38 protein-coding genes and 3 rRNA genes (2 of these 41 running past the window's edge) are annotated in these 57671 nt (G+C 71.8%); 21 read left to right on the top strand and 20 right to left on the bottom strand.

Annotation, left to right across the window (positions count from 1 at the left end; translation table 11 throughout):
• From R4Z62_RS12600 to R4Z62_RS12590, 3 genes are all read left to right on the top strand, one after another.
• A protein-coding gene (locus R4Z62_RS12600) for a cation diffusion facilitator family transporter (protein WP_355484997.1) crosses the window boundary here: on the top strand, nucleotides 1-86 show its final stretch. Its footprint begins 895 nt before the window's first position; 86 of the gene's 981 nt are visible here — the last part of the coding sequence; the start codon falls outside the window, past its left edge; the stop codon is at nucleotides 84-86.
• A gap of 259 nt (nucleotides 87-345) precedes the next feature.
• Nucleotides 346-1803 carry an adenosylhomocysteinase gene (gene ahcY / locus R4Z62_RS12595; protein ID WP_064533432.1) on the top strand — a complete coding sequence of 486 codons (1458 nt, stop codon included), beginning with the start codon at nucleotides 346-348 and terminating at the stop codon, nucleotides 1801-1803.
• 165 nt (nucleotides 1804-1968) lie between these two features.
• Nucleotides 1969-2586: a hypothetical protein gene (locus R4Z62_RS12590; protein ID WP_491519846.1), complete on the top strand. Its 618-nt coding sequence runs from the start codon at nucleotides 1969-1971 to the stop codon at nucleotides 2584-2586.
• A gap of 16 nt (nucleotides 2587-2602) precedes the next feature.
• Here R4Z62_RS12590 and R4Z62_RS12585 read toward each other — a convergent pair whose 3' ends face one another.
• Nucleotides 2603-3592, bottom strand: coding sequence for an RDD family protein (locus R4Z62_RS12585; RefSeq protein ID WP_491519845.1), 990 nt, complete (start codon nucleotides 3590-3592; stop codon nucleotides 2603-2605).
• Nucleotides 3593-3723: 131 nt separating this feature from the next.
• Between R4Z62_RS12585 and R4Z62_RS12580 the strand changes: the two genes are divergently transcribed.
• The 4 genes from R4Z62_RS12580 to rrf all read left to right on the top strand — a co-directional run bounded on the left by R4Z62_RS12580 (nucleotide 3724) and on the right by rrf (nucleotide 10441).
• Nucleotides 3724-4731 (top strand): stage II sporulation protein M, encoded by a 1008-nt coding sequence (locus tag R4Z62_RS12580; RefSeq protein ID WP_064533430.1) that lies wholly within the window; start codon nucleotides 3724-3726, stop codon nucleotides 4729-4731.
• Between the two features lie 562 nt (nucleotides 4732-5293).
• Nucleotides 5294-6818, top strand: a 16S ribosomal RNA gene (locus R4Z62_RS12575).
• A 303-nt stretch (nucleotides 6819-7121) separates the two neighbouring features.
• Nucleotides 7122-10240, top strand: a 23S ribosomal RNA gene (locus tag R4Z62_RS12570).
• Nucleotides 10241-10324: 84 nt separating this feature from the next.
• Nucleotides 10325-10441: ribosomal RNA gene (rrf, locus tag R4Z62_RS12565) — 5S ribosomal RNA — on the top strand.
• Together the 16S, 23S and 5S rRNA genes form the textbook arrangement of a ribosomal RNA operon.
• 125 nt (nucleotides 10442-10566) lie before the next feature.
• Here the strand turns inward: rrf and R4Z62_RS12560 are convergent.
• Genes R4Z62_RS12560 through R4Z62_RS12540 form a run of 5 tightly spaced genes read right to left on the bottom strand, consistent with a single transcriptional unit; the run spans nucleotide 10567 to nucleotide 16267 of the window.
• Complete coding sequence (locus R4Z62_RS12560; protein ID WP_491519844.1) at nucleotides 10567-11877, bottom strand: DUF58 domain-containing protein; 1311 nt, start codon at nucleotides 11875-11877, stop codon at nucleotides 10567-10569.
• Nucleotides 11877-12866: an AAA family ATPase gene (locus tag R4Z62_RS12555; protein WP_382849811.1), complete on the bottom strand. Its 990-nt coding sequence runs from the start codon at nucleotides 12864-12866 to the stop codon at nucleotides 11877-11879. The genes R4Z62_RS12560 and R4Z62_RS12555 overlap by 1 nt, the downstream gene beginning before the upstream one ends.
• A complete protein-coding gene (locus R4Z62_RS12550; protein ID WP_491519843.1) occupies nucleotides 12866-14068 on the bottom strand; it encodes a DUF4350 domain-containing protein in 1203 nt (400 codons plus the stop codon). Before R4Z62_RS12550 ends, R4Z62_RS12555 begins: the two co-directional genes overlap by 1 nt.
• Entirely contained in the window at nucleotides 14065-14856 is a 792-nt protein-coding gene (locus R4Z62_RS12545; protein ID WP_491519842.1) for a DUF4129 domain-containing protein, read from the bottom strand. Before R4Z62_RS12545 ends, R4Z62_RS12550 begins: the two co-directional genes overlap by 4 nt.
• Before the next feature lie 4 nt (nucleotides 14857-14860).
• Nucleotides 14861-16267, bottom strand: coding sequence for a glycerophosphoryl diester phosphodiesterase membrane domain-containing protein (locus tag R4Z62_RS12540; RefSeq protein WP_491519841.1), 1407 nt, complete (start codon nucleotides 16265-16267; stop codon nucleotides 14861-14863).
• Between the two features lie 140 nt (nucleotides 16268-16407).
• On the opposite strand from R4Z62_RS12540, the gene mtnA reads away from it, so the two are divergent.
• From mtnA to R4Z62_RS12505, 7 genes are all read left to right on the top strand, one after another.
• Nucleotides 16408-17562, top strand: a complete 1155-nt coding sequence (gene mtnA / locus R4Z62_RS12535) for an S-methyl-5-thioribose-1-phosphate isomerase (protein WP_385504505.1) — start codon at nucleotides 16408-16410, stop codon at nucleotides 17560-17562.
• A gap of 143 nt (nucleotides 17563-17705) precedes the next feature.
• Complete coding sequence (gene mtrA / locus R4Z62_RS12530) at nucleotides 17706-18395, top strand: two-component system response regulator MtrA (protein WP_216826769.1); 690 nt, start codon at nucleotides 17706-17708, stop codon at nucleotides 18393-18395.
• Nucleotide 18396: 1 nt separating this feature from the next.
• Nucleotides 18397-20502 carry an MtrAB system histidine kinase MtrB gene (mtrB, locus tag R4Z62_RS12525; protein WP_491519840.1) on the top strand — a complete coding sequence of 702 codons (2106 nt, stop codon included), beginning with the start codon at nucleotides 18397-18399 and terminating at the stop codon, nucleotides 20500-20502.
• Nucleotides 20492-22333 (top strand): LpqB family beta-propeller domain-containing protein, encoded by a 1842-nt coding sequence (locus tag R4Z62_RS12520; RefSeq protein WP_382849799.1) that lies wholly within the window; start codon nucleotides 20492-20494, stop codon nucleotides 22331-22333. Before mtrB ends, R4Z62_RS12520 begins: the two co-directional genes overlap by 11 nt.
• Before the next feature lie 265 nt (nucleotides 22334-22598).
• Complete coding sequence (locus tag R4Z62_RS12515) at nucleotides 22599-23498, top strand: ComF family protein (RefSeq protein WP_355477163.1); 900 nt, start codon at nucleotides 22599-22601, stop codon at nucleotides 23496-23498.
• 256 nt (nucleotides 23499-23754) lie between these two features.
• Nucleotides 23755-24447 (top strand): ribosome hibernation-promoting factor, HPF/YfiA family, encoded by a 693-nt coding sequence (hpf, locus tag R4Z62_RS12510; RefSeq protein WP_064533420.1) that lies wholly within the window; start codon nucleotides 23755-23757, stop codon nucleotides 24445-24447.
• 229 nt (nucleotides 24448-24676) lie between these two features.
• Complete coding sequence (locus tag R4Z62_RS12505) at nucleotides 24677-25423, top strand: response regulator (RefSeq protein ID WP_018565489.1); 747 nt, start codon at nucleotides 24677-24679, stop codon at nucleotides 25421-25423.
• A gap of 132 nt (nucleotides 25424-25555) precedes the next feature.
• Here R4Z62_RS12505 and R4Z62_RS12500 read toward each other — a convergent pair whose 3' ends face one another.
• A complete protein-coding gene (locus R4Z62_RS12500) occupies nucleotides 25556-26743 on the bottom strand; it encodes a winged helix-turn-helix domain-containing protein (RefSeq protein ID WP_064533419.1) in 1188 nt (395 codons plus the stop codon).
• Nucleotides 26744-26791: 48 nt separating this feature from the next.
• On the bottom strand, nucleotides 26792-27382 hold the full coding sequence (locus R4Z62_RS12495) for a GNAT family N-acetyltransferase (protein ID WP_491519839.1): 591 nt from the start codon (nucleotides 27380-27382) through the stop codon (nucleotides 26792-26794).
• Between the two features lie 272 nt (nucleotides 27383-27654).
• Between R4Z62_RS12495 and secA the strand changes: the two genes are divergently transcribed.
• Complete coding sequence (secA, locus tag R4Z62_RS12490; protein WP_064533418.1) at nucleotides 27655-30471, top strand: preprotein translocase subunit SecA; 2817 nt, start codon at nucleotides 27655-27657, stop codon at nucleotides 30469-30471.
• A gap of 956 nt (nucleotides 30472-31427) precedes the next feature.
• Here secA and R4Z62_RS12485 read toward each other — a convergent pair.
• The gene (locus tag R4Z62_RS12485) at nucleotides 31428-32117 is read right to left on the bottom strand and encodes an Rv3235 family protein (RefSeq protein ID WP_355477157.1); all 690 of its coding nucleotides are present in this window, start codon (nucleotides 32115-32117) and stop codon (nucleotides 31428-31430) included.
• A gap of 381 nt (nucleotides 32118-32498) precedes the next feature.
• On the opposite strand from R4Z62_RS12485, the gene R4Z62_RS12480 reads away from it, so the two are divergent.
• The 4 genes from R4Z62_RS12480 (at nucleotide 32499) to R4Z62_RS12465 (ending at nucleotide 40982) form a co-directional block, all read left to right on the top strand.
• Nucleotides 32499-33002 carry a DUF6912 family protein gene (locus R4Z62_RS12480; protein WP_491519838.1) on the top strand — a complete coding sequence of 168 codons (504 nt, stop codon included), beginning with the start codon at nucleotides 32499-32501 and terminating at the stop codon, nucleotides 33000-33002.
• Nucleotides 33003-33125: 123 nt separating this feature from the next.
• Entirely contained in the window at nucleotides 33126-33794 is a 669-nt protein-coding gene (locus R4Z62_RS12475; RefSeq protein ID WP_064537460.1) for an HAD family hydrolase, read from the top strand.
• 506 nt (nucleotides 33795-34300) lie between these two features.
• Nucleotides 34301-39235, top strand: coding sequence for an NAD-glutamate dehydrogenase (locus R4Z62_RS12470; protein ID WP_491519837.1), 4935 nt, complete (start codon nucleotides 34301-34303; stop codon nucleotides 39233-39235).
• Between the two features lie 229 nt (nucleotides 39236-39464).
• Nucleotides 39465-40982, top strand: coding sequence for a hypothetical protein (locus R4Z62_RS12465; RefSeq protein ID WP_491519836.1), 1518 nt, complete (start codon nucleotides 39465-39467; stop codon nucleotides 40980-40982).
• A 29-nt stretch (nucleotides 40983-41011) separates the two neighbouring features.
• On the opposite strand, the gene R4Z62_RS12460 is transcribed toward R4Z62_RS12465, so the two are convergent.
• Together R4Z62_RS12460 and R4Z62_RS12455 are read right to left on the bottom strand one after the other, a co-directional pair.
• On the bottom strand, nucleotides 41012-41809 hold the full coding sequence (locus R4Z62_RS12460; protein ID WP_064533414.1) for an ABC transporter ATP-binding protein: 798 nt from the start codon (nucleotides 41807-41809) through the stop codon (nucleotides 41012-41014).
• Nucleotides 41802-42716 carry an ABC transporter permease gene (locus R4Z62_RS12455; RefSeq protein ID WP_064533413.1) on the bottom strand — a complete coding sequence of 305 codons (915 nt, stop codon included), beginning with the start codon at nucleotides 42714-42716 and terminating at the stop codon, nucleotides 41802-41804. The genes R4Z62_RS12460 and R4Z62_RS12455 overlap by 8 nt, the downstream gene beginning before the upstream one ends.
• A 194-nt stretch (nucleotides 42717-42910) precedes the next feature.
• Here R4Z62_RS12455 and R4Z62_RS12450 point away from each other — a divergent pair, with 194 nt between their 5' ends.
• Nucleotides 42911-43537, top strand: coding sequence for a TetR/AcrR family transcriptional regulator (locus tag R4Z62_RS12450; RefSeq protein WP_385504483.1), 627 nt, complete (start codon nucleotides 42911-42913; stop codon nucleotides 43535-43537).
• A gap of 126 nt (nucleotides 43538-43663) precedes the next feature.
• Here R4Z62_RS12450 and galE read toward each other — a convergent pair whose 3' ends face one another.
• From galE to R4Z62_RS12430, 4 genes are all read right to left on the bottom strand, one after another.
• Nucleotides 43664-44644, bottom strand: a complete 981-nt coding sequence (gene galE / locus R4Z62_RS12445; protein WP_355477148.1) for a UDP-glucose 4-epimerase GalE — start codon at nucleotides 44642-44644, stop codon at nucleotides 43664-43666.
• Nucleotides 44645-44711: 67 nt separating this feature from the next.
• A complete protein-coding gene (locus R4Z62_RS12440; protein ID WP_064537457.1) occupies nucleotides 44712-46334 on the bottom strand; it encodes a glycosyltransferase family 2 protein in 1623 nt (540 codons plus the stop codon).
• A 55-nt stretch (nucleotides 46335-46389) separates the two neighbouring features.
• Entirely contained in the window at nucleotides 46390-47664 is a 1275-nt protein-coding gene (locus R4Z62_RS12435) for a glycosyltransferase 87 family protein (protein WP_491519835.1), read from the bottom strand.
• Between the two features lie 144 nt (nucleotides 47665-47808).
• Nucleotides 47809-48336: a MarR family winged helix-turn-helix transcriptional regulator gene (locus R4Z62_RS12430; RefSeq protein WP_491519834.1), complete on the bottom strand. Its 528-nt coding sequence runs from the start codon at nucleotides 48334-48336 to the stop codon at nucleotides 47809-47811.
• 152 nt (nucleotides 48337-48488) lie between these two features.
• On the opposite strand from R4Z62_RS12430, the gene R4Z62_RS12425 reads away from it, so the two are divergent.
• The gene (locus R4Z62_RS12425) at nucleotides 48489-48902 is read left to right on the top strand and encodes an organic hydroperoxide resistance protein (protein ID WP_064533409.1); all 414 of its coding nucleotides are present in this window, start codon (nucleotides 48489-48491) and stop codon (nucleotides 48900-48902) included.
• A 15-nt stretch (nucleotides 48903-48917) separates the two neighbouring features.
• Here the strand turns inward: R4Z62_RS12425 and R4Z62_RS12420 are convergent, their stop codons facing one another.
• The 5 genes from R4Z62_RS12420 to R4Z62_RS12400 all read right to left on the bottom strand — a co-directional run.
• The gene (locus R4Z62_RS12420; protein WP_491519833.1) at nucleotides 48918-51185 is read right to left on the bottom strand and encodes a bifunctional glycosyltransferase/CDP-glycerol:glycerophosphate glycerophosphotransferase; all 2268 of its coding nucleotides are present in this window, start codon (nucleotides 51183-51185) and stop codon (nucleotides 48918-48920) included.
• An 8-nt stretch (nucleotides 51186-51193) separates the two neighbouring features.
• The gene (locus tag R4Z62_RS12415) at nucleotides 51194-53437 is read right to left on the bottom strand and encodes a bifunctional glycosyltransferase family 2 protein/CDP-glycerol:glycerophosphate glycerophosphotransferase (RefSeq protein ID WP_491519832.1); all 2244 of its coding nucleotides are present in this window, start codon (nucleotides 53435-53437) and stop codon (nucleotides 51194-51196) included.
• A gap of 32 nt (nucleotides 53438-53469) precedes the next feature.
• Complete coding sequence (locus R4Z62_RS12410; RefSeq protein WP_382849943.1) at nucleotides 53470-55779, bottom strand: bifunctional glycosyltransferase/CDP-glycerol:glycerophosphate glycerophosphotransferase; 2310 nt, start codon at nucleotides 55777-55779, stop codon at nucleotides 53470-53472.
• A 166-nt stretch (nucleotides 55780-55945) separates the two neighbouring features.
• On the bottom strand, nucleotides 55946-56857 hold the full coding sequence (locus R4Z62_RS12405) for a carbohydrate ABC transporter permease (RefSeq protein WP_385504472.1): 912 nt from the start codon (nucleotides 56855-56857) through the stop codon (nucleotides 55946-55948).
• 180 nt (nucleotides 56858-57037) lie between these two features.
• Nucleotides 57038-57671 carry the end of a carbohydrate ABC transporter permease gene (locus R4Z62_RS12400; RefSeq protein WP_064537456.1) on the bottom strand. Its footprint extends 647 nt past the window's final position, so 634 of the gene's 1281 nt are visible here — the last part of the coding sequence; its start codon lies off the right edge, out of view; it ends in the stop codon at nucleotides 57038-57040.

Here is a 57671-nt window from a genome sequence, read left to right as displayed (position 1 = left end):
ACGTCTACAGCGAGGCCGAGGCCGCCAGGGGCGCGGACCCGGAGGCCACCCCGGGCGGACCGAACCCGCACGCCACCGGTCACTGACGCCCCGGACGGCCGGATCCGGCCGGAGGCGGACTGGGGGCCGCCGGGTACCGCGGTGTAGCTTGGGTCAGAGCCAGACGTCGCTGCTGATGGCGGTCGGGCGGCCCCGGAGCGGGCCGACCGAGGGAGAGAGGGCCTCCGACGGACTGCGCTGCGCGCACGCGGGCAGGCATGCCTGTGTCCTGAGGGGCGCCGTCGTGCCCGCCGCCGCGCAGGTCAGCCGTACCCACCTCGACCCGATCCCGAGGAGCAGCCCGTAATGACGACTGTCGACAACCGGCAGGACTTCAAGGTCGCCGACCTGTCCCTGGCCGAGTTCGGCCGCAAGGAGATCACCCTCGCCGAGCACGAGATGCCGGGCCTGATGGCGATCCGCAAGGAGTACGCGGAGCAGCAGCCGCTCGCGGGCGCCCGCGTCACCGGCTCCCTGCACATGACCGTCCAGACCGCCGTCCTCATCGAGACCCTGGTCGCCCTCGGCGCCCGCGTCCGCTGGGCGTCCTGCAACATCTTCTCCACCCAGGACCACGCCGCCGCCGCCATCGCGGTCGGCCCGAACGGCACCCCCGAGAACCCCCAGGGCATCCCGGTCTTCGCCTGGAAGGGCGAGAGCCTCGAAGAGTACTGGTGGTGCACCGAGCAGGCGCTGACCTGGCCGGACACCCCCACCGGCGGCCCGAACATGATCCTGGACGACGGCGGCGACGCCACCCTCCTCGTCCACCAGGGCGTCGAGTACGAGAAGGACGGCAAGGTCCCCTCGGTCGACACCGCCGAGTCCGACGAGCACCGCGTCATCCTCCAGCTGCTGACCCGCACCCTGGGCGAGAACCCCCAGAAGTGGACCCAGCTGGCCTCCGAGATCCGCGGTGTCACGGAGGAGACCACCACCGGCGTGCACCGGCTGTACGAGATGCAGCGCGACGGCACCCTCCTCTTCCCCGCGATCAACGTCAACGACGCGGTGACGAAGTCGAAGTTCGACAACAAGTACGGCTGCCGGCACTCCCTGGTCGACGGCATCAACCGCGCCACCGACGTCCTGATCGGCGGCAAGACCGCCGTCGTCTGCGGCTACGGCGACGTGGGCAAGGGCTGCGCGGAGTCCCTGCGCGGCCAGGGCGCCCGGGTGATCGTCACCGAGGTCGACCCGATCTGCGCGCTCCAGGCCGCGATGGACGGCTACCAGGTCACCACCCTGGACGACGTCGTCGAGACCGCCGACATCTTCGTCACCACCACCGGCAACAAGGACATCATCCTCGCCTCGGACATGGCGAGGATGAAGCACCAGGCCATCGTCGGCAACATCGGTCACTTCGACAACGAGATCGACATGGCCGGCCTCGCCAAGATCCCCGGCATCGTCAAGGACGAGGTCAAGCCGCAGGTCCACACGTGGACCTTCCCGGACGGCAAGGTCATCATCGTGCTGTCCGAGGGCCGCCTGCTGAACCTGGGCAACGCCACCGGCCACCCGTCGTTCGTGATGTCCAACTCCTTCGCGGACCAGACCCTGGCCCAGATCGAGCTGTTCACCAAGCCCGACGAGTACCCGACCGGCGTCTACGTGCTGCCCAAGCACCTCGACGAGAAGGTCGCCCGCCTCCACCTGGACGCGCTCGGCGTGAAGCTGACCCGGCTCCGTCCCGAGCAGGCCGCGTACATCGGCGTGGACGTGGACGGCCCGTACAAGGCGGACCACTACCGCTACTGACCGACCGCAGGCACCACTGACCGATCCCGGGCACCGGGCGAGCGAGCCGCACCCGCGGCCCCGCCCGGTGCTCCGGTTCCCCGGTCCTCCGGGACAGGCCCCCGCACCCCCGTGCCGGGGGCCTGCCCCGTTGACCGGACCGGCCCGTCAAGCCCCAGGAACCCCATGCCCCGCGGCACCTATTCGCTCCACGATCCGCACGATCACACCCCCTTCGCCGAAGAACACTTCCAGTGCGCCCCCGGCCCCTCGGGCTGGCGCTACGTCTCCCAGGTCACCGCCCCCTCGGGCGATCACCGCGGCTCCGTCGACCTCTCCCTCGACGAACTCGGCCGCCCCATCCGCCTCGAACTCCACGCGGGCGGCTGGCAGGTGCGCGGTGCCGCCCTCGACGGCGTCACCTGGGTCCGCACCGACCCCACCGGGACCCACGCCACCGAAGGCAATGTGCGCGCCCACGCCTTCACCGGCACGTCCCCCGCGTTCCTCGTCGCCACCGCTCGTCTCCTGCGCCTCACCCCCTCGGCCTCCGCCACCCGCGTACGCCTCGTCACCTTCACGGATCCGGTCCTCGCCCCCCGCACTGTGGACCAGTCCTGGGCCCTGGTGAAGAGAGAAGCACACCCCACTGACAACGGCCCCCTGACCGTGGACGAGTACCAGGTCACAGCCCTGGACACCGGTGAACGGCACACCGTTCACCTCTCCGGCGACGTCGTCCTGGCGGCCCCCGGCATCGAGCTCGAGGACCTCAGCTCACCGCCGTCCGCCTTCGAGACCTGAGCGGCACGGACCGGCCCTAGGCAGGCGGCACGAACCCGGTCGCCGGCCGCCGCGTCTCCACGTCCGCCGCGTCGGAAGGCGCCGGAGACGGAGACGACGGGGCCGGAGACGGCGAGAAGGCAGGAGAAGCAGGAGAAGCGGGAGAAGCGGGCGGGGAAGGCGGGGAGAACGGAGAAGGAGACGGGACCGGGGACGACGCGGGCAGCGTCTCCGGCGCGGCGAAGGCACGAGCCGCCTCCGGTCCACCCCCGACGGGAGAGTGCCGGAACGCCCGTCGCGCCTCCCGCACCTGCCGCTCCTGCAACACCGCGGCCAGGTACATCGCCGGAGGCACCCCGGGCGGTACGGGAACACCGGTGAACGCGGAGAGATCGGCGGCGAGCCGCTGCGCGAGGTCCCGGCCGGCCTGCGGGTCAAGCTGCTGCATCCGCGTCAGGTACTGCCGCACGGCCAGCCACAGCCCGTCGGGCACCGCCGACAGATCGAGGGCCGAGAACCGCCCGGCCAGCCAGGGCGGCGGTGGTGGCACGGCGGACATCCGGCCGGCAGCCGTCCGCTCCCGCACCACCAGGGTCCCCGCGAACACATCGCCCAGCCGCCGACCCCGCGCCGACACCAGCGAGGCGATGCAGGCGACGATCCCGAAGGTCATCAGGATCTCCACCACACCGATCGCGCCGCGCACCAGCGCGTGCCGGAACCTGATCGGCCCGCCGTCGTCCCGGACGACACGCAGCCCGCACGCCAGCTTCCCGAGGGACCGCCCGTGGCTGAGCGTCTCCACCGCGATCGGACCGCCCACCAGCACCAGCAGGAAGGCCGCGATCGACAGCGCGACCTGCGCCGCCTCGTCCAGCGAGGCCGTGGCGACCAGCAGCCCCACGCTCACCAGGAGGTAGGCGGCCACGGTCACGGCGAGGTCGAGCAGCACGGCCAGCGCCCTGCTGGGCAGCCTCGCGGGGCGCAGCTCCAGCGCCACCGCCTCACCCGTCACCAGCTCACTCACGCTCTGCCGCCCTTCCCTGGCCTGCCCCGAGAACCGCCAGTCTGCCAAGCTGAGGGCCGTCGCGTCGCAGTAGGACAAGCAGACACATCCGACGGACCGCCGACCAACCAGCCGAGGAGCAGGCAGACACGATGGACCTGGACGTCTTCGTCTCCGCCCACCGACCCGAGTGGGACCGTCTCGAAGCGCTGCTCGCCCGCCGACGCCGCCTCACCGGCGCGGAGGCCGACGAGCTGATCGTCCTCTACCAGCGTGCCGCCACCCACCTGTCGCTCATCCGCTCCAGCGCCCCCGACCCGCTGCTGACCGCCCGGCTCAGCCAGCTCGTCGCCCGCGCGCGCGGGGCGGTGACCGGGACCCGGCGGGCCTCGTGGCGCGACGTCACCCGGTTCCTGCTGGAGGGCTTCCCGGCGGCGGTCTACCGGGCACGCCACTGGTGGGTGCCCACGGCACTCCTGTCCACGGTCGTCGCCGCACTCCTGGGCTGGTGGATCGGCACCCACCCGGCGGTGCAGGCCACCATCGCGGCCCCCAGCGAGCTACGGCAGCTCACCCGCCCCGGCGGTGAGTACGAGACCTACTACTCGGACCATCCCGCGACCGCCTTCGCCGCGCAGGTGTGGACGAACAACGCCCAGGCCGCCGCGATGTGCCTGGTCCTCGGTGTCTTCCTGGGACTGCCGGTCCTGTGGGTCCTCTTCGAGAACATGCTCAACCTGGGCGTCGGTATCGGCCTGATGTCCTCGGCCGGACGCCTGGACACCTTCCTCGGCCTGGTCCTCCCGCACGGCCTGCTGGAACTGACCGCGGTCTTCGTGGCCGCCGGTACGGGACTGCGCCTCGGCTGGACGCTCATCGACCCGGGCCCGCGCACGCGTCGCGCCGCGCTCGCCGAAGAGGGGCGGGCCGCCGTGGGCATGGCCATCGGCCTCGCCCTGGTCCTGTTCGTCTCCGGCGCCATCGAAGGCTTCGTCACCCCGTCCGGCCTGCCCACCTGGGCCCGCATCGGCATCGGCGTCGTCGCCGAGGCGGCTTTCCTGACCTACGTGTACGTCCTCGGCGGCCGGGCCGTACGCGCCGGCGATACGGGGGACCTGGAGGCCGCCGAGCGAAGCGCCACCGTGCCGACGGCCGCCTGATGTGCGTTTCCGCCCGCTGAACTGCTAGTGTCCTCTTCGCCCCACCGGAGCCGTTGACACGGAGCGGGTGGGGAGGTAGATTCGAACAGTTGCCTGGAGCTGACCTACTGGTCCGGCAGGCGGGCAACGGTGAACATCTATCCGCTTCCGGAGTCATTCAGATTCCCGAGAAGCCCCGATGAATCGGAAAACGAAGCCCGGTCAGACCGGCTCCAAACTTCTGATAAAGTCGGATCCGCCGGAAAGGGAAACGCGGAAGCGGGAACCTGGAAAGCACCGAGGAAATCGGATCGGAAAAGGATCTGATAGAGTCGGAAACGCAAGACCGAAGGGAAGCGCCCGGAGGAAAGCCCGAGAGGGTGAGTACAAAGGAAGCGTCCGTTCCTTGAGAACTCAACAGCGTGCCAAAAGTCAACGCCAGATATGTTGATGCCCCGTCTCCGGCCGTCATGGTCGGGACGAGGTTCCTTTGAAGAAAACACAGCGAGGACGCTGTGAACCGGGGGAACATTCCTTCCTCTTGGTTCCGCTCTCGTGGTGTCGCCCCGATTACGGGGAAGCATTCACGGAGAGTTTGATCCTGGCTCAGGACGAACGCTGGCGGCGTGCTTAACACATGCAAGTCGAACGATGAACCACTTCGGTGGGGATTAGTGGCGAACGGGTGAGTAACACGTGGGCAATCTGCCCTGCACTCTGGGACAAGCCCTGGAAACGGGGTCTAATACCGGATACGAGTCTCCAAGGCATCTTGGGGACTGTAAAGCTCCGGCGGTGCAGGATGAGCCCGCGGCCTATCAGCTTGTTGGTGAGGTAGTGGCTCACCAAGGCGACGACGGGTAGCCGGCCTGAGAGGGCGACCGGCCACACTGGGACTGAGACACGGCCCAGACTCCTACGGGAGGCAGCAGTGGGGAATATTGCACAATGGGCGAAAGCCTGATGCAGCGACGCCGCGTGAGGGATGACGGCCTTCGGGTTGTAAACCTCTTTCAGCAGGGAAGAAGCGAGAGTGACGGTACCTGCAGAAGAAGCGCCGGCTAACTACGTGCCAGCAGCCGCGGTAATACGTAGGGCGCAAGCGTTGTCCGGAATTATTGGGCGTAAAGAGCTCGTAGGCGGCTTGTCACGTCGGTTGTGAAAGCCCGGGGCTTAACCCCGGGTCTGCAGTCGATACGGGCAGGCTAGAGTTCGGTAGGGGAGATCGGAATTCCTGGTGTAGCGGTGAAATGCGCAGATATCAGGAGGAACACCGGTGGCGAAGGCGGATCTCTGGGCCGATACTGACGCTGAGGAGCGAAAGCGTGGGGAGCGAACAGGATTAGATACCCTGGTAGTCCACGCCGTAAACGGTGGGCACTAGGTGTGGGCGACATTCCACGTCGTCCGTGCCGCAGCTAACGCATTAAGTGCCCCGCCTGGGGAGTACGGCCGCAAGGCTAAAACTCAAAGGAATTGACGGGGGCCCGCACAAGCGGCGGAGCATGTGGCTTAATTCGACGCAACGCGAAGAACCTTACCAAGGCTTGACATACACCGGAAAACTCTGGAGACAGGGTCCCCCTTGTGGTCGGTGTACAGGTGGTGCATGGCTGTCGTCAGCTCGTGTCGTGAGATGTTGGGTTAAGTCCCGCAACGAGCGCAACCCTTGTCCCGTGTTGCCAGCAGGCCCTTGTGGTGCTGGGGACTCACGGGAGACCGCCGGGGTCAACTCGGAGGAAGGTGGGGACGACGTCAAGTCATCATGCCCCTTATGTCTTGGGCTGCACACGTGCTACAATGGCCGGTACAATGAGCTGCGATACCGTGAGGTGGAGCGAATCTCAAAAAGCCGGTCTCAGTTCGGATTGGGGTCTGCAACTCGACCCCATGAAGTCGGAGTCGCTAGTAATCGCAGATCAGCATTGCTGCGGTGAATACGTTCCCGGGCCTTGTACACACCGCCCGTCACGTCACGAAAGTCGGTAACACCCGAAGCCGGTGGCCCAACCCCTTGTGGGAGGGAGCTGTCGAAGGTGGGACTGGCGATTGGGACGAAGTCGTAACAAGGTAGCCGTACCGGAAGGTGCGGCTGGATCACCTCCTTTCTAAGGAGCATCTAACTGCCGTAAGGCAGTCAGAGCCACTACGTCGGCGAATGATCGACGGTGGTCAGCTCATGGGTGGAACGTTGACTACTCGGCACGGATGGTTCTGAGGATCACTAGTACTGCTTCGGCGTGGAACGTGGGTTCGAGGGTGAGTCTGTGTCGGGCACGCTGTTGGGTGTCTGAGGGTGCGAGCGTTGCTCGTCCTTCGGGTTGCCGGCCCCAGTGCACTCGGGATGTTGTCCCGGGGTGATGGGTGGTTGGTCGTTGTTTGAGAACTGCACAGTGGACGCGAGCATCTGTGGCCAAGTTTTTAAGGGCGCACGGTGGATGCCTTGGCACCAGGAACCGATGAAGGACGTGGGAGGCCACGATAGTCCCCGGGGAGTCGTCAACCAGGCTTTGATCCGGGGGTTTCCGAATGGGGAAACCCGGCAGTCGTCATGGGCTGTCACCCGCTGCTGAACACATAGGCAGTGTGGAGGGAACGCGGGGAAGTGAAACATCTCAGTACCCGCAGGAAGAGAAAACAACCGTGATTCCGGGAGTAGTGGCGAGCGAAACCGGATGAGGCCAAACCGTATGCGTGTGAGACCCGGCAGGGGTTGCGTATGCGGGGTTGTGGGATCTCTCTTCTACGGTCTGCCGGCCGTGGGACGAGTGAGAAACCGTTGATGTAGGCGAAGGACATGCGAAAGGTCCGGCGTAGAGGGTAAGACCCCCGTAGTCGAAACATTAGCGGCTCGTTTGAGAGACACCCAAGTAGCACGGGGCCCGAGAAATCCCGTGTGAATCTGGCGGGACCACCCGCTAAGCCTAAATATTCCCTGGTGACCGATAGCGGATAGTACCGTGAGGGAATGGTGAAAAGTACCCCGGGAGGGGAGTGAAATAGTACCTGAAACCGTGTGCCTACAAGCCGTGGAGCGTCGGATGCAGCTTGCTGTATCTCGTGACTGCGTGCCTTTTGAAGAATGAGCCTGCGAGTTTGCGGTGTGTTGCGAGGTTAACCCGTTGTGGGGTAGCCGTAGCGAAAGCGAGTCCTAACAGGGCGGTGGAGTAGCACGCTCAAGACCCGAAGCGGAGTGATCTAGCCATGGGCAGGTTGAAGCGGAGGTAAGACTTCGTGGAGGACCGAACCCACCAGGGTTGAAAACCTGGGGGATGACCTGTGGTTAGGGGTGAAAGGCCAATCAAACTCCGTGATAGCTGGTTCTCCCCGAAATGCATTTAGGTGCAGCGTCGTGTGTTTCTTGCCGGAGGTAGAGCACTGGATAGGCGATGGGCCCTACCGGGTTACTGACCTTAGCCAAACTCCGAATGCCGGTAAGTGAGAGCGCGGCAGTGAGACTGTGGGGGATAAGCTCCATGGTCGAGAGGGAAACAGCCCAGAGCATCGACTAAGGCCCCTAAGCGTACGCTAAGTGGGAAAGGATGTGGAGTCGCAGAGACAACCAGGAGGTTGGCTTAGAAGCAGCCACCCTTGAAAGAGTGCGTAATAGCTCACTGGTCTAGTGATTCCGCGCCGACAATGTAGCGGGGCTCAAGCGTACCGCCGAAGTCGTGTCATTGCAGCATGTACGCCCAACGGGTGTGTGGGTAGGGGAGCGTCGTCTGCCGGGTGAAGCGGCACTGGAAGGTAGTCGTGGACGGTTGACGAGTGAGAATGCAGGCATGAGTAGCGATTCACACGTGAGAAACGTGTGCGCCGATTGACTAAGGGTTCCTGGGTCAAGCTGATCTGCCCAGGGTAAGTCGGGACCTAAGGCGAGGCCGACAGGCGTAGTCGATGGATAACCGGTTGATATTCCGGTACCCGCTGTGAAGCGTCAAACATCGAGCATCGTGATGCTAAGGCCGTGAAGCCGCCCTGATCTCTTCGGAGTTGAGGGGAGTGGTGGAGCCGCTGAACCGAGCGGTTAGTAGGTGAGTGATGGGGTGACGCAGGAAGGTAGTCCATCCCGGGCGGTGGTTGTCCCGGGGTAAGGGTGTAGCCCGAGTGGTAGGTAAATCCGCCGCTCTTGCAGGTTGAGACCTGATGCCGAGCCGATTGTGGTGAAGTGGATGATCCTATGCTGTCGAGAAAAGCCTCTAGCGAGTTTCATGGCGGCCCGTACCCTAAACCGACTCAGGTGGTCAGGTAGAGAATACCGAGGCGTTCGGGTGAACTATGGTTAAGGAACTCGGCAAAATGCCCCCGTAACTTCGGGAGAAGGGGGGCCACATCTGGTGAGGATCTTTACGGTCTGAGCTGGGGGTGGCCGCAGAGACCAGCGAGAAGCGACTGTTTACTAAAAACACAGGTCCGTGCGAAGCCGTAAGGCGATGTATACGGACTGACGCCTGCCCGGTGCTGGAACGTTAAGGGGACCGGTTAGCTCCATTTCGGTGGGGCGAAGCTGAGAACTTAAGCGCCAGTAAACGGCGGTGGTAACTATAACCATCCTAAGGTAGCGAAATTCCTTGTCGGGTAAGTTCCGACCTGCACGAATGGCGTAACGACTTCTCGACTGTCTCAACCATAGGCCCGGTGAAATTGCACTACGAGTAAAGATGCTCGTTTCGCGCAGCAGGACGGAAAGACCCCGGGACCTTTACTACAGTTTGATATTGGTGTTCGGTTCGGCTTGTGTAGGATAGCTGGGAGACTTTGAAGCGTGCACGCCAGTGTGTGTGGAGTCGTCGTTGAAATACCAGTCTGGTCGTGCTGGATGTCTAACCTGGGTCCGTGATCCGGATCAGGGACAGTGTCTGATGGGTAGTTTAACTGGGGCGGTTGCCTCCTAAAGGGTAACGGAGGCGCCCAAAGGTTCCCTCAGCCTGGTTGGTAATCAGGTGTTGAGTGTAAGTGCACAAGGGAGCTTGACTGTGAGACCGACGGGTCGAGCAGGGACGAAAGTCGGGACTAGTGATCCGGCGGTGGCTTGTGGAAGCGCCGTCGCTCAACGGATAAAAGGTACCCGGGGGGGATAACAGGCTGATCTTCCCCAAGAGTCCATATCGACGGGATGGTTTGGCACCTCGATGTCGGCTCGTCGCATCCTGGGGCTGGAGTCGGTCCCAAGGGTTGGGCTGTTCGCCCATTAAAGCGGTACGCGAGCTGGGTTTAGAACGTCGTGAGACAGTTCGGTCCCTATCCGCTGTGCGCGTAGGAGTCTTGAGAAGGGCTGTCCCTAGTACGAGAGGACCGGGACGGACGAACCTCTGGTGTGCCAGTTGTTCTGCCAAGGGCATGGCTGGTTGGCTACGTTCGGGAGGGATAACCGCTGAAAGCATCTAAGCGGGAAGCCTGCTTCGAGATGAGGGCTCCCACCCACTTGATGGGGTAAGGCTCCCAGTAGACGACTGGGTTGATAGGCCGGATCTGGAAGCACGGTAACGTGTGGAGGTGACCGGTACTAATAGGCCGAGGGCTTGTCCTCAGTTGCTCGCGTCCACTGTGTTGGTTCTGAAACCACGAACAACCCCATGTGCCACACATGGTGCGGTTGATTGTTTCATAGTGTTTCGGTGGTCATAGCGTGAGGGAAACGCCCGGTTACATTCCGAACCCGGAAGCTAAGCCTTACAGCGCCGATGGTACTGCAGGGGGGACCCTGTGGGAGAGTAGGACACCGCCGAACAATTTTTAGGGAAGACCCCGCACCTCACGGTGCGGGGTTTTTCTGCGTTCAGGGGCTTTTCGTGATGTCCCTCTTCTGACACCTTCCCGGCCCCTTTCCGTCTCTGGGACGGAAGGGGCAGTGCTTCAGAGCCGGCCTGCTGCCTTCAATGCCAGGTAGGCGTCCGCGAGTGCGGGAGCCAGGTTGTCCGGAGTCGCGTCGACGACGGTGACTCCCTGGCGGCGCAGTTGTTCCGCGGTGCGCTGGCGTTCGCCCTGGGCCTGGGCCGCCGCAGCGGCTTCGTACACCGCGCCCGTGCTGCCCCGGGCAGTGGCCATGCGGGCTACGTACGGGTCCGCGACCGAGGCGACCAGTACGGTGTGCCGTTGCGTGAGCTGAGGGAGGACCGGGAGCAGGCCCTCTTCCACGGGGGCCGGGTCCAGGCTGGTGAGCAGGACGATCAGGGAGCGGCGGGGCGCCGTGCGCAGTGCGGTCGCCGCGAGGCCCCGGGCGTCCGTCTCGACGAGTTCCGCTTCCAGCGTCGCCATGGCGTTGACCAGGGACGGCAGCAGCATTCCCGCGGCGCGGCCCTGGACGAGGGCCCGCACCCGGCGGTCGTAGGCGAGGAGGTCGACGCGGTCTCCGGCCCGGGAGGCGAGGGCGGCCAGGAGCAGGGCGGCGTCCATGGCGGCGTCCAGGCGGGGCGCGTCCGCGACCCGGCCGGCCGAGGTGCGGCCGGTGTCGAGGACGAGCAGGATGTGGCGGTCGCGTTCGGGACGCCAGGTCCGGACGGCGACCGCGGACTGTCGGGCGGTGGCGCGCCAGTCGATGGAGCGGGTGTCGTCGCCGGGCACGTAGTCGCGCAGGCTGTCGAACTCGGTGCCCTCTCCGCGGGTGAGGACGCTGGTGCGGCCGTCGAGTTCGCGGAGCCGCGCCAGTTTGGACGGCAGGTGCTTGCGGCTGGTGAACGGAGGGAGGACCCGTACCGTCCAGGGGACCTGGTGGGTGCCCTGGTGGGAGAAGAGGCCGAGCGGGCCGTAGGAGCGGACGGTGACACGGTCGGCCCGGCGGTCGCCGCGGCGGGTGGGGCGCAGCCGCGTCGTCAGCCGACGGCGTTCGCCGGCGGGGACGGTCAGGTGGTGGCGGGAGGCATCGGTCTCCGTGCCGGGCTGCCAGCTGCTGGGCGGCCAGGCGTCGCGGATCCGGGCCCGCAGGGGGCGGCCGGACGGGTTGGTGACGGTGAGCGTGACGTCGGCGGTGTCGCCCAGACGTACGGAGGTGTCGCCGGAGCGGGTCAGGCCGAGGCCGCGTACGGGCGCGGCCAGGGCGTAGTCGCAGGCGCAGGCGACGGCCAGGGGCGCGTTGACGGCGAGGACTCCGGTCCAGCCGGCGTCCCAGAGGCCGACGGGAACGGAACCGAGGGCCGCGAGGAGTGCGGCGCGTCCGGTGAGGGCCATCAGCGGGGGACCGGGACGTGGGTGAGGACAGCGGTGATCACCGAGTCGGCGGTGACGCCTTCCATCTCCGCTTCCGGGCGCAGCTGTACGCGGTGGCGCAGCGTGGGCAGGGCGAGGGCTTTGACGTCGTCGGGGATGACGTAGTCGCGGCCGGTCAGCCAGGCCCAGGCGCGTGCGGTGGACAGCAGAGCGGTGGCGCCGCGCGGGGAGACGCCCAGGGAGAGGGACGGGGATGCGCGGGTGGCGCGGCAGATGTCAACGACGTAGGCGGCGATCTCGGGGGAGACGGTGGTCGCGGCGATCGCGGTGCGGGCGGCTTGCAGGTCGGCGGGGCCCGCTACGGGGCGTACGCCGGCGGCGCGCAGGTCGCGCGGGTCGAAGCCGGCGGCGTGCCGGGTGAGGACGTCGATCTCGTCGTCCCGGGAGGGCAGGGGGATGGTCAGCTTGAGCAGGAAGCGGTCCAGCTGGGCCTCGGGCAGCGGGTAGGTGCCCTCGTACTCGACCGGGTTCTGGGTGGCGATGACCAGGAAGGGGTCCGGGAGCGGGCGCGGTGTGCCGTCGACGGTGACCTGGCGTTCCTCCATGGCCTCCAGCAGCGAGGACTGGGTCTTCGGCGGGGTGCGGTTGATCTCGTCGGCGAGGAGGAGGTTCGTGAAGACCGGGCCGGGCTGGAAGGAGAACCGGGTGGTGCGGGCGTCGTAGACGAGGGAGCCGGTGACGTCGCTGGGCATCAGGTCGGGGGTGAACTGGACGCGTTTGGTGTCGAGTTCGAGTGCGGCGGCGAGGGTGCGCACGAGGAGGGTCTTGGCGACTCCGGGGACGCCTTCGAGCAGGACGTGGCCGCGGCAGAGCAGGGCGACGACGAGACCGGTCACGGCGGGGTCCTGGCCGACCACGGCCTTGGCGATCTCGGCGCGCAGGGCCTCCAGGGAGGACCGGGCGGCGGTCGCGTCCCCGGTGTGCCCGGCGTTGTCAGTGGTCGGGTCCATCATGGACGGCGTACCTCTCTTTCGAGGGCGTCGAGTCGGTCGGCGAGGGAGACGAGGGCCGCGTCGTCGCCGGGCGGCGGGCCGAAGAGCAGGTCGTGCAGGGGCTGTGCGTCGCCGTCCAGGCGGACGGACAGGGCGGGGAGAAGTGCCTCGGGCGTGTGCGCCTGGGTGGTGGGGATGCCGACGAGGGGAGCGAGGCGGGTGCGGGTGGCGGAGCGAAGAGCGGTGGCGGCGCGGTCGCGGGCGTTCACCTTGCGGTAGAGGCGGGCGCGGCCCTCGGTGGTTTCGGAGGCGCGGATCGCGACGGGGAGTTCCTCGGGCACGAGCGGGCCGAAGCGGCGTGCCCGCCACAGGGCCGCCAGTGCGGCGGCGATGAAGAGCTGGAGGGTGCCCCAGAGCCAGCCGGAGGGCAGCAGGTCGAAGAAGCCGCGCTCGCCGCTGTCGGGGGCGGAGGCGTCGTCGAGCGAGGGGAGGTACCAGACGAGATGGGGGCGCGAGCCGAGGAGTTGGAGGGCGAGCGAGGCGTTGCCCTGCTGGTCGAGGCGGTTGTTGAAGAGGATGTCGGGCGCGCCGAGGACGACGGTGTCGCCGTGCGCGGCCTGCGGGATGCGCAGCAGGGTGGGCAGCCCGTCGCTCGGGTAGCAGGAGTCGGCGCGCACGGTGGTCGAGTAGCGGATGCCGTCGCCGAGTTCGGCGGGTCCGGCGCGGCGGGCGGCGGGCAGGGCGCAGCCGGGTGCGAGCACGGTGTCGAAGCCGGGCGCGGTATCGACGGTGACGCCGGGGGCCAGGCGGTCGAGGGAGGGAGTGCCGGGGGCGACGAGGACGGTGCGTCCGCCGGTGCCTGCGGTGGCGGCGCGCAGCCGGGACTGCTGGTCCCGCGTCAGCAGGTCGGGGACGGCGACGAGCAGGGTGGTGTCGGGTCCGGCCGCGGCGCGTGCCTCGTCGAGGCCGGTGACGACGCGGCTGCTGACGTGCCGGTCGGCGAGGAGAGCGGCGACGGCGCGGCTGCCGTGCGGGTCGGCGGAGCGCGGGTCGAGGCGGCCGTGCCGGTCGCCGGAGCGCAGTGCGGCCAGGACGAGGCCCGCGGCGAGCAGGATCAGCAGCGCGAGCAGGATGCCGCGCGCGCGGGTCCAGGTCTGCCGGGCGGTGGGCGAGGTCGAGGTGGCCGGGGGCGGGGCCGCGGTGGTGGCCTCGGTGGTCATCCGGCGGCTCCCCGCTGGGTGGTGTCCGCCGTGCTCGTCGTGCTCGCGGCTGGCTGGGGCCGGGTGTGCTCCAGGTCGCGGTCGAGTACGGCGATGTGGCGGTACGTCTGCTCGGTGGCGCGGCGGCCGCCGTATGTGACGTCGTCGAAGTCGCGGGCGGCGGTGTGCAGCCGGTCGGCGTGGGCGGGCAGGGCGCGGCCTGCCTCGGCCGCGGCCTCGTCGGCGGTGCGGCCGGGGCGGGTGTCGAGAAGGGCGCGTTCCTCCAGGGAGCGGACGAGGGCGCGCATGCGTTCCTGGACGGCGGGGTTCCAGTGGCCCTGGGCGGCGTGCGCCTCGGCGGCGGCGCGGTGTTCGGCGGCGCTGCGGGGACGGTCGTCGAACAGGGCGGGGGCGGAGGCGGGTGCGCGGTGCGGTGTGCCCAGGCGCCACCACAGGGCGCCCAGTACGGCGAGGACGGCAAGGACGATCACGACGAGTCCGGCCGTGCCGCCGGGGGTGGCCGTCGAGGCGGAGTCGAAGAGTCTGCCGACCCAGTCCCAGAAGTGGTCGAGGGCGCGTTGGAACAGGCCGGGGTCGTTCTCGTGGTACACGCGCTTGGACAGTTCGCGGCGGGCGGCCTCCCGCGCGGGGTCGCGCGGGAGGGTCACCGGTGGTGTGCCGCCGGGGCCCGGCTGCGCCAGGACGAGCGTGCGCCCGGTGCGCGGCAGGGACCGCAGGATCCCGTCGGCGTGGTCCGCCGCGCGCGCGGGCGCGGGCGGCGCTGTGAGAACTCCCCCCGGCAGGCTCACGGCATCAGCTTCCGGAGGCGGGTGCGTCGGTGCCGTGGCCCTGGACGCCTGCGGCGCGGGCCAGTTCCAGGTCGAGGGCTTCGCGGCGGATGCGCTGGTCGACGTAGAGGAGCACGGTGACACCGGCCGTGATCGGGAGTTTGATCATGGAGCCGATCACCGTGCCGATTCCGGTGATGACCAGGTACGTCCAGCTGAGCTGGGTGCTGCCGTCCAGGAGGCCGGAGAACCCGCCGTCGCTGAAGGCGGAGGCGATCAGGCTGAAGGGGATGACGATGATCGCCGAGATGATGCCGACGATCAGCGCGGTCAGGAGCTGGATGCCGAAGATCCGCCACCAGGAGCCGTTGACCAGCTTGACGGAGCGGCTCATCGCCTTCTTGACGCCCTGCTTCTCCAGCATCAGCGCGGGCGGGGCGAGGGAGAAGCGGACCGCGAGCCAGATGGCGACCACACCGGCGCCCAGCGCACCGAGGACGGCGATCGCGGTGCCTCCGACGGGGGACCCGGTCGCGGCGACGATGAGGCCGGGTACCAGGCCCACGGCGAAGACGCCGAGGCAGATGACCAGCAGCACGAGGAGCAGACCGAGCAGCCTGGGCAGTTGGGGAGCGGCGTCGCGCCAGGCCTCGCGCAGGGTGACGGACCGGCCGAGCACCGCGCGGCTGGTGACCGTGGTGAGCAGGCCGGTGGCGAGGACGGCGCCGATGACGCCGACCAGGAAGATGATGCCGGAGCCGAGGAGGCTGTCGCCCGTGGCCCGGAGCACTTCGCGGGGCGTGGCGTCCGGGTCCTTGAGCGCGTCGTTGCCGATGACGCCGTTCAGCGCCAGACGCTGCACCAGGATGACGACGATCTCGGTGACGACCGCGATGGCCAGCGCGATGCCGAGCACGGCCCGCCAGTGGGCGCGCATCGTGGACACGGCGCCGTCGAGGATCTCGCCCAGGCCGAGCGGGCGCAGCGGGATCACACCGGGCTTGGCCGCGGGCGGCGGTCCGCCCCAGCCGGCGCCCCAGGCGCCGTAGCCGCCGGGACCGGGTCCGTAGCCACCTGGGCCGCCGTAGCCCCCGGGGCCTCCGGGGGTGCCGTATCCGCCGTATCCGTAGCCGCCCGCGGGCGGCGGGGCGCCCCAGCCGGGGCCGGGGGGCGGCGGGGGCGGAGCCTGGCCGGGTGCCGGGGCCGCGGGGCCTCCGGTGGGTGCGGACCACTGGCCGGCCGGAGGCTGCTCCTTGGACCACTTGGGGCCGGGGTCCTGCGGCTGCGCTCCGGGCCGGTCCGCGGGCCGCTCGGGCCGGGCCGGCGCCGAGGGGTCGGGACGGCCGGCGGCGTCGGCAGGGCCGGACGCGCCGGGTTCCTGCCCGTCGGACGGGGCGGATCCGGGCGAGGCCCAGCCCGGAGTGTCGTTCATCGTCGCTCCTTCACGGTGCCCGTCCGCGGTCGCGGCGGCAGGTGGGGTGCCATCGTGTCATGGGGCGGTGACAGGGTGACCTGCCGCGGTGGCCGCTGCACGCCTTCCATTGTCCGCGGGATACGGGGAACACTGACGGCATGGCTGATCAGTACGCGCAGGCTCGCGAGGACAACCGGCCGCCGGGAATTCCCGCCCTTCGCTGGGAGGAGCCGCCCGAGGGCCCCGTCCTGGTCCTCCTGGACCAGACGAGGCTGCCGGCCCAGGAGGTCGAGCTGGTGTGCACGGACGCGCCCGCGCTGGTGGAGGCGATCCGGTCGCTCGCCGTGCGCGGGGCGCCGCTGCTGGGCATCGCCGGGGCGTACGGCGTCGCGCTCGCCGCCGCCCGCGGCTTCGACGTGGACGACGCCGCCGACGCGCTCGCGGGAGCGCGGCCGACCGCGGTGAACCTCTCGGTGGGGGTGCACCGGGCACGGTCGGCCTATCACACCGCGCTGGCCGAGACCGGTGATCCGCTGCTGGCCGCTCCGGCGGCGCTGGCGGCGGCGCGGCAACTGCACCGGGAGGACGCGCGGGCCAGCGCGCGCATGGCCGAGCACGGCCTGGCGCTGCTCGACGAACTGCTGCCGGCCGGTGGGCACCGGATCCTCACGCACTGCAACACCGGGTCGCTGGTGTCGGGCGGGGAGGGCACGGCGTTCGCGGTGGCGCTGGCGGCGCACCGGGCGGGCCGGATGCGCCGGCTGTGGGTGGACGAGACCCGGCCGCTGCTCCAGGGGGCGCGGCTGACGGCGTACGAGGCGGCGCGCAACGGTCTGGCGTACACGCTGCTCGCCGACAACGCGGCCGGCTCGCTGTTCGCCGCCGGTGAGGTGGACGCGGTGCTGATCGGCGCGGACCGCATCGCGGCGGACGGCTCGGTGGCGAACAAGGTGGGCAGCTATCCGCTGGCGGTGCTCGCCCGCTACCACCACGTGCCGTTCATCGTGGTCGCCCCGGTGACGACGGTGGACGAGCGGACCCCGGACGGGGCGTCCATCGAGGTGGAGCAGCGTCCGGGGCACGAGGTGACGGAGCTGACGGCACCGCAGGTCCCGGGGACGGGCGCCGGTGGCGGCATCCCGGTCGCGCCGCTCGGTACGCAGGCGTACAACCCCGCGTTCGACGTGACCCCGCCGGAGCTGGTGACCGCGATCGTCACCGAACAGGGCGCCCTGTCGCCGGTGACGGCCGAGGGACTGGCCGAGCTGTGCGCGCGCTCGCGGCGGGCGGCGGAGGAACACGGGAGAGGGTAGGCGGCGGGGCGGAGGAGGCACCGGCCGGGGCTCGTGCGGTGCCCGTTCCCGGGGCGTGGGCAGACAGTGACGGCTCCGTACGACTATCGTCACAGGCCAGTGAGCTGTCTCACCTGGATCTTCGCCACCGTTACGAGAATGGGATGATGTCGTTTATGAAGGGACGAGTCCTTGTCGTCGACGACGACACCGCACTGGCCGAGATGCTCGGGATCGTGCTGCGTGGTGAGGGTTTCGAGCCGTCGTTCGTGGCTGACGGCGACAAGGCGCTGGCCGCTTTCCGGGACGCCAAGCCCGATCTGGTGCTGCTCGACCTGATGCTGCCCGGCCGGGACGGCATCGAGGTCTGCCGACTGATCAGGGCCGAGTCCGGCGTGCCGATCGTGATGCTGACCGCCAAGAGCGACACCGTCGATGTCGTCGTGGGCCTGGAGTCCGGGGCCGACGACTACATCGTCAAGCCGTTCAAGCCGAAGGAGCTGGTCGCCCGGATCCGGGCGCGGCTGCGCCGTTCGGAGGAGCCCGCTCCCGAGCAGCTGGCCATCGGTGACCTGCTCATCGATGTGGCCGGGCACTCGGTGAAGCGGGACGGGCAGTCGATCGCGCTGACCCCGCTGGAGTTCGACCTGCTGGTCGCGCTGGCCCGCAAGCCGTGGCAGGTGTTCACCCGTGAGGTGCTCCTGGAGCAGGTGTGGGGCTACCGTCACGCGGCGGACACCCGCCTGGTGAACGTCCATGTCCAGCGGCTGCGTTCCAAGGTCGAGAAGGACCCGGAGAAGCCCGAGATCGTGGTGACCGTCCGTGGCGTCGGCTACAAGGCCGGACCGAGCTGACATGTCCGGGGACAGTGCCGCTTCGGCGCCCGGACGGACCGGGACCCGCGCGGAGCGGCCTGTCGGCCGGAAGGGCGCGGGTTCCCGCTGGGGACGCCTCCTGGAGGGCGGGCTGCTGCACGGCGGTGTGCAGGGCAGCCCGGTGCTGCGGCTGCTGCTGCGCTGGGTGCGCAGGCCGCTGCTGCCCGTCATGCGCCTGTGGCGGCGCAACATCCAGCTCAAGGTCGTCGCCACCACCCTGCTGATGTCGCTGGGCGTCGTGCTGCTGCTGGGCTTCGTCGTCATCGGCCAGGTCCGCAACGGACTGCTCGAAGCCAAGGTCAGGGCGTCGCAGAGCCAGGCGACGGGCGGGTTCGCGGTCGCCAAGCAGCGGGCCGACGAGGCCGCGAGCGGCGCCGGGGACGACGCCGCCGGAACGCCCGCTGACGGGCACGCCTCGCAGAACGTCATCTCCTGGATGAGCGAACTGGTCTCCTCGCTCTCCAGCGGCGGCCAGGGCGCCTTCGACGTGGTGACGCTGCCCGCGGGCGAGGAGAGCGTCGGAGGACGCGGTCCGCGCGCCTCCGGCCAGGTGGATCCGACCGTGAGCGTCCCGGAGGACCTGCGCGCCCGGATCAACGGCAGCATGACCGCCGCACAGAGCTACACGCGCATCGTCTACAAGGACGCCGACAAGGTGCCCCAGCCCGCCCTGGTCATCGGCAAGCAGGTCAACGACCCCAACGGCGACCCGTACCAGCTGTACTATCTCTTCCCGCTCACCCAGGAGGAGAAGTCGCTCAGCCTGGTCAAGGGGACGCTGGCGACGGCCGGGCTCTTCGTCGTCGTCCTGCTCGGCGCGATCGCCTGGCTCGTGGTGCGCCAGGTGGTGACGCCGGTGCGCATGGCCGCGGGGATCGCCGAGCGGCTGTCGGCCGGGCGGCTCCAGGAGCGGATGAAGGTCACCGGTGAGGACGACATCGCCCGTCTGGGTGAGGCGTTCAACAAGATGGCGCAGAACCTCCAGTTGAAGATCAACCAGCTGGAGGACCTGTCCCGGATGCAGCGCCGGTTCGTCTCCGACGTCTCGCACGAACTGCGGACGCCGCTGACCACTGTACGGATGGCCGCCGACGTCATCCATGAGGCGCGCGAGGACTTCGACCCGGTCACGGCGCGGTCGGCGGAGCTGCTGCTCGACCAGGTGGACCGGTTCGAGTCGCTGCTCGCCGACCTGCTGGAGATCAGCCGCTTCGACGCGGGCGCCGCGGCCCTGGAGGCGGAGCCGGTCGACCTGCGCGAGGTGGTGCGGCGGGTGGTCAGCGGCGCCGAGCCGCTCGCGGACCGCAAGGGCACCTGCATACGCGTCACCGGCGACCAGCAGCCCGTCGTGGCCGAGGTCGACGCCCGGCGGGTGGAGCGCGTCCTGCGCAATCTGGTCGTCAACGCCGTCGAACACGGCGAGGGGCGGGACGTCGTCGTCCGGCTGGGCGCCGCGGGCGGCGCGGTCGCCGTCGCGGTGCGCGACTACGGTGTCGGACTCAAGCCGGGCGAGGCGACCCGCGTCTTCAGCCGCTTCTGGCGGGCCGACCCGGCACGCGCGCGTACCACCGGCGGTACGGGTCTGGGGCTGTCGATCGCCCTGGAGGACGCCCGGCTGCACGGCGGCTGGCTCCAGGCGTGGGGCGAGCCGGGCGGCGGTTCGCAGTTCCGGCTGACGCTGCCCCGGACGGCGGACGAGCCGCTGCGGGGTTCGCCGATACCGCTGGAGCCCAAGGACTCGCGGCGCAACAGCGGACGCGAAGCGGCCGGTGCGGGCCGCGCCGCGAAGCGGGCCACCGTTCCCGCCCAGCCGACCGCGGAGCGCTGCGCGGGACAAGGCCGGGACCCGATAGCGGCCCGGTCGCCCGTGGCGGCACCCACCGCCGACCCGACCGCACTGCCGGGCAACGGCGCGCGCGTGGTGCCGCGGCCCGCCTCGGGCACGCGGCGGCAGGGCACCGCGCCGGAAGCGGAGGCGTCCGCCGTGGAGCGGCCGGCCGGAGAACGTGCGGGCGGGGCCCCGGGCCCGGAGGGGACCGGGCCCGGGGTCGCGAAGGAGCAAGGGGAGGCATTTCGTGGGCGCTGACCGCGAGGGGGGCGCGCGGCGTCGGCGGATGCGTGCGCTGGTGTGCGCCGCCTGGGGGGTCGTCCTGCTCGCGGGATGCGCCTCGATGCCCGACAACGGCGACCTGCGGGACGTGGAGTCCACGCCGCGCCAGGACACCGAGGTACGGGTCTTCGCCATGCCCCCCAGGGACAACGCACCGCCGTCCGAGATCGTGCAGGGTTTCCTTGAGGCGCTGACCAGCGACGACCCGCAGTACGCGACGGCCCGGCAGTATCTGACGACGACGGCCGCGCGGCAGTGGCGGCCCGAGACGTCCACGACCGTGCTCGCCGACGGATGGGACATCGAGGTCGACCGGGCCACGGCGCACGAGGACACCGGCGACTACGCGTTCACGCTCACCGGCAGCAAGGTGGCCCGGGTGGACGAGCAGCAGTCGTACGCGCCGCTGGACGGCCGCTACAGCCAGTCGGTGCACCTGACGCGTGACAAGAAGTCCGGACAGTGGCGCATCGACACGCCGCCGCAGGGGGTCCTCATGGGCCGCTCGGACTTCCAGCGCAACTACATGCCCGTCAACAAGTACTACTTCGCCTCGAACACGCCGGGCGGCGTCCGGCGACCGGCCACGGCCGTGGCCGATCCGGTGTACGTACGGCAGCGCGTCGACGCCATGACCCAGGTGGTCCGCTCGGTGCTCACCGGTCCGACCCGCTGGCTGGACCGGGTGGTCAGGTCGAGCTTCCCGACCGGGACGGCGCTGCGCAAGGACGTCACCGGGCTGGCGCCCGACGACCAGAACCGGCTGACCGTGCCGCTGAACGCCAAGGCGTCCGGCGTCGGCGGCGAACGCTGCTGGGAGATGGCCGCGCAGGTGCTGTACACGGTGCAGAACCTCACGCCGACCGTGGAGACGGTGGCGTTGCAGCGCGCCGACGGAAGCACGCTGTGCACGCTCGGCGCGGACCGGGCCCGCACCGTGGCCACCCGTGGGCCGGTGAAGCGGCCCGAATACCTGTACTTCCTCGACGACAAGCGCCGGCTGGTGCGGATCCCCGGCGGCAGCTCCGGGACGAACGTAGAACCGGTGCCGGGCGCCCTGGGCGAGGGCGCCCAGCGGCTCGGTTCGGCGGCGGTGGCGTGGGACGAGCGCAGCGCCGCCGGGGTCAGCAACGACCGCAGGGAACTGTTCGTCGGGCCGCTGGAGCAGGGCGGCGCGCTCGGTACGCCGGTGCTGCGGAGCAACGGCAAGTCCGAGGACGACCGGCTGACGCCCCCCAGCTGGGACGCGCGCGGCGACCTGTGGGTGGCCGACCGCGATCCGGCCCGGCCGCGGTTGATGGTGCTGGAGCAGGGGACCGGCCAGCCGGTCGAGGTGGCCGTCCCCGGTCTCGACGGACGTGTCGACGCGGTGCGGGTGGCCGCCGACGGTGTGCGCATCGCCCTGCTCGTGGAGCACAAGGACCACACCAAGTCCCTGCTCATCGGGCGGATCGAACGGGACGCCAAGGCGGATGGGCGGTCCGCGGTCGCGGTGCTCGAACTGCGCTCGGCGGCCCCCGACATGGAGGACGTCACGGCCATGTCCTGGGCGGGCGACAGCCGCCTCGTGGTCGCCGGACGCGAGCAGGGCGGTGTGCAGACCATGCGGTACGTGCAGGTCGACGGCTCCACGCCGGACGTCCCCGCGCCCGCCGCGCTCACCGGCGTGCGCTCCATCGCCGCGTCCGAGGACGAGCGGCTGCCGCTGGTGGCCTACTCGGAGGCGGACGGGCTGGTGCGGATGTCGTCCGTGGCGCAGTGGCAGAAGGTGGTCAAGGAGGGGGCGGCGCCCGTCTATCCCGGGTGAGGTCAAGGTCGGCTTCGATGGGGTCTCGGCTTCGGTGGGGGAGTCTCGGCTTCGAGGGAGTCTCGGCTTCGAGGTGAGCACGGCTTTCCTCCGGCCTCCGGCCCCGGGCCCCCACCCGAGGCCCCGGCCCCGGTCCCTTCTTGGGCCGGGGCCTTCACTCGTGCGGGTGAAGCCCTGCCCGGCCCCGTAGGGGTTGTCCACAGCGCGTCGCGGTCCGTTGTCCACAGGGGTGGCCGACGCGGCGCCGCCTCGGCACAGTGGACGTATGCGCAGGTGGTGGCGGGACCTCACCGACCTGGTACTGCCGACCGAGTGCGGAGGCTGCGGCAGGCCGCGCACGGTGCTCTGCCCCCGGTGCCGTGCCGCCCTGGGCCGGGCCGCGCCGCGCCGGGTGCGGCCGGACCCGGCGCCGCGCGGTCTGCCGGCCGTGCATGCGGCCGCTCCGTACGCGGACGAGGTCAGGGCGGCTCTCCTCGCCCACAAGGAAAGAGGAGCGCTGGCCCTGGCCGGACCACTGGGCGCGGCGCTGGCGGGCGCCGTGCGGGCCGGGCTGCGCACGGCCGGGATCCCGGACGCGGCCCGGGGCGGCACCGGACCGGTGCTGCTGGTGCCGGTGCCCTCCGCGCGGGGCGCCGTGCGGGCCCGGGGGCACGATCCGGTGCGGCGGATCGCGCTGGCGGCGGCCGGTGAGCTGCGCCGTTCGGGACTGCCGGTCCGGACGCTCACCGTGCTGCGGCAGCGGCGCGCCGTGGCCGACCAGTCGGCGCTCGGCTCCCGGCAGCGGCAGGCGAACCTCGCCGGTGCGCTGCGGGCGGTCCCGGGCGGCGGGCGGCTGCTGCTGGACGGGCCCGTCGTGCTGGTCGACGACCTGATGACGACGGGGGCCTCGCTGACGGAGGCGGCGCGCGCGGTGAGGTCGGCCGTGTACACGGCGCGGGCCCGGGAAGGGATGGAGGAACGGAAGCCGGTAACACGGCGGAAGGAGGGGAACCCGTTGTACGGCACATCCGAATTGGCGGATGCCGGCGGAAGCGGTGACGTGATCTGCGCGGCCGTCGTCGCCGCTCCACCGGATTCCTTCGAAATAGACGGAACTGACAGCGGAGACGCATCGTTGCAGGTAATGACAGGGGCAATTCATCTGGATGGAGGTACACCGCGGTAGAGGGTGACGCCATCCCACCCGGCGAGATATGTTCGGGGTGTGAGGGAAAGGCGCAGGCCGTTCCCGTCATATCCGAATGCCGTGCCGCGAGTTTGCGCTTTTTCGCAATCTCCCCGCATCGGCAGGGTGGAGATCTCGCCCGCGGGGAAGGGGAGGTGGATGTCACCGAGTCCGAGGTTCCGGACCTGACCGGAACCGGGTGCGAAAGGGAGACGCTCCGCCGAGGAAGCGGAGCGATCCGGGAACGGAGTTCTGCGTGGACATCGTCGTCAAGGGCCGCAAGACAGAGGTGCCCGACCGGTTCCGCAAGCACGTGGCCGAGAAGCTGAACCTGGAGAAGATTCAGAAGCTCGACGGCAAGGTGATCAGCCTCGACGTCGAGGTGTCCAAGGAGCCCAACCCCCGGCAGGCCGACCGTTGCGACCGAGTGGAGATCACGCTCCGCTCCCGCGGTCCGGTGGTCCGGGCGGAGGCGGCGGCCAGCGACCCGTACGCGGCACTCGACCTCGCGGCGGAGAAGCTGCACGCACTGCTGCGCAAGCAGCACGACAAGCGTTTCTCCCGGCGCGGTGCGCGCCGCATCCCGGCCTCCGAGGTCCCCGACCGCGTGCCGGGCGTGGCCGCGCTCAACGGCAGCGGGCAGACCGCCGCCGAGGAGGCCGCTGACCACGTGCCCACGAAGAAGGTGGGCTCGCTCGAGGTACAGGGCGACGGCCCGCTCGTGGTCCGCGAGAAGACCCACCTCGCCGCTCCGATGACCCTCGACCAGGCTCTCTACGAGATGGAGCTGGTCGGGCACGACTTCTACCTGTTCGTCGACTCGGAGACCAAGGAACCGAGCGTGGTCTACCGGCGGCACGCCTACGACTACGGCGTGATCCACCTCAGGACGGACACGATGGTCGCGGTGGAGAACTCCCCCGAGGCGGGCGGCACGCTGGGCGGCTGACCACCCGCCCCGTCCCGCTCCGGCCGATACAGCCGGGCCGGTGCCCCCGGAGTGCGCGTGTGCGCCCCCGGGGGCACCGACGTGCGACCCCCTCGCGCCTCGCTCGGTCACCGCGGGGGCCGCTGAGCATGGAATCATGGCCGCAACGGCCCAACGGCTGGGCCGTTGCCTCGGGTTGGCCAGCCACGGCACCCCACACCGGGCCACAGCCTCAGGGGGAGGAACAACGATGACGGACAGCTTCGGACCGATGCGGGACGAGGACGCCGACCGCGGCGCCGTCGGCATGGGTCCGGACACGGGCCCGTCCCGTGCGGAGCCGATCAGGGTCCTGGTGGTCGACGACCACGCCCTTTTCCGCCGTGGCCTGGAGATCGTGCTCGCCGCCGAGGAGGACATCCAGGTCGTCGGCGAGGCGGGCGACGGCGCCGAGGCCGTGGACAAGGCCGCCGACCTGCTGCCCGACATCGTCCTGATGGATGTGCGGATGCCCCGGCGCGGCGGGATCGAGGCGTGCACCTCCATCAAGGAGGTCGCCCCCAGCGCGAAGATCATCATGTTGACGATCAGCGACGAGGAGGCCGACCTCTACGACGCGATCAAGGCGGGCGCGACCGGTTATCTCCTCAAGGAGATCTCCACGGACGAGGTGTCCACCGCGATCCGCGCGGTGGCCGACGGGCAGTCGCAGATCAGCCCGTCCATGGCGTCCAAGCTGCTCACCGAGTTCAAGTCGATGATCCAGCGCACCGACGAGCGCCGTCTCGTGCCCGCCCCCCGGCTGACCGACCGGGAGCTGGAGGTCCTCAAGCTGGTGGCGACGGGGATGAACAACCGGGACATCGCCAAGGAGTTGTTCATCTCCGAGAACACCGTGAAGAACCACGTCCGCAACATCCTGGAGAAGCTCCAGCTGCACTCCAGGATGGAGGCGGTGGTGTACGCGATGCGGGAGAAGATCCTCGAGATCCGCTGAGCCGCCCCGCTGCCTCTCCTCGCCGCGCTGCCTCTCCCCGTCCCGCTGTCTCCCCGCCCCGGTCGTCCCTCCCGCCCGCCGTCTGCCGCCCCGTCCGGCACCGCTGTCGGCCGCCGCTCTCCGTGCGAGCGGTCAGCGCAGGGCCGCGGCCAGCGTCCGGCTCACCTCCTGGGCGAGGGGTTCGCGCAGCTCCGGGGCGTCCACCCGCTCCACGCGCACGTCCGTGATGCCCACCCAGCCCGCCGCCTCGACCAGCGCCTGGGCCACCGCGGGGACCGCCTTGGGACCGTCCAGGGTGACCTGCTTGGCCACCAGCGTGCGGCCCTCGCGGGCCGGGTCGACACGCCCGACCAGCCGGCCGCCCGCCAGCACCGGCATCGCGAAGTAGCCGTGCACCCGCTTGGGCTTGGGGACGTACGCCTCCAGGCGGTGGGTGAAGCCGAAGATCCGCTCGGTGCGCGCCCGGTCCCAGATCAGCGAGTCGAACGGGGACAGCAGAGTGGTGCGGTGCCGGCCGCGCGGCGGGGTCGCCAGGGCTTCCGGATCCGCCCAGGCGGGCCTGCCCCAGCCCTCGACCGTGACCGGGACCAGGCCCGAGTCCGCGATCACCGCGTCGACCTGGTCGCCCTTGAGCCGGTGGTAGTCGGCGATGTCCGCGCGCGTGCCCACGCCCAGGGACCGGCCGGCCAGCCCGACCAGGCGGCGCAGGCACTCGGTGTCGTCCAGCTCGTCGTGGAGCAGGGCGGCGGGGACGGCGCGCTCGGCCAGGTCGTACACCCGCTTCCAGCCGCGGCGCTCGACGCAGACCACCTCCCCGTACATCAGGGCGCGCTCGACGGCGACCTTGGTCCCCGACCAGTCCCACCAGTCGCTGGTCCGCTTGGCGCCGCCCAACTCGGTCGCCGTCAGCGGGCCCTCGGTGGTCAGCTGCTTGATCACCTGGTCGTAGGTGCCGCCGGGCAGCCGGTGGTTCCAGTGCGGGCGGCCCCGGTAGGCGCGGCGCCGGAAGGCGAAGTGCGGCCACTCCTCGATGGGCAGGACGCACGCGGCGTGCGACCAGTACTCGAAGGCGTGGGTGCCGGTCCAGTAGGCCTGCTCCACTGTGGTGCGGCCCACCGCGCCGAGCCGGGCGTAGGGGATCAGCTCGTGGGAGCGGGCGAGCACCGAGATGGTGTCCAGCTGGACCGCGCCGAGATGGCGCAGCACGCCCCGCACACCGGATCTCCGGTCGGGGGCGCCGAGGAGGCCCTGGGCGCGCAGGGCGATACGGCGGGCTTCGTCGGCCGACAGATCGGCGATGGGGCGCGGGACGCTCGTCATGGACCGCACGATAGGGCCTGCCACTGACACCCCGCCCCGGCCTGGGCGTCATCCGCCGGAGGACCGGGAAGGGGCGGGCACATAGGGAGCCGTCGCGGGCAGCCCCAGGTCGGAGGGGAGCAGGGAACCCACCCAGCAGTCCCGTCGTACGCCCTTGTTGTCGAGCGCCGCGCGCAGGGTGCCCTCGACGGTGAAACCGGTCCGCTCGGCGACCGCGCGGGAGGCGGTGTTGCCCACCTCGGCGCGCCACTCCAGGCGGTCCACGGCCAGGTGCGCGAAGGCCCAGCGGGCGGTGGCGCGGACCGCCTCGGAGACGTGGCCGTTGCCGCGGTGCTCCCTGGTGCCCCAGAAGCCGACCTCGGCCGTGCCCGGGGCGCGCCGGGTGATGCCGAGCATGCCCACCAGGTCGTCGGCGGGCGCGGGCAGGAAGAGCCCGAAGGTGAACATGGAGTCGTCGGCCCAGCCGTCGGGCACCAGGCGCTCGGTGAAGTCGCGCGCGTCCTCGTACTGATAAGGGGAGGGGATCGTGGTCCAGCGCTGGATGTCCGGGTCGAGCGCGGCGGCGTACACCGTGTCGGTGTCCTTGGGCCCGACGGTGCGCAGGACGAGGCGGGCGGTGGTCAGGGTGACGGGTTCCATCGGCCGATTCTGCTCGTGGGCCGTGCGGGGCGCCATCGTGTTTCCCGCTCTGTGAGCGGGCGGTCACGATTCGCGCAAATCCCGGGCGGGCGCGGCACCATCCGGGGCTCCCGCCCGTTGTTCCCTGTGGAGGCGGCGCGGGGCACAGTGGAGGAGTGCCCTCGCGGCAGGCCCTCCCGGCTGGGCCGGGTCCTCGCATACGATGGCCGTTGCTCAGCCAAGCCAGTGGAAACCGACCGTCCCAGGCCCGACCGGCAAGGAGACCAACCCCCGTGTCCGTCCTCTCGAAGATCATGCGTGCAGGCGAAGGCAAGATCCTGCGCAAGCTGCACCGCATCGCGGGCCAGGTCAACTCCATCGAAGAGGACTTCGTCGACCTCTCCGACGCCGAGCTGCGGGCCCTCACCGATGAGTACAAGCAGCGGTACGCCGACGGCGAGAGCCTGGACGACCTGCTGCCCGAGGCGTTCGCCACCGTACGAGAGGCGGCCAAGCGGGTCCTGGGCCAGCGGCACTACGACGTGCAGCTGATGGGCGGCGCCGCCCTGCACATGGGGTATGTCGCCGAGATGAAGACCGGTGAGGGCAAGACGCTCGTCGGCACCCTGCCCGCCTATCTGAACGCCCTGTCCGGCGACGGCGTCCACATCGTCACGGTCAACGACTACCTGGCCGAGCGCGACTCCGAGATGATGGGCCGCGTCCACAAGTTCCTCGGCCTGGACGTGGGCTGCATCCTCGCCAACATGACGCCGGCCCAGCGCCGCGAGCAGTACGGCTGCGACATCACCTACGGCACGAACAACGAGTTCGGCTTCGACTACCTGCGCGACAACATGGCCTGGGCGAAGGACGAACTGGTCCAGCGCGGCCACAACTTCGCCATCGTCGACGAGGTCGACTCCATCCTGGTCGACGAGGCCCGTACGCCGCTGATCATCTCCGGCCCGGCCGACCAGGCCACCAAGTGGTACGGCGACTTCGCCAAGCTCGTCACGCGCCTGAAGAAGGGCGAGGCGGGCAACCCGCTCAAGGGCGTCGAGGAGACCGGCGACTACGACGTCGACGAGAAGAAGCGCACCGTCGCCATCCACGAGTCCGGCGTCTCCAAGGTCGAGGACTGGCTGGGCATCGACAACCTCTACGAGTCGGTGAACACCCCGCTCGTCGGTTACCTGAACAACGCCATCAAGGCGAAGGAACTGTTCAAGAAGGACAAGGACTACGTCGTCATCGACGGCGAGGTCATGATCGTCGACGAGCACACCGGCCGTATCCTCGCCGGCCGCCGCTACAACGAGGGCATGCACCAGGCGATCGAGGCGAAGGAAGGGGTGGACATCAAGGACGAGAACCAGACCCTCGCCACGATCACCCTGCAGAACTTCTTCCGCCTCTACAACAAGCTCTCCGGCATGACCGGTACGGCGATGACCGAGGCCGCCGAGTTCCACCAGATCTACAAGCTCGGCGTGGTCCCGATCCCGACCAACCGGCCGATGGTCCGCAAGGACCAGTCCGACCTGATCTACCGCACCGAGGTCGCCAAGTTCGAGGCGGTCGTCGACGACATCGCGGAGAAGCACGAGAAGGGCCAGCCGATCCTGGTCGGCACCACCTCGGTCGAGAAGTCCGAGTACCTCTCGCAGCAGCTCAGCAAGCGCGGCGTGCAGCACGAGGTGCTCAACGCCAAGCACCACGAGCGGGAGGCGTCCATCGTCGCCCAGGCCGGCCGCAAGGGTGCCGTCACCGTGGCCACCAACATGGCCGGCCGCGGTACGGACATCAAGCTCGGCGGCAACCCCGAGGACCTCGCCGAGGCGGAGCTGCGCCAGCGCGGCCTCGACCCCGAGGAGCACATCGAGGAGTGGGCCGCCGCGCTGCCCGCCGCCCTGGAGAAGGCCGAGCAGGCCGTCAAGGCGGAGAAGGAAGAGGTCGAGAGGCTCGGCGGCCTCTATGTGCTGGGCACCGAGCGGCACGAGTCGCGCCGTATCGACAACCAGCTGCGCGGTCGTTCCGGCCGTCAGGGCGACCCGGGCGAGTCCCGCTTCTACCTCTCCCTGGGCGACGATCTGATGCGTCTGTTCAAGGCGCAGATGGTCGAGCGCGTGATGTCCATGGCGAACGTCCCCGACGACGTGCCCATCGAGAACAAGATGGTCACCCGCGCGATCGCCTCCGCCCAGTCGCAGGTCGAGCAGCAGAACTTCGAGACCCGTAAGAACGTCCTGAAGTACGACGAGGTCCTCAACCGGCAGCGCGAGGTCATCTACGGCGAGCGCCGCCGCGTCCTGGAGGGCGAGGACCTGCGCGAGCAGGTGCAGCACTTCATGGACGACACCATCGACGCCTATGTGCAGGCGGAGACCGCCGAGGGCTTCCCGGAGGACTGGGACCTGGACCGGCTGTGGGGCGCGTTCAAGCAGCTCTACCCGGTGAAGATCACCGTCGAGGAGCTGGAGGAGGCGGCCGGCGACCGCGCGGGCCTGACGGCCGAGTTCATCGGCGACTCCATCAAGGACGACATCCACGAGCAGTACGAGGCGCGCGAGACGCAGCTCGGCTCCGAGATCATGCGTGAGCTGGAGCGCCGCGTGGTCCTGTCGGTCCTGGACCGCAAGTGGCGCGAGCACCTCTACGAGATGGACTACCTCCAGGAGGGCATCGGCCTGCGCGCGATGGCGCAGAAGGACCCGCTGGTCGAGTACCAGCGCGAGGGCTTCGACATGTTCTCCGCGATGATGGACGGCATCAAGGAGGAGTCCGTCGGCTACCTGTTCAACCTGGAGGTCCAGGTCGAGCAGCAGGTCGAGGAGGTCCCCGTCGAGGACGCCGCGCCGTCCCTGGAGAAGGCGCCGCAGGACGCGGTGCCCGCGCAGGCGGGCGCGCGCCCGGAGATCCGCGCGAAGGGGCTGGACGCGCCGCAGCGGCGCGACCTCCACTTCTCCGCCCCGACCGTGGACGGGGAGGGCGGTGTCGTCGAGGGCGAGTTCGCCAGCGACGACGAGCCGGTCCGCTCCGAGTCGGACGGCCTCACGCGTGCGGAGCGCCGCAAGCAGGCGAAGGGCGGCCGTCGCCGCAAGAAGTGACACCGGCTCCCTGCCTGCGGGGAGCGGCATCCGACCGAAGGGCCGGGCACGGTTCGGTGCCCGGCCCTTCGGCTTGCGCCCGGCGGCGCGCGCTCAGGGGCCGGCAGGCCCCGGGCACGCCCTGCCGGCCCCTGGCCGGGCCGCCTGCTCCGGGGGCTTCCCCGTGCCTGGACGAGGGGGCGCGGGTGCTGAGGCGCGGGGCACGGGGGCCGTTGGGATGCCTGGCCGACGCCCGGCCCGCCCCACGGAGCCCGGCGGCGGGCTGGCCCGCTTGGCCCGCCTGGCCCGCCCTCGGAAACCGGCTGTGAGGTCCGGCCCGTCCGGCACGTCCGGCCCGTCCGGCCCGTCCGGCACGTCCGGCACGTCCGGCCCGTCCGGCCCGTCCGGCCCGCAGGGCCCCGCCCGGCACGCTCGGCGGTGTGCCGGGCGGGCCGGACCTCGGCCGGACGTGTGGGTGGGCCCCCGCGGTCCGGGAAGGGGCGGGCGACGCCCGGCCCGCAGAGGTCGGGGGGCCACCCGGCGGGCGCCTGCCAGGCCCCCGCCGCCCGCCCGGCGGTGCGCCGGTGGACGGGGCCTCAGCCGGGCCTGTGAGGGGCCCGTGGGTTTCGGGAAGGAGCCGAGCCCTCCCTGGGGCCTGCCAGGCTCGCCGGTCCCGTCCAGCCCCTGTTCGGGGCCGGACGGGTGCCGGTGGCTCCGTCACTGCTTCCAGGCGCCTCCCTTCCAGGCGCCTCCCTTCCAGGCGCCTCCCTTCCGGAGCGCGTGGCCTCCCGCCGGGCCTGTGAGCGGCTGTGGGCTTTGCCGAGGGTCCTCGGAGGGACTCGGAGGGACTCGGGCCTCCTCGGGCTTGTCCGGGCCGCCTCAGGGGTCCTGGTGGGCTCGTCCGGCCCTGCTGTGCCCCTGTCGGTGCCTCCGGCCCGCTGCCGTCCCGGGCCGGAGGCCCCGCTCCTCGGGCTCTGTCATTCCTCCCGTGGGCGGGGGCGGCCCGGGACCCGGGGAAGGGCCAGTTCCACGGCGGTGCAGCGCCAGCGGCGGTCCCGGCCGCGTTCGAGGCGGAAGGCCAGGGCGCGCAGTTGCGGGCCGGCGCCGATGCGGGCGAAGACCTCCAGGGCGCCGGGGCGGGGCTCGAAGTAGCCGATGTCGCGGACGACGGGATGGGCGCCGCGGGCCCGCAGGGGGCCGTGTTCGGCGAGGCGGACGAGTTCGTCGTAGGCCCGGCCGGCGGTGTGCCGGAGCATCCAGTGGACGGGGCGCCGGCCGCTCAGCACGGCCAGGAGCCGGTCGGCGAAGAGGTCGGTGGTGGCGGGAGCGGCCGCGAGGGCCGACGCGGCGGCGCGCTCCCGTTCCCGGGCGCCCCCGCCGTCCCCGGGAAGCCCGGCAGGCCCGGGTGCGGCCGGTGGCCGGGCGTCGGTCCTGTCGTGCGGGGCGGTCCGGCGCGTGGCCGGTGTCGTGGGCGGGCGGTTGTCGGTGGGGCCGGTGCGGGCGGGGCCGGTGCCCCGGGGCGAACCCGGCGGGCGGCCGTCGCTCGCGGTGCGTGCCGGACTGCCGCCCGGTGTGCGCGGCGGGGTGCCGCCGGGGCGGCGGGCGTCGCGGCGGCCGGGCGGGCGGGTGCCGGGGCGGCGCTGCGCCCTGGTCATGACCTTGTTCATGCGTCCCCGTTCTCGGTGTGCTCTGGCTGTGCGCCGTGGAACGCGGGCCGCCGGTCGGTGCGAGCCCGCAATACCGAGCAGTAACTTCCTGCTGGGGACCTTGTACGGGACCCGTCGCGGGGGAGCAAGGAAGGTTCCGCCCGGGTCGACCATGTGCCGGTTTCACCTGTCCGGGTGAATTTGCGCGGCCGGGCCCCCGTAACGGCGCGGCGGAACAGGGGTGCACCGGGTGAAGCGCGGGGCGCGCGGTGGACGCCCCGGAGGGTGCGGCCGGGGACACGAAAGGGGGCCTCCGCACGTATCCTGAAGGCCGTCCGGGTGGCCCTCCCGCGGTCTCCCGGCACCCCGCGGACCTTCATCCCACCGAGAAAGCGGCCGGCCATGCGCGTCTACGTCCCCCTGACCCTCCCCGGGCTCGCCGCGGCCCACGCGGCCGGGGAGCTGGGACCGGAACCGCTCGTCGCCTACGCCGTCACCCCCGCGCTGCGCGAGTGGTACGTCTCCGACGACCTGGAGGAGCTGGAGTACGCCGCGCTGAACCGGGCCGCGCTGGCCTCGCTGCGGCTGCTGGCCATGGACCCGGAGGCACCGCGCCGCCGGGTCGTGGTGGCCGTGGACGTCCCCGACCGCGCGGCGAGCGCCGACCCCGACCGGGGCCTGGACCCCGCCGCGCTCGGCGAGGTCAGGGTGGCCCGGACCGTACCGCTGGCCAAGGCGGCGGCGGTGCACGTCGACGCGGACGACGCGGTGGCGGACGTGACCGCGGCGGCCGGCGCCCTGGGCGCGGCGGACACCGGCGACGACGACGCGCAGTTCGTCGTCGACGGCGCCGAGGACCACGAGCTGCTCTGGTACGCCACGCAGGAGATCCCGAACCTGATCTGAGCCGGGCGGACCGCGCAGGCCGAGGGGGCTGGGAGGACCGCGCAGGCCGGGCAGGCCGGGCCGCCGAGGTGATCAGACCCCGCCCCGTGCCCGTTGTCAGTGGCGGCGGGTACGTTCTTCGGTATGGGGATGCAGTCGGGAGCGCACATCGTCTGGGACTGGAACGGCACGCTGTTCCACGACAACGACGCGATCATCGGGGCGACGAACGCGGCCTTCGCCGAGCTGGGCATGGAGCCGATCACGCTGGAGCGCTACCGGGCGCTGTACTGCGTGCCGGTGCCGAAGTTCTACGAGCGGCTGATGGGGCGGCTGCCCACGGACGCCGAGTGGCAGGTCATGGACGACGCCTTCCACCGGCACTACACCGAGCACCGGGCCCGCTGCCGGCTGGCCGACGGCGCGGTGGAGCTGCTCACGGGCTGGGCGTCGGCCGGGCACAGCCAGTCGATCCTCAGCATGTACGGGCACGAGGACCTGGTCCCGCTGGTGCGGGGCTTCGGGATAGAGACGCACTTCATACGCGTGGCGGGCCGGACCGGTCCCTCCGGCGGCAGCAAGGCCGAGCACATGGTGCGGCACCTGGGCGCGCTGGCCGAGGACGTCGACCCGGCGCGCACAGTGGTGATCGGCGACGCGGCCGACGACGCGCTGGCCGCGCGGCACGCGGGGGCGCGGGCGGTGCTGTACACGGGCGGGTCGCACAGCCGGGCCAGCCTGGAGGGCGTCGGTGTCCCGGTGGTGGACACCCTCCGGGAGGCGGTCACCGAGGCGCAGCGCCTCGCCGCCTGAGGGCGCCCGGGGGTGCCGGAAGGAGACCGGAGCCGGGCCGCGGCGCCACGCACCTCCCGCCGCGTCTGTCCCTGTGCAGAACGTCAAAGTTCCACCCCCGGTTTTGTACACATACGGCTCATGACGGGGCACCCGTGAAGAGCGATAGCCTGGTGGCGTGATCAGCGCGATAGTTCGCGGGGGCGCGCTCGCCTCCGCTCTGCGCCCGGAGTGCACGGACCACATCCGTGACCGGGCGGCGGTCGCTGGTCCTCGCGGGTCGGCCGGGGCCTTTCCGTACCCCAGAGCCTCCAGGACGCCGGGCCGATGCCCGGCAGCGGCGCGGGCGAGAGCAGCGTCACACTCCACGGACACGTCGAAGTTGGCCGATAACCCCCCGCTCTTCTCACCTCTCGGCATAGCGTCGGAAAGGTCCGGACACCCCGGACCGCGACGTCACGCCGGAAGGGCCGAGACCGTACTTCCTTCAACGTCACGCAACGGCGCGCGACAGGAGCCAGAGGACAATGCAGACCAAGCTGGACGAAGCCAAGGCCGAGTTGCTCGAAAGGGCCGTTCGGGTAGCTGAGAACAGTCCGGCCGGGGGGCACCTCCCGGCCGGGATGACGGGCGAGGGCACCCCGGACCGGGACTGTGTGCTCGCCTTCCTCCAGCGCTACTACCTGCACACCGCACCCGAGGACCTCGCGGACCGCGACCCGGTCGACGTCTTCGGAGCCGCTTTCTCGCACTACCGGCTGGCCGAGAACCGCCCGCAGGGGACGGCCAACGTCCGGGTGCACACCCCGACCGTCGAGGAGAACGGCTGGACGTGCAGCCACTCCGTGGTCGAGGTCGTCACCGACGACATGCCCTTCCTCGTCGACTCGGTCACCAACGAGCTGACCCGCCAGGGCCGCGGCATCCACGTCGTCGTCCACCCGCAGGTCGTCGTCCGCCGCGACGTGACCGGCAAGCTGCTGGAGGTGCTGCCCGCCGCGCCTGCCGGTGAGCCGCTGCCGCACGACGCGCACGTCGAGTCCTGGATCCACGTCGAGATCGACCGCGAGACCGACCGGTCCGACCTCAAGCAGATCACCGCCGATCTGCTGCGCGTCCTGTCCGACGTCCGCGAGGCCGTCGAGGACTGGGAGAAGATGCGCGACGCGGCCATCCGTATCGCCGAGGGCCTGCCCGACGAGCCGGTCCCCGCCGACCTGCCCGGACAGCAGGTCGAGGAGGCCCGCGAGCTGCTGCGCTGGCTCTCCGCCGACCACTTCACCTTCCTCGGCTACCGCGAGTACGAGCTGCACGGCGACGACACCCTGGCCGCGGTGCCCGGCACCGGTCTGGGCATACTGCGCTCGGACCCGCCGCACGCGGGCGAGGACAGCCACCCGGTCAGCCCGTCCTTCGAGCGGCTGCCCGCCGACGCCCGCGCCAAGGCCCGCGAGCACAAGCTGCTCGTGCTGACCAAGGCCAACAGCCGGGCCACCGTCCACCGGCCGTCCTACCTGGACTACATCGGCGTCAAGAAGTTCGACGCGAACGGCGAGGTGATCGGGGAGCGCCGCTTCCTGGGCCTGTTCTCGTCCGCCGCGTACACCGAGTCGGTGCGCCGGGTGCCGGTGATCCGCCGCAAGGTCGAGGAGGTCCTCGCCCTCGCCGGCTTCTCGCCCAACAGCCACGACGGCCGCGACCTCACCCAGATCCTGGAGACCTACCCGCGCGACGAGCTGTTCCAGACGCCGGTCGCCGAGCTCCAGGCGATCGCCACCTCCGTGCTCTACCTCCAGGAGCGCCGCCGGCTGCGGCTGTACCTGCGCCAGGACGAGTACGGCCGCTACTACTCGGCGCTGGTCTACCTCCCGCGCGACCGCTACACCACCGGCGTGCGCCTGCGGATCATCGACATCCTGAAGGAGGAGCTGGGCGGCACCAGCGTCGACTTCACGGCCTGGAACACCGAATCGATCCTGTCCCGGCTGCACTTCGTGGTCCGCGTCCCGCAGGGCACCGAGCTGCCCGAGCTGTCCGACGCCGACAAGGAGCGCATCGAGGCCCGGCTGGTGGAGGCCGCCCGCTCCTGGGCCGACGCCTTCGCCGAGGCGCTCACCGCCGAGCTGGGCGAGGAGCGCGCCGCCGAGCTGCTGCGCCACTACGCCGCCGCCTTCCCCGAGGGCTACAAGGCCGACCACAGCCCGCGCGCCGCCGTCGCCGACCTGGTCAACCTGGAGCAGCTCGACGACGACAAGACGTTCGCGCTCAGCCTGTACGAGCCGGTCGGCGCCGCCCCCGAGGAGCGCCGTTTCAAGATCTACCAGAAGGGCGGCTCGGTCTCCCTCTCGCAGGTGCTGCCGGTGCTCAGCCGGCTCGGCGTGGAGGTCACCGACGAGCGGCCCTACGAGCTGCGCTGCGCGGACCGCACGACGGCCTGGATCTACGACTTCGGTCTGCGCATGCCCAAGGCGCCCGCGGGCGGCGGCGACTACCTCGCCGACGACGCCCGCGAGCGCTTCCAGGACGCCTTCGCCGCCGCCTGGACCGGCAAGGCGGAGAACGACGGGTTCAACGCGCTGGTGCTGAGCGCCGGACTGGGCTGGCGCCAGGCCATGGTGCTGCGCGCCTACGCGAAGTACCTGCGCCAGGCGGGCTCCACCTTCAGCCAGGACTACATGGAGGACACCCTCCGCAACAACGTCCACACCACCCGGCTGCTGGTCTCCCTGTTCGAGGCGCGGATGGCGCCCGAGCGGCAGCGCGCGGGCCACGAGCTGGTCGACGCCCTGCTCGAAGAGCTGGACGCGGCCCTGGACCAGGTGGCCTCCCTCGACGAGGACCGCATCCTGCGCTCCTTCCTCACCGTCATCAAGGCGACCCTGCGCACCAACTTCTTCCAGGAGAGCGCGGCCGGCCGCCCGCACGACTACGTCTCCATGAAGTTCGACCCGCAGGCCATCCCGGACCTGCCCGCGCCGCGCCCGGCGTACGAGATCTGGGTGTACTCGCCGCGGGTGGAGGGCGTGCACCTGCGCTTCGGCAAGGTCGCCCGCGGCGGTCTGCGCTGGTCCGACCGGCGCGAGGACTTCCGCACCGAGATCCTGGGCCTGGTCAAGGCGCAGATGGTGAAGAACACCGTGATCGTGCCGGTCGGCGCCAAGGGCGGCTTCGTCGCCAAGCAGCTCCCGGACCCGTCCGTGGACCGGGACGCCTGGCTGGCCGAGGGCATCGCCAGCTACCGGACGTTCATCTCGGCGCTGCTCGACATCACCGACAACATGGTGGCGGGCGAGGTCGTGCCCCCGCGGGACGTGGTCCGCCACGACGGCGACGACACCTACCTGGTGGTCGCGGCCGACAAGGGCACGGCGACGTTCTCGGACATCGCCAACGAGGTCGCCGAGTCCTACGACTTCTGGCTCGGCGACGCCTTCGCCTCCGGCGGCTCCGCGGGCTACGACCACAAGGGCATGGGCATCACCGCCCGCGGTGCCTGGGAGTCGGTCAAGCGGCACTTCCGCGAGCTGGACGTCGACACCCAGTCGCAGGACTTCACGGTCGTCGGCATCGGCGACATGTCCGGCGACGTGTTCGGCAACGGCATGCTGCTCAGCGAGCACATCCGCCTGGTCGCCGCCTTCGACCACCGGCACATCTTCATCGACCCGAACCCGGACGCGGCCACCGGCTACGCCGAGCGGCGCCGCCTGTTCGACCTGCCGCGCTCCAGCTGGGCCGACTACGACACCGCGCTGCTGTCGGCCGGCGGCGGGATCTTCCCGCGCACGCTGAAGTCCGTCCCGGTCAACGCGCACATCCGCGAGGCGCTGGGCATCGAGGACGGTGTCACCAAGATGACCCCGGCCGACCTGATGCGGGCCATCCTCACGGCCCCGGTGGACCTGCTGTGGAACGGCGGCATCGGCACGTACGTCAAGGCGTCCACCGAGTCCAACACGGACGTCGGCGACAAGGCCAACGACGCCATCCGGGTCGACGGCCGCGACCTGCGGGTCCGGGTCGTCGGCGAGGGCGGCAACCTGGGCTGCACCCAGCTCGGCCGGATCGAGTTCGCGCAGACCGGCGGCCGGGTCAACACCGACGCCATCGACAACAGCGCGGGCGTGGACACCTCCGACCACGAGGTGAACATCAAGGTCCTGCTCAACGGGCTGGTCACCGACGGCGACATGACCGTCAAGCAGCGCAACAAGCTGCTGGCGGAGATGACCGACGAGGTCGGCGCGCTGGTGCTGCGCAACAACTACGCGCAGAACACGGCGATCGCCAACGCCCTCGCCCAGTCCAAGGACATGGTCCACGCCCAGCAGCGCTTCATGAAGCACCTGGTGCGCGAGGGCCATCTGGACCGGGCGCTGGAGTTCCTGCCCACCGACCGCCAGATCCGCGAGCGGCTGGCCGCCGGACACGGCCTGACCGGTCCGGAGACGGCCGTCCTGCTGGCGTACACGAAGATCACGGTCGCCGAGGAGCTGCTGCACACCTCGCTGCCCGACGACCCGTATCTGCGCGGGCTGCTGCACACCTACTTCCCGACCCAGCTGCGCGAGCGGTTCGAGGAGCAGATCGACCACCACCCGCTGAACCGCGAGATCACCACGACCGTCCTGGTCAACGACACGGTCAACACCGGTGGTACGACGTATCTGCACCGGCTGCGCGAGGAGACCGGGGCGTCGCTGGAGGAGATCGTCCGGGCGCAGACCGTGGCCCGTACGATCTTCCGCTCGGCACCGGTGTGGGACGCGGTCGAGGCGCTGGACAACAAGGTCGAGGCCGAGGTCCAGACCCGTATCCGGCTGCACTCGCGCCGCCTGGTCGAGCGCGGCACCCGCTGGCTGCTGAACAACCGGCCGCAGCCGCTCCAGCTCGGCGAGACGGTGGAGTTCTTCGCCGACCGGGTCGAGCAGGTGTGGGCGCAGCTGCCCAAGCTGCTCAAGGGCGCGGACCAGGAGTGGTACCAGCAGGTCTACGACGAGCTGTCCGCGGCCGGCGTCCCGGACGAACTGGCCGCGCGGGTGGCCGGGTTCTCCTCCGCCTTCCCGGCGCTCGACATCGTCTCGGTGGCCGACCGCATGGGCCGGGACCCGATGGACGTCGCCGAGGTGTACTACGACCTGGCCGACCGGCTCGCCATCACCCAGCTGATGGACCGCATCATCGAGCTGCCGCGCGCCGACCGCTGGCAGTCCATGGCCCGTGCGGCGATCCGCGAGGACCTGTACGCGGCGCACGCGGCGCTGACGGCCGACGTCCTCGCCGTGGGCGACGCCGCCGCCACGCCGGAGCAGCGCTTCGAGGTGTGGGAGGAGAAGAACGCGGCGATCCTCTCCCGGGCCCGCACCACCCTGGAGGAGATCCGCGGCTCGGACGCGTTCGACCTGGCCAACCTCTCGGTGGCCATGAGGACGATGCGGACGCTGCTGCGCACTCACTCGTAGCGCGCACCGCCGGTGTACGAGGGCGCCCCGGGCCGGACGGCCCGGGGCGCCCTCGCGTCGTCCGCTCCGGCCGCTCCGGGCGCCTCGTTCCGCCGGGCGGGAAACTCCGCACGGCGTCCGGTAGCCTTTCCGGCTAATCAGGATCATTCGGTTAAAGTTGCGCGCGTGATGGTGAAACGCGCTCGGTACACCGCCTCCGCCGCCCACCGCGCCCCGGTCCTTCCTCGCGATGCGCGCCGCGCCGCCTGAGGCGCGTTCCGCCGGCCGAGCGGCGTCCCGGCCGCCGGTCGGCCGCGTGAAACGTTCCGCCGCGCCCCGGGCCGCCGTCGCGCTGCTCCTCGTCCTGCTGCTCCTGGTGATCGTCCGGCTGCCCTGGGCCGGTGACCTCGGCATGCACGCGGCCACCGTCGAACGCCTGCGGCACAGCCTGCTGCACCCCGGCAACCCGCTCGTCGCCGCCGACACCCCGAGCCCTTACTACTCGCCGTGGATGCTGCTGCTCGGCTGTGTCGCGCGGGTCGGCGGCTGGTCGGTCTTCCTCGTGCTGCGGCTGGCCGCGCTCGCCGGACTCGCGCTCCTGGCCACCGGCGTGCGCCGGTACGTACGGACACTGAGCCCGCATCCGGCCGCGCCCGCGCTGGCCGCGCTGAGCCTGGTGCTGCTGTGGGGCACCGTGCTCATCAACTGGAGCGGCTTCCTCTCCCTGAACTCGCTGGCGCTGACGGTCTCCTACCCCAGCGTGTTCGCCCTCGGGCTCTCCTTCCACCTGTGGGCGTGGCTCAGCCGGACGCTGCGCGCGCAGGCCGGCTGGGAGGTGTGGCTGGGCACCGGCGTGCTGTGGGCGGTGATCCTGCTCTGCCACCAGTTCACCGGGGTGGTCGCCACGCTGGGCGCGCTCGCCACGGTCGTCGCCGCCCGGCCGCCGCGCGCCCAGCGGCCGCGGATCGCCGCGGCGGCCGGGCTGGGTCTGCTGGTGCTGTGGCTGTGGCCGTACTACGACTTCTTCGCGCTGTTCTCGGCCGGTGACGGGCTGGCGAGCGTGCACCGCGCCCTCTACACGGACTTCGCGGGCCGGTACTGGCTGGCGCTGCTCGGGGTGGCGGCGCTGGTGCTGCGGTACCGGCGCGACCGGCGGGACCCGCTGGTGATCTTCTGTGCGCTGGGCGCGCTGGTGTGCGCGGCGGGCTTCGTCAGCGGCCACTACTCCTGGGGCCGGGCGCTGCCCGCCGCGCTGGTCCCGGCACAGCTCGCCATCGCCCTTGAGGTGTTCGGCGGGGGCCGCCGCGCGGTGCGCCTGCGCTGGGCCTGGGCGCTGGCCGCCGCGCTCGCCGTGGGCGCCTGGGCGCAGGCGGGGGTGGTGGGATACGTCGTGGGACGGGACGCGCTGCCCCCCGTGCTCGCCGCGCGCTACACGCCCCCCTGGACCGGATACCACTGGATCACCCCGCATGTGCGGTACGGCGATGTGGTGATGGCCCGGGACTTCCCGTCCCGGCTGGTGCCCGCCTACGGCGCCTACACCGTGGCGCCCGGCTACCCGGAGTTCTTCCTGCCGGACGCGGCCCGGCGGGAGCGGGCCGCCGAGCGCTACTTCGCGCGCGGCACACCGCGCGGCGCCCGCCGGGACATCCTGCGCACGTACCGCGTGCGCTGGGTCCTCGACGGCCGCCGCCCGCAGCGGGATCCCGGCCTGCGCCCGGTGGCCGGCGGACCGGGCGGACAGGTGCTGTACGCCGTGACGCGGTGAGTCCGAGGGCGGCGGCCACCGGCCGCCGGCTACTTGGCGTTGGTGAACGCCTCGTACTCCTTCAGGACCTCGTCGGTGGGCCCGTCCATGCGCAGTTCGCCGCGCTCCAGCCAGAGCACGCGCTCGCAGGTGTCGCGGATGGAGCCGTTGCTGTGGCTGACCAGGAACACCGTGCCCGCCTGCTTGCGCAGCTCGCGGATGCGCCGTTCCGAACGCCGCTGGAAGGAGCGGTCGCCGGTGGCCAGCGCCTCGTCGATGAGCAGCACGTCGTGGTCCTTGGCGGCGGCGATGGAGAAGCGCAGCCGGGCCGACATGCCGGAGGAGTACGTCCGCATGGGCAGCGAGATGAAGTCGCCCTTCTCGTTGATGCCGGAGAAGTCGACGATGTCCTGGTAGCGCTCCCTGACCTGCTCGCGGGACATGCCCATGGCGAGACCGCCGAGGTGGACGTTGCGCTCGCCGGTCAGGTCGTTCATCAGCGCCGCGTTCACACCGAGCAGGGAGGGCTGGCCGTCGGTGTAGATCTTGCCGCTCTCCACCGGCAGCAGCCCGGCGACCGCCTTGAGCAGGGTGGACTTGCCGGAGCCGTTGGTTCCGATGAGGCCGATCGCCTCGCCCTTGTAGGCGACGAACGACACCTTCTTCACCGCGTGCACCCGGCGCACGCCCGACGCCTTCTCGGCCTTCCCGGGCCGCAGGATGCGGTTGAGCGCGGCGGTCGCCGAGCCGCGCCCGGCGCCCGTGCCGTGGACGCGGTAGACGATGTCCACCTTGTCGGCGATGACGGTGGGGATGTTCTCGCTGGTCTGCTCGGCCTGCTCAGCCACGTCCGTACCTCTCCTCGGCCTTCCAGAAGTAGACGAAGCCGCCGACACCGGCGAGCAGCGCCCAGCCCAGCGCGTACGCCCACACGTGGTGCGGGAGCTGGTGGGCCTTGAAGCTGTCGATGAGCGCGAAGCGCATCAGGTCGATGTAGACGGCGGCCGGATTGGCCTCCAGCAGCTTCTGGAGCAGGTGCGGGACGTTGCTGTGCTTGAGCGTCTTGTCGATGCTCCACATGACGCCGGAGACGTACATCCAGGTGCGCAGCAGGAACGGCATCAGCTGGGCGATGTCCGGGGTCTTGGCGCCCAGCCGGGCGACGACCATCGACACGCCCGCGTTGAAGACGAACTGGAGCACCAGCACCGGGACGGCCAGCGCCCAGGAAGCGGCGGGCATCACACCGAAGCAGAGCAGGATCACCACGAGCGCGCACATCGAGAACAGCAGCTGCTGGAGCTGCTGGAGCGCGAAGGAGATGGGCAGCGCGGCGCGCGGGAAGTGCAGGGCCCGCACCAGGCCGAGGTTGCCGGAGATCGCCCGGGTGCCCGCCATGATCGAGCTCTGGGTGAACGTCCAGACGAACACACCGGTGACCAGGAACGGGACGAAGTCCGCCACGTTCTTGCTGGTGCCCAGCAGGATGCCGAAGATGAAGTAGTACACCGCGGCGTTCAGCAGGGGGGTGGCGACCTGCCAGACCTGCCCGAGCTTCGCCTGGCTGTACTGGGCGGTGAGCTTGGCGGTGGCGAACGCGGTGATGAAGTGCCGCCGTGCCCACAGCTCGCGCACGTACGCGGGCAGGGAGGGGCGGGCGCCGCTGACCGACAGGCCGTGCCGGGCGGCGAGCGCCGCGAGATCTTCTTCGGCGGGCGCCGGGCTCGAGGGCGGTGTGTGGAGGACCTGACTCACATCCGCTGCTTTCGTTCGGGGGGTATTCGGGTGGATCCGGGGGAGGTGACGCGGCTGCCGGTTCCGCGTCCGCCACCCGTTGCCTCGGCTTCTCTTTACGTCGCCGGGACGGGACCGTATCGTCGCAACGTGAGCGTAGGCCCAAGTAACGTCGCGACGCAACCGTTTCGTCGTAACGCCCTATGCTGGGCGGCATGACGACGAACGCAGGCGAACCCCAGACGCGCCCGCGCCGTCGCGCTCCCGCCGGGGCCGCCGTGCTCCGCGAGGACGTGACGGACGCGATCCGGGCTGCCGTCTTCGCGGAACTCGCCTCGGTCGGCTACGCGCGCATGTCCATCGAGGGCATCGCCCGGCGCGCGGGCGTCGGCAAGACCGCCGTGTACCGCCGCTGGCGCTCCAAGCTGCACCTGGTGCTCGACGTCGTCTCCGCGCTCGCCGTCCAGGGCCTGCCCGCCCCCGACACCGGGTCCCTGGAGATGGACCTGCGCATGCTCTACGAGGTGACCTCCCGCGCCCTGCGCCATCCGGTGGCCTCGCAGATCCTGCCCGACCTCCAGGCCGAGGCGGCCCGCAACCCCGATCTCGCCGAGGCCGTGCAGAAGGCCCTGCGCGCCGGTCAGGAGGGCGTCGCCAGCAGCATCCTCGCGGCGGCGGAGGCGCGCGGGGAGGTCGGTGCCGGTGTGGACCACGACCTGGCCCTCGACCTGATCTCCGGCCCGCTGTACTGGCGCGCGGTCGTGATCCGTACGCCCAAGCTCCCCAAGGGCTATCTGAGCGCGCTCGCGCGCGGCACGGCCGAGGCGCTCAAGGCCCTGTGACACCGGCCGGCCGCCGGTGCGCGAGCGGTCCGGCCGCCCGCCCACGGCACGGCGCCGCGCGCCCGCGGGAGCGCGGCGGCGACGGGGCCCGCCGCGGGGCCGTCCGGGCGGGCCGTGCCGCGACCGTCAGGCGCCGGCCGTCCCGGGGTGGTGGCGGACCCAGCCCGCCCAGGCGGACGTGATCATGTCCTGGACGTCGTGGCGGGCCTTCCAGCCGAGCGCGGCGGCGGCGCGGTCGGCGGAGGCGACGACACGGGCCGCGTCGCCGGGGCGGCGCGTGGTCACCACCGGGGCGCGGTGGTGACCGGTCACCGAGCCGATCGTGTCGATCATCTCGCGCACCGAGACGCCCTCGCCGCGCCCGATGTTCAGGGTCAGGTCGCGGCCGGGGGCGGCGCGCAGCGCGCGGGCCGTGGCGACATGGGCCTCGGCGAGGTCCACCACGTGGATGTAGTCGCGCACGCAGGTGCCGTCGCCGGTGGCGTAGTCGTCGCCGAAGATCTGCGGTGCCTCGCCCTCCGTCAGCTTCTCGAAGACCATGGGCACGAGGTTGTAGACGCCGGTGTCCGCCAGCTCGGGAGTGGCCGCGCCCGCCACGTTGAAGTAGCGCAGGGAGGCCGTGGCCGTCCCGCACGCCCGGCCCGTCGCGCGCACCAGCCACTCGCCGGCCAGCTTGGTCTCCCCGTACGGCGACAGGGGCGCGCACGGGGTCTCCTCGGTGACCAGGTCCACGTCCGGCATGCCGTAGACGGCCGCGGAGGAGGAGAAGACGAAGGCGTCCACCGGGGCCGCCGTCACGGCCTCCAGCAGGACGCGCAGGCCCTCCACGTTCTCCCGGTAGTAGTGCAGGGGCAGCTCGACGGACTCGCCGACCTGCTTCTTGCCCGCCAGGTGGACGACGCCGGTGATCCGGTGCCCGGCCAGGGTCCGCTTCAGCCGTTCGCCGTCCAGGGTGGAGCCGACGACCAGCGGGACACCGTCCGGCACGCGGTCGGCGATGCCCGTGGACAGGTCGTCGTAGACCACGGCCCGCTCGCCCGCTTCGGTCATCGCGCGAACGACATGGGCGCCGATGTAGCCGGCGCCTCCGGTGATCAGCCAGGTCATGGTGGGCGTCTCCTCGTCAGTTGGCCCGGGTGGTGCTGTGGTGCTCGGTACGTGAGAGGTGCGTGTCCTACCCGGCCCCCCGGCGCAGCAGCCGGCGGAGCCTGCCGCGCAGGATGGCCGCGGCACCGCGCCAGCCGGTCGCCAGGCGCAGGGCCAGCGCACCGGAGTGCGTGGCGTAGGGCTGGACCAGCAGGATGCCGAAGCGCAGGTTGGGCAGGACGGTCCGGCGCAGCAGCCCGGGACCGGCCCAGGCGTGCCCCGTCGTCTCGCGGGAGGTGCCGTCGGCGAAGCACACCCGCAGTTGCAGGTCCCAGGTGCCCGCGCCGAGCGCCGTCAGGTCCACGAACGTCTCGGCCCGCCAGGTGTCGCCGGTGTCCGGCCGGAGGGCGACCGTGGTGCGCTGCGCGGAGCGGCCCGCCTCGCGGTGCACCCACTCCACCTCCAGCGTCCGCGGGCCCGCCTGCGCCACCCCGCCGTACATCTCGTGCAGCCGGAGCCGCAGCAGGGTGGCGCCCCGCGCGCGGGGGCGCAGTGCCGCGTCCACGGCGAGCGGCAGCAGATGGGCCGGCCGCGTCAGGTAGGGCTCCAGGGTGAGCTGGGGCAGGTCCTCCGACCAGATGGGCACACCGTGCCGGTCCCGTACGTAGGGCGGGCACAGCCGCTCCGGGCGGGCGGCGAGCTCCTTCAGGCGCGGCAGGTCGCGCGGTTCGGGCGAGGCCAGGATCACCCGGGCGAGCAGCCGACCCGGCGCGGTCGGCTCGCTCGTCCAGTCGGCCGCGTCGTACCCCCGCAGATAGGCCCGGGTGTGCGTCCACCAGGCCCGCCGGTACCCGGCGTCGCGCAGGCTCAGCTCGCGTGCGTACATGCGCAGCTCGTGTTCGAGGAACTTGGCGCGGGCCGCCCGCGCCAGTTCCTTGCGCCCGGCGTTCAGCAGGATCTCGTACGCCTGCCGGGCGGCCTCGGCGCGCGCCTGCCAGTTCCGGATGTGCGCCCGGTCCAGTGAGATGGACAGCTGCTCCGCCTCCCGGCGCACGTGCCAGACGTACACCTGGTCGGGGACGAGGGCCACGCGCGGCGCCGCGGCCAGGACGCGGGCGGCGAAGACCAGGTCCTCGTAGGGGAAGCGGCCCTCCGGGAAGCGGACCGCGTGCTCCCGGAGGAAGTCGGTGCGGTACAGCTTGTTGACGCACAGCGTGTCGTGCACGAGGTCCGTCATCTCCGCGGGGCTGGTGAGGACCCGGCTGTGCGCGTACAGCTCCTCCTCCCAGGCCACCTCGAGACCGGAGGGCAGCTCGCGGCGTACGCACAGGCCGCCCGCGACCTCGGCGTGCTCCTGCTCCGCCGTGGTGAGCAGCGCGTCCACCGCGCCCGGCGGCAGGACGTCGTCGCTGTCCAGGAACATCAGATAGGGCGCGGTCACCGCGTCGATGCCGGTGTTGCGCGGGGTGCCGCAGCCGCCGCTGTTGGTCTCGTGGCGGATCACTCTCAGTCTCGGCTCCCCCTCCGCGAGGCGGACGAGCAGCTCGTAGGTGCCGTCCGTCGAGCAGTCGTCGACAGCGATCACCTCGCGGACCATGGGGCCCTGGACGAGTGCCGAACGAACCGCGTGCCCTATGCGGTCGACGTCGTTGTAGCCGATGACGACGACGCCCACATGGGCGGCCTGGTGCGGGTGGGGGTGCGGGTGCATGGAGTCCACGGCCCAATATCGTAGGTGCGGTCGGTAATCCCCCGTTAAGAGGAACTTAGCGTCCCGTGAGAGAGACGGTCGCCCTCCGTTCAGGTTCGACGTGCGGCACCGCTGCCTCCGTCGAGCGCCACAGCCGGACGAACGAGACTACCGTGGCGGCCGCCAGCAGGCCGTTGCGGGCCAGCATCAGCGCGCACCCGGCCCAGGTGGAGGCCTCCACCTGGCCGTAGAGCGTGGGATAGGCGACCGCGCTGACCAGGCAGGCCGGGGCGAGCAGGGCGGCGACGGGACGCTGGGTCGTGTGCCGTGAGGTGAGACACACCGCGGCGAGTCCGAGCAGCCAGATCATGTACTGCGGGCTGATCACCCGGCTGGTCACGGTGAACAGCAGGGTGGCGCTCAGCGCGGCGTCGCAGGGGGTGTCGGGGGCCCGGCGCCGGGCGCGCACGCGCCAGAGCAGCAGCGGCGCGAGGGCCGCGGCGGACAGCGCCAGGAAGACATGGGCCACGGTGGTGACGTACGGCCCGGTGAACTCCAGCGAGCCGTAGCGGTAGCGGACGACGCCCGGCCAGCCGGCGTGGGTCGCCAGGGCGAGCAGGGTGCCGCCGAACGACTCGATCTGCACCCCGCGCCCGCCCTGCCCGCGCAGGAAGGCCAGCGGGTTGCGGAACACCGCGGCGAGCACCAGCGCGGCGAGCGCGCCGGTCCCGGCCGCCCAGGTCCACGCCGAGCGGGTCGTACGGCCCCGGGGCGTGCCGAGCAGCACCAGCGCGGGCCACACCTTCATCAGCGCGCCCAGTGCGGCCAGCGCCCCGCAGGCGCGGGGGGAGCGGCGCAGGGCCAGCAGGGCGAGCACGGCGAAGGCGGTGACCTGGAGGTCGTAGCGGGCGAGCGGGACGTGCAGCAGCAGCGGCAGGCCCAGCGTCCAGTAGCGGGCGCCGCGCAGACTGCCGTCCGGCCGGGTGCCCTCGCGGGCCAGGGCCACCGCGATCACCGCGTCCGCGGCCAGGGCGAGCGCCACGAACGCCTGGAAGTACGTCAGCCAGGGCAGCAGCGCGGGGGAGAGCAGGACCGGTGCGGCGCCCGGCGGGTACTGCCAGAGCGGGTCGTGCGCGGGGAAGGCGCCGTGCGCCAGCACCAGGTACCAGTGGTGGTACAGCTTCCACACCTCGCGCGCCACGGCGCCGCCGCCCAGCGGGGGCAGCGTGTCGTGGGCGAGCAGGGTCAGTGTCGCCGCGCGCGTGAGGAGCCAGGCGGCCGCCAGGGCGAGGAGGCGGTGTCGCGTCGAGGCACGGGCCGGTGGCCGCGGCACGCTCCGGAAGGCACTCATCACCGCGGATCGTAGAACGCGCGAATGCCCTGTCCGTGCCGATACACGGCCACAGGCGGGTAAGAAGGCGGTAGGTGCGGTGAAACGGGTGTTCCGGGCCTGGGGGAGCGCGGCCTGCCGCGCCCGTCCGCCGGGGGCGGCGGCTCAGCCGCAGTGCGCGGTGCCCCCCGGGTCCGCCGCGCCGGCCGCGGGCCCGGACGGGCCCGGCACCGCCGAGTCCAGGGCGTCGGTGAGCCGGGCGAGGCGGACGTGCAGATCCTCGATCTCGTCCAGCCCCAGGCCGGTGGCCGCCATGATCCGGGGCGGCACGAGAGCCGCGCGCCCGCGCAGCGCGGTGCCCTCGGCGGTGAGCCGGACCCGGACCGACCGCTCGTCGTGCGCGCTGCGCTCCCGGGTCACCAGACCGGCCGCCTCCAGCCGCTTGAGCAGCGGGGAGAGGGTCCCGGAGTCGAGGCGCAGCCGCTCGCCCAGCTGTTTGACGGGGGTCTCGCCGCGCTCCCACAGCACCAGCATCACCAGGTACTGCGGATAGGTCAGGCCCAGGTCCTTCAGGAGCGAGCGGTAGACGCCGGTGAAGGCGCGCGAGGCGGCGTGCAGCGCGAAGCAGATCTGGTGGTCCAGGCGCAGCCACTCCTCGTCGGGGGCGGGGGGCCGCGGTACCTCGGTCGTCATGTGCCTCAGGGTACCCGAGGTACCTCGCGCGTCATTCAGTTGTGCACAACTTAATTGTGTGCTCTACTCATGGCGCAAGAACCGCGGGGACCGCAAGAACCGCAGGAACCGCGGAAACGCACACCGATGTCTTCCGAGAGGGCTGGATCGCCATGGACACGCTCTACACCGCCGTCGCCACCGCCACCCACGGCCGCGAGGGCCGCGCCTACAGCTCCGACGGCAAGCTGGACGTGCAGCTCGCCGCGCCCGTGGAGCTGGGCGGCGACGGACAGGGCACCAACCCGGAGCAGATGTTCGCCGCCGGCTACGCGGCCTGCTTCGCCGGCGCCCTCGCCGTCGTCGGCCGCCGGGCCAAGGTGGACGTGAGCGACGCCGCGGTCACCGGCGAGGTCGCCTTCGGCAAGCAGGGCGAGGGCTTCGCGCTCGCCGTCACCCTGCGCGTCGAGCTGCCCGACACCGTGGACGAGGCCACCGGCCGCGAACTGGTCGAGCAGGCCCACCAGGTGTGCCCCTACTCCAACGCCACCCGCGGCAACATCCCGGTCGACCTCGTCATCGAGTGACCCGGGCGCGCACGCTCAGGACGGTGCGAGCCGGTCGTGCCCGGACGCCTGCGCGGGCACCTGGGCGCCGCCGCCCGGCGCCGTCCGCGCGGTGGCCGGGGCGGACGCGGGCGGCGTCCAGTCCCGCTCGCCCAGCAGCAGCGTGCGCACCACCCGCTCCGCCGCCCAGCCGTCGTCGAACTCGCAGAACCGCGCCCGGAACGCCGCCCGCAGCCGCGCCGACTCCGCGTCCCGCCAGGTCCCCGACGCCAGCAGCCACGCCAGCTCGCGGTAGGAGCGCGCCACATGGCCCGGCGGCTCGGCCCGCACGTCGAAGTACACGCCCCGGCTCGCCGTGTACGCGTCGAAGTCGTCGGCGTGCACCACGATCGGCCGGTCCAGGTTGGCGTAGTCGAACATCAGGGCGGAGTAGTCGGTGACGAGCACATCGGCGGCGAGCAGCACGTCCTCCGCGTACGGCTCGTCCGTCGCGTCCACCAGCACCCCGCGCCGGTGCAGCTCGGCCAGGCCCAGACCGCGCGCCGGACCGGCCGCGAGCGACGGGTGCAGCCGGACCACGAGGGTGTGCCCCTCGCCCAGGTCGGCGGCGAGCCGGGCGGGATCGAACCGCTCGACGTGCCCGCCGCGCCGGTACTCGCGGCGGGTCGGCGCGTACAGCACCACGGTGTGGTCCGCCGGGACGCCGAGCCGGGCGCGCACCGCCGCCCCGGCGTCCGGCGCCGCGCCCACCAGGATGTCGTTGCGCGGGCTGCCGGTGCGCGCGGAGCCGAAGCGGCACGGGTAGGCCCGCTCCCACACCAGCTCGGAGTGGCGGTTGGCGACCAGGCTGTGGTCCCAGCGGTCGGCCCGGCGCAGCATGCCCGGGACGTCCACGCCGTGCCGGGCGCCGGGCTTGCCCAGCAGATCGGCCCCCATGTACTTCAGCGGCGTCCCCTGGTGCGTCTGGATGTGCACGCTGCCGGGCCGCTTGTCGGGGACGTCGGGCCAGTTGACGTTGTTGACGAAGTACGCGGCGCGCGCGGCGAGTTCCCGGAAGCGCGGACCGCCGGGCACGACGTACTCGGTGCCGGGCGGCAGCAGACCGGCGCGCCGGGCCCGCTCGGGGTCGCGCACCACCCACACCCCGCGCAGCTGCGGGGCGATCTCCCGGGCCCTGCGGTACACCGCGGCCGGGTCGCCGAGCACCCCGCGGTGCGAGAAGGCCGAGTACAGGACCAGGTCCTCGGCCTGCGGCCGGCGGGCGTGCAGCGCGCCCCAGCCGTCCTTGGCCCGGCGCGCCGCGACCCGGCGGACCTGCCGCGCCCGGCGGCCCGCCTCCCGCCGAGCCCGCGCGGCCTGCCGCCGCAGCGCGTACGCCGCGTACCCGCCCTCCAGGACCCGCAGTCCGTCGGGCACGGGCGCCCCGGCGGGCCGGTGCGCGGCGAACAGTTCGGCCGTGCGGCGGAAGAACTCCGCCTTGTCGGCCGGGGGCACCCGGTCCGGCTTGGCCAGGATGTCGAGGCAGTGCTCGCCCGCCTTGCGGTGCAGGTACGGCCGCCAGGACGCCAGGTCGGGCCGGTCGTCCAGATACGCGAACACCCGCTCGTACTGGTCGTGGATGTCGAAGTGCTTGCGGCTGGTGGTGGACAGGATGCTGCCCTGCCGGCGCTGCCGGTAGTTCAGGCAGATCCGGTCCAGCGCGGCGATCCGGTCCGCGGTGAGCAGCACCGGGAAGGTCCAGGGCGTGTCCTCGTAGTAGCCCGGCGGGAAGGCGAAGCCGTGCTTGTCGACGAAGTCGCGCCGGTACAGCTTGTTCCACACCACCATCAGCAGATCGAGGATCTCCGGGCGCTCGGCCGCCGTGAAGGTCCCCGCGCCGCCCGCCTCGGCCAGCACCCGCGCCAGGGCGTTGCGGCGCGTCCCGCCCCACCAGTAGGTGCGCGCGTAGTCGAAGACCAGCACGTCCGGGTCGTCGGTCTCGGCCAGCCGGTCCGCCATGGCGCGCAGCGCGCCCGGGGTGAGCGTGTCGTCGCTGTCGAGGAAGAAGAGGAAGTCGCCGGTGGCCCGCTCCGCCCCCGCGTTGCGGGCGCGGCCCAGACCGGCGTTCTCCGGCAGGTGCAGCACGCGCACGCGCGCGTCGCGCGCCGCGTACTCGTCGAGGATCGCGCCGGAGCCGTCCGGGGAGCAGTCGTCGACGGCGATCACCTCGATGTCCCGGAAGGACTGCCCGAGGACCGAGTCGAGGCACTCGCGCAGGAAGCCCTGCACCTGGAAACAGGGGACGATGATGCTGAAGCGGGGCACTGCTGTCGTCAGCTCCTCACGAACGGGGCGGCGGACCTCGGGAAGGGCACCGCGGCCGGGGCCGGGGTGCGCGCGGCGAGCGGGACCACGGGCGGCAGCGCCTCCTCCGGCTCGCCGAGGAACACCCGGCGCACCACCCGCTCGGCGGCCCGCCCGTCGTCGAAGGCACAGAACCGCTCACGGAACGCCGCCCGCAGCGCCGCCGACCGGGGCCCGGCGAACGCGCCGTCGCGGAAGAGGCCGACCAGCTCGCCGGGGGTGCGCGCCACCGGCCCCGGCGGGGTCTCCAGCAGGTCGAAGCAGACGCCCCGCGTCTCGCGGTACACCTCCCAGTCGTCGGCGTACACGACGACCGGGCGGTCCAGGACGGCGTAGTCGAACATGATCGACGAGTAGTCGGTGACCAGCGCGTCGGCGGCCAGGCACACCTCCTCCGTGGAGCGGTGCCCGGTCACGTCGATGACCCGGCCGCTGCCCGCGCGCCCGCCCCGGTCGTAGAAGTAGTGGGCGCGCAGCAGGACGACGACGTCGTCACCCGCCGCCGCGCAGAACTCCTCCAGGTCCAGGCCCGGTGCGAAGCCGGTGCGGTGGTCGCGGTGGGTGGGGGCGTACAGCACGGCCGTCGCGCCCTCGGGCACGCCCAGCGCGCGCCGGATCGCGGCCACCTCCCGCGCACCGGCCGTCAGCAGCAGGTCGTTGCGCGGATAGCCGTACTCCAGCGTCTCGTACGCGCCCGGGAAGGCCCGCTCCCACACCTCGGTGGAGTGCCGGTTGGCGGACAGGTTGTGGTCCCAGCGGTCCACCCGGCGCAGCAGCCGGGTGAAGCTGCCCGACTGCGCCGCGACCACCGGGTACACCGACTGGTCGCAGCCCATCGTCTTCAGCGGGGTGCCGTGCTGGGTCTGAAGGTGCACACTGCCGGGCCGTTTGACGACGGCGTCCGCGAAGTTGGCGTTGTTCACCAGGTACTTGGCGCGGGCCAGCACCTTCCAGTAGCGCGGGCTGCCGGTCACCGCGTGGTCGACACCTTCGGGCAGGGTGTGCTCCTGGCCCGGCTCGACCAGGAACACCCCCCGCAGATGCGGGGCGAGTTCGCGGGCCCTGGCGTGCAGCGCGGCCGGATTGCAGGCGTAGCCGCGCCCCCAGTACGCGCAGTACACGACGAGGCGCTCGTCGAGCGGCCGGCGCAGGTGCCAGCGGTAGCCGAGGCGGGCGCGCACCCGGCGCAGGGCAGCGGCGGCGGTACGGGCCGCCCGCGCGGCCCGTCCGGCGGGCCCGGCGGCGGCGCCCAGCGCGCGCAGCGCCGGGTGGGCGCCGGCGGCGAGCAGCCGGTGCGCCGCGCCCGCGGCGCCCGGGGGCGGCCGGAACCCGGCCGGGCGGTGCGCGCGGTACAGCGCGCGGGCGGCGCGCAGGAACGCCCGGCGGCGCCCGGCGGGCAGCCGCTCCGGATGCCGGGCCGTCGCCACCACCAGCTCCATGACGTGCGCGAACAGCGGCACGTACCGCTCGGCGGCCAGGCCCGCCTCCGTGGCCCGGACGAGCACCCGCTCCGACTGGTCGAGGAGGTCGAAGTGGTGCTCGCCCGGGAGTTCGAGCCGGCTGCCCTGGCGGCGCAGCAGATGCCGTACGACGCTCTCGCGCAGCACCGCGACCCGCTCGGCGGCGAGCACCGCGCGCACGCCCCAGCCGAGGTCGGTGTGGTGGCCGCAGGAGAAGGCGAGGCCGTGGACGCTCACGAAGGCCCGGCGGTGGACGGCGCTCCACGCGGGCAGCCCCGCCCCGGTCAGCCGGGGGGCGTCGGCGGGCGCGAAGACGCCGTCGGGCAGCTCTCCGTCCGCGTCCCCGGCCGGGGGCACCCGCTCGGCCGTCCCCTCCCACCAGGGCGTCCGCTCGTGCGCGCAGTACAGCACGTCGACGTCGCCGGTCTCGGCCAGCCGCCCGGCCAGCGCGGTCAGCGCGCCCGGCGCGAGCACGTCGTCGCCGTCCAGGAAGAGCAGATAGGAGCCGGTCGCCGCGGCCGTCCCCGCGTTGCGCGCGCCGCCGAGACCGGCGGACGGCGGCGAGTGCACCGGCCGCACCCGCGAGTCCCGGCGGGCGCGGTCGGCGGCCACGCCCGCGGCCGGGGCACCGGGCCCGTCACAGACCGGGATCAGCTCGAAGTCGCCGTAGGACTGGGCGAGGACGGAGTCCAGCGCCAGGGACAGCCTGCCCGCCACGCCGTGGGACGGGACGATGATGCTGAAGCGGGGCATCCTGCTCTCTCTCAGTGGCTCGCGTGGACGGCTCAGTGGCTCTCATGGACGGCCTGGGGGCCCGCGGGCGGCGGCACGGTGGCCAGCCGGGACCTGGCCCGGAGGGCCGCGGCCCGCGACGGCACCGGACGGCGCTCGGCGAGCGGCACGACGGGCGGCAGCCCGGCCGCCTCGTCCCGCTGCCCGAGCACCACATGGCGCACCACCCGCTCGGCGGCGCGCCCGTCGTCCAGCGGGCAGAACCGCTCCCGGAAGGCGGCCCGCAGCTGCGCGGAGCGGGAGCCGTGCCAGTGGCCGCCGGTGAGGATGTCGACGAGTTCGTCGGCGGTGCGGGCGACCGCGCCGGGCGGCTGGGCGCGCACGTCGAAGTAGGTGCCGCGGGCCGCCTCGTACGCCGCCCAGTCGTCGGCCAGCAGCACGATCGGGCGGTCGAGCACGGCGTAGTCGAACATGATCGACGAGTAGTCCGTGAGCAGGACGTCGGAGGCCAGGCACAGCTCCTCGACGCTCGGGTGCCCGCTGACGTCGACGACCCGGCCGCCCGCCGCCGGGGCCCGGTGCGCCGACGGGGCAGGGCCGCCGGTGAGCGGGGCCTCGGCCAGGTAGTGGGCGCGGGCCAGGACGACGAAGCGGGGGCCCAGCCGGTGCGCGAAGCGCTCCAGGTCCAGCGCGGGCCGCTGGGTGCGGCGGTAGTCGCGGTGGGTCGGCGCGTACAGCAGCGCCACCACGTCGTCCGGGATGCCCAGGGACGCGCGCAGCGCCGCCACGTCCGCCGAGGTCGCCCGCTGGAAGACGTCGTCGCGCGGGCAGCCGTACTCCAGCGTGGTGTACCGGCCCGGGTAGACGCGCTCCCAGGTCAGCGTGGTGTGCCGGTTGCCGGAGACGACGTAGTCCCACTTGTCGACGCCGCGCAGCAGCTCGGCGAAGTCCATGCCGCGGGCCGCCGCCGGGTGCTCCTGGAGGTCCAGGCCCATGTGCTTGAGCGGGGTGCCGTGCTGGGTCTGCACGAACACCTGGCCGCGCCGCTTGACCAGGCGGCGGTCGAAGTTGACGTTGTTGACCAGGTACTTGGAGCGGGCCAGCGCCGTCCAGTACGCGGCCGTGCCCGGGGTGAGCCGGCGGGTGCCGGGCGGGGTGCGGCCGTGGTGGCCGGGCCGGGCGATCCACGCGGTGCGGATGTGCGGCGCCAGCGCGCGGAACGCCGCCTCCAGCGCCCCCGGACTGCACCCGTGCCCGCGCCCCCAGTACGCGGCGAACACCGCACGGTCGGCGCGCACCGGCAGGCACAGCTGGATCCGGTAGTGCGCCTGGAGCAGGGCGGCGCGCAGTGCCCGCAGGCACCGCAGGCCGCCGCCTGCGACCCGGCGGCGCAGGGTCATCGCCAGCCGCAGCCCGCGGAAGACGCGGTGCAGGCCGAGCCGGACCAGGGCGTGCCGCAGCCGGGTCCGCGGGGCGAGGCGGGCCCCCGGGCAGCGGTGCCGGCGGTAGTACGTCCGGGCCAGGCGCAGGAACTCGGCGCGGCTGCCGCGCGGCAGCCGGCCGGGGCGGGTGAACACGGTGGTGAGGTGGTCGACCATGCGCCGGAACAGCACCGGCCGCCAGGCGGCCAGTTCGGGGCGCCGGTCCAGGAAGGCGAAGACCCGGTCGTACTGCGCGAAGACATCGAAGTGGCGGCGGCTCGTGGTGCCCAGGATGCTGCCCCGGCGCCGCTGCCGGTAGTGCACGCAGACCCGGTCCAGGGTCGCGATCGACCCGGCCGCCAGCAGCGCCGGGTACGTCCAGGGCGTGTCCTCGTAGTAGCCGTCCGGGAAGGCGAGTTCCTCGCGGCGCACGAAGTCGCGCCGGTACGCCTTGTTCCAGGCCACCATCAGCACCCGCAGCAGGTCGGGGCGGTCGGCCAGCCGGAAGGGCGCCGGACCCTCCTGGCACAGCAGGCCGCCGGCCGGATCGGGCACGGGCCGGCCGGTCCAGTCGGTGCGGGCGAAGCCGTAGACCAGGACGTCGGGCTCGCCGGTCTCCTTGAGCCGGGCGGCGATCGCCCACAGCGCCTCGGGGGTGAGGGTGTCGTCGCTGTCCAGGAAGAGCAGGTACTCGCCGGTGGCGCGGGCCATGCCCGCGTTGCGGGCGGCGCCCAGGCCCTGGTTCTCCGCCAGGTGGATCGCGCGCACGCGCGGGTCGCGGGCGGCGAACTCGTCGATGATCTCCCCGCAGGCGTCCGGCGAGCAGTCGTCCACGGCGATCAGTTCGAGGTCCATGAAGGACTGGGAGAGCACGGACTCCAGGCACGCGTGCAGATACGCCTGGACCCGGTACGCGGGGACGATGACACTGAACCTGGGCAACGGGACATCCAAGGGTCGCGCGGGCGGTCGGTGCTGCCGTGCCCGGAAACGGCCGATGGAGTGAATGGGTTACGGTTCGCTACGGCATATGGGGGACCGTGGGTGAACGGAAGAGGGCGGACCGGTGCCGGTCCGCCCCCTGCGCCGTACGCGGCCGCCCGCGCGGCTACTTGACCGCGCCCGCCATCACGCCGGACACGAACTGCCGCTGGAAGGCGAAGAACACGGCCAGCGGGATCACCATCGAGATGAACGCGCCCGGCGCCAGCACGTCGACGTTGTTGCCGAACTGGCGCACCTGGGTCTGCAGGGCCACGGTGATCGGCTGGGTGCCGGACTTGGTGAACACCAGCGCGACCAGCATGTCGTTCCACACCCACAGGAACTGGAAGATGCCGAGGCTCGCGATGGCCGGCCCGCCCAGCGGCAGCACGACCCGGGCGAACAGGCGCAGTTCGCCGGCGCCGTCGAGGCGGGCCGCCTCCAGCAGTTCGCGCGGGATCTCCGCGAAGAAGTTCCGCAGCAGGAACACCGCGAACGGCAGTCCGAAGCCGGTGTGGAAGAGGATCACCCCGAAGATGGTCCCGAACAGGCCGATCCTCCCGAAGAGTTCGGCGATCGGGATGAGCGCCACCTGCACCGGCACGACCAGCAGGCCCACCACGGCCAGGAACCACCAGTCGCGGCCCGGGAACTCCATCCAGGCGAACGCGTAGCCGGCCAGCGAGCCGACCACGACCACCAGGACCGTCGCCGGGACGGTGATCAGGGCGGTGTTGAGCAGGGAGTGGGTGATGTCGCCGTTCTCCAGCAGCTTCCGGTAGCTGCCGAAGGTCAGCTGGGAGGGCCGGGTGAACACGGTCCACCAGCCGCTCGCGCTCATGTCCTCCGGGGAGCGCAGCGAGGACAGCAGCAGCCCGATCGTGGGGACCAGCCAGAACAGGCCCACCAGGATCAGGAACACCCGCACCACGCTCCCGCCCGCGATCTCCGCGAGCCGGGAGCCGAGCGGGCGACGGGCCCGCGCGGGCGGCGCGGCGGGCACCGCCCGCGCCTCGGTGACCGCCTCGGCCGTCATCGCCGCACCTCCCGCCGCAGTCGCCTCATGTTGCTGTGTCCATCCGGGGGGCGACCCCCGGGCCCCCGGCAGAACGTGTGGGATGCCCTCATCGCCGCACCTCCCGCCGCAGCCGCCGCATGTTGCTGTGTCCATCCGGGGGGCGACCCCCGGACCCCCGGCAGAACGTGTGGGGTGCCCTCATCGCCGCACCTCCCGCCGCAGTCGCCTCATGTTGAACACCATCACCGGGATCACCAGGAGCAGCAGGAACACCGAGATCGCGCTGGCCACGCCGGGGCGGCCCTCGGAGAAGCCCTTGCGGTACAGCTCCAGGGCCAGCACGTTGGCGTCGTCCTGCGAGGAGCCGGGCGCGATGATGAAGACCAGGTCGAAGATCTTCAGTACGTTGATCATCAGAGTGACCGCGACGACCGCGAGCACCGGCGCCAGCAGCGGCACGGTGATCCGGCGGAACACCTGCCACTCGTTGGCCCCGTCCACCCGGGCGGCCTCCAGCAGCTCCCGCGGCACGCCCGCGAGCCCCGCTGCGATCAGCACCATGGCGAACCCGGCCCACATCCACACGTACGCGCCGATGATGGCCGGGGTGACCAGCGACGGGCCCAGCCAGTCCACGCCGTTGTACGGGGCCTTGAAGTTGTCGGCGGGCAGCCGCAGCAGGGCGCCGTCGGCCGCGGCGGGCAGCGTGAAGGTGCCGTCGGCCGCGGCCTTCGTGCGGGCCACCACCGAACCGCCCTTGACCGCCTCGATCCGCATGCCGTCGTAGCCCAGTTCGGACGGGTCGACCGCGCCGGGCCGGCCGACGCCCTTG

The organism is Streptomyces sp. PL-25 (assembly GCF_058344915.1).
Note: the sequence above shows the minus strand (reverse complement) of the source record. Positions and strands in the feature narration are given on the sequence as shown.

Coding starts and splice junctions, on each gene's coding strand:
- R4Z62_RS12475 (WP_064537460.1), top strand. CDS start 33,126: ATGGGGATGCAGTCGGGAGCGCACATCGTCTGGGACTGGAACGGCACG.
- R4Z62_RS12560 (WP_491519844.1), bottom strand. CDS start 11,877: ATGGCCCTCACCGGACGCGCCGCACTCCTCGCGGCCCTCGGTTCCGTT.
- R4Z62_RS12550 (WP_491519843.1), bottom strand. CDS start 14,068: ATGACCACCGAGGCCACCACCGCGGCCCCGCCCCCGGCCACCTCGACC.
- ahcY (WP_064533432.1), top strand. CDS start 346: ATGACGACTGTCGACAACCGGCAGGACTTCAAGGTCGCCGACCTGTCC.
- R4Z62_RS12425 (WP_064533409.1), top strand. CDS start 48,489: ATGGACACGCTCTACACCGCCGTCGCCACCGCCACCCACGGCCGCGAG.
- R4Z62_RS12465 (WP_491519836.1), top strand. CDS start 39,465: ATGCGCGCCGCGCCGCCTGAGGCGCGTTCCGCCGGCCGAGCGGCGTCC.
- R4Z62_RS12515 (WP_355477163.1), top strand. CDS start 22,599: ATGCGCAGGTGGTGGCGGGACCTCACCGACCTGGTACTGCCGACCGAG.
- R4Z62_RS12405 (WP_385504472.1), bottom strand. CDS start 56,857: ATGACGGCCGAGGCGGTCACCGAGGCGCGGGCGGTGCCCGCCGCGCCG.
- R4Z62_RS12495 (WP_491519839.1), bottom strand. CDS start 27,382: ATGGAACCCGTCACCCTGACCACCGCCCGCCTCGTCCTGCGCACCGTC.
- R4Z62_RS12440 (WP_064537457.1), bottom strand. CDS start 46,334: ATGCACCCGCACCCCCACCCGCACCAGGCCGCCCATGTGGGCGTCGTC.
- R4Z62_RS12470 (WP_491519837.1), top strand. CDS start 34,301: ATGCAGACCAAGCTGGACGAAGCCAAGGCCGAGTTGCTCGAAAGGGCC.
- R4Z62_RS12555 (WP_382849811.1), bottom strand. CDS start 12,866: ATGGACCCGACCACTGACAACGCCGGGCACACCGGGGACGCGACCGCC.
- R4Z62_RS12450 (WP_385504483.1), top strand. CDS start 42,911: ATGACGACGAACGCAGGCGAACCCCAGACGCGCCCGCGCCGTCGCGCT.
- mtnA (WP_385504505.1), top strand. CDS start 16,408: ATGGCTGATCAGTACGCGCAGGCTCGCGAGGACAACCGGCCGCCGGGA.
- mtrA (WP_216826769.1), top strand. CDS start 17,706: ATGATGTCGTTTATGAAGGGACGAGTCCTTGTCGTCGACGACGACACC.
- mtrB (WP_491519840.1), top strand. CDS start 18,397: ATGTCCGGGGACAGTGCCGCTTCGGCGCCCGGACGGACCGGGACCCGC.
- R4Z62_RS12480 (WP_491519838.1), top strand. CDS start 32,499: ATGCGCGTCTACGTCCCCCTGACCCTCCCCGGGCTCGCCGCGGCCCAC.
- R4Z62_RS12500 (WP_064533419.1), bottom strand. CDS start 26,743: ATGACGAGCGTCCCGCGCCCCATCGCCGATCTGTCGGCCGACGAAGCC.
- R4Z62_RS12590 (WP_491519846.1), top strand. CDS start 1,969: ATGCCCCGCGGCACCTATTCGCTCCACGATCCGCACGATCACACCCCC.
- R4Z62_RS12540 (WP_491519841.1), bottom strand. CDS start 16,267: ATGAACGACACTCCGGGCTGGGCCTCGCCCGGATCCGCCCCGTCCGAC.
- R4Z62_RS12580 (WP_064533430.1), top strand. CDS start 3,724: ATGGACCTGGACGTCTTCGTCTCCGCCCACCGACCCGAGTGGGACCGT.
- R4Z62_RS12485 (WP_355477157.1), bottom strand. CDS start 32,117: ATGAACAAGGTCATGACCAGGGCGCAGCGCCGCCCCGGCACCCGCCCG.
- R4Z62_RS12435 (WP_491519835.1), bottom strand. CDS start 47,664: ATGAGTGCCTTCCGGAGCGTGCCGCGGCCACCGGCCCGTGCCTCGACG.
- R4Z62_RS12430 (WP_491519834.1), bottom strand. CDS start 48,336: ATGACGACCGAGGTACCGCGGCCCCCCGCCCCCGACGAGGAGTGGCTG.
- galE (WP_355477148.1), bottom strand. CDS start 44,644: ATGACCTGGCTGATCACCGGAGGCGCCGGCTACATCGGCGCCCATGTC.
- R4Z62_RS12415 (WP_491519832.1), bottom strand. CDS start 53,437: ATGCCCCGCTTCAGCATCATCGTCCCGTCCCACGGCGTGGCGGGCAGG.
- R4Z62_RS12505 (WP_018565489.1), top strand. CDS start 24,677: ATGACGGACAGCTTCGGACCGATGCGGGACGAGGACGCCGACCGCGGC.